A 57,671-nucleotide genomic window follows, 5' to 3' on the forward strand; every position below is an offset into this window, starting at 1 on the left:
AGTTGATGCTGCAGGATCTGCGCACGGCGCGCACGGGGCTCTTTCCCGTGGGCTTTGTGGATGACGATGCCACCAAGCATGGTCGCTCCCTGAGCGGTGTGCCGGTGCTTGGGTCGGTGAGTGAGTTGCCTTCTTTGATTGCGACGCACCGCGCAGAGTTGGTGATTATCGCCATTCGCAATCCGAACGGTGCACTGGTTCGTCGCGTGCTCGACGCCTCATCGGCCGCGGGGATTCAGACCAAGCTGGTTCCGGCACCGAGCGAAGTGGCGGCCGGTACGAAGGTGGTGCAGGCGCTACGCACGGTGGACATTGACGATTTGCTGCGCCGTCCGCGCGTGGAGAGTGATCTCGCCGCCGTGCATGGGCTGATCAGCGGCAAGACTGTGATGGTGACAGGTGCCGGCGGTTCCATTGGCTCGGAACTCGCGCGGCAGTGCGCGAGATGTGGGCCGGCGTGGCTGATACTGGTGGATCACAACGAAGATGGGATGTACCACATCCAGCGGCAGTTGGTGGCAAAGTATCCTGAGCTGAACGTGATGGCGATTGTTGCAGACATTCGCGACGCGGCGCTCATTCGGGCCTCGTTGCACGGGCATGTGCCGGACGTGGTGTATCACGCGGCGGCGTACAAGCATGTGCCGCTGATGGAGCAGAATCCCGTGGCCGCGCTCGTGAACAATGTGGGCGGTACGCTGGAGTTGCTGCGCCTGTGCGAGTCGATGGGCGTGGGGCGCGTGGTGATTATCTCTAGCGATAAAGCGGTGCATCCGTCGAGCGTGATGGGTGCCACGAAGCGGCTGACCGAGCTCCTGATGTGGCAGCGCGCGGGGAAGTCTAAGACCGTGTATTCGGCCGTGCGGTTCGGAAATGTGCTGGGGTCGCGTGGGTCGGTGGTGCCGCTTTTTCTCGAGCAAATTCAGACGCAGCGCCGAATCACGGTGACGCACCCCGAGATGACGCGCTTCTTTATGGCGACCTCCGAGGCGGTGGAATTGGTGCTGCAGGCGTCGGTGTTGAGCACTGGGGGTGAACTGTTTGTGCTCAATATGGGGAACCCCATCAAGATTGTAGATCTCGCGCGCGACCTCGTTCGGTTGAGCGGCATGACGCCCGACGATGACGTGCAGATTGTGTTCACTGGCACGCGCCCTGGTGAAAAAATGCATGAGGCACTCATTGCAGATTCCGAAGCATTGGAGCCAACCTCGCACCCCAGTGTGAATGTGGTGCGTGTGACGGGAACTGCGGTGGCCGACGCCGATGCGCTCGCCGAGTTGGAGCGGCGGCTCGAGGCGGAGCAGGTGGATGGGGAGCTTCTCACGCTGTTGCACCGCGTGATTCCCGAACTCGGACCACTCGCCTGATGCGCGCGCTCGTCGATGCGCTGCGTCGGCGGCCGGAGCTCGTGTTGCTCACCGCGCTCGCGTTGGTGACGCGGCTGTGGAGTATCACCTATCCGCCAGTCGTGGTGTGGGACGAGCACCACTACACCTATTTCATGGGCGCGTACCTGAACGGCACGTACATCGTGGATGTGCATCCGCCGCTTGGGCGATTGATCCTTGCCGCCACGGCAAAGCTGTTCGGCTACAACGGCATGGCACTTTGGGAGCGCAATGCGGCGCCGCTGGTGCGAATTGTGCCGGCAATTTTCGGCGCGATGATTGTGCCTGTGGTGTATGCGTTAGCGCGGGCGTTGGGCGGGAGTCGCCCGGTGGCGGCGATTGTGGCGGCGGCGCTCGTGTTTGATCACGCGCTACTCGTGGAGTCGCGCTTTGCGTTGACGGACAGTGCACTGTTGCTCGCGGTGTTCACGGCACTGTTGTGTGACGTCCTGAGTGACGCACCTGAGCAGCAACATCGGCGCTGGCTCTGGTTGTTGGCTGCGGCGATTGCGGCGGGCGCGGCGGTGAGTATCAAGTGGACCGGACTCTCGGCGCTCGGCGTGATCGGCGCGCGGCGGCTGTTCTTGCTGGCGGCTCGGGAGCGTTCACTAGGCAGCGTGCTACGCGACGGCGTGGGGTTCGCGCTGGTCGCGGCCGCGGTGTACGTGGGGTCATTCTGGATGCACTTTGCCTTGCTTCCTGATTCGGGCCCAGGGGACGGCTGGATGAGCGACGCGTTTACCAAGACCCTCGAAGGAAGTGTGAACCACGTACACGGGGCCAAGTTGGCGCTCTGGCGCGAGGTGGCTGACATCCACAAGGCGATGTCGGATATGAATGCGGCCATCGGCAAGCAGGAGAGTGCACCGTCGTCGCCCTGGTACACCTGGCCGATTGCCAAACATTCGATTGTGATGTGGGCGCCAAGTGGGCTGGCGGCGGCGCGGCAGCGGTGGATTCTGATGTTTGGGAATCCGGTAGTCTGGTTTGGGGCGCTGGCGGGGATGGCAGTGGCGGGATGGGCTGTTTTTCTTCGTGTTGCTGGGGTGCCGGTGCGGACGCTCTTTTTGCTCTTAGCGGGGTATGTCATCAACTATGCGCCGTTCGCGCTGATTCACAGGCCGATGTACTTGTACCATTACCTTATGCCGCTGGTGTTCAGTTTGTTGATCGCCGGGCTTGGAGCTGGGCCGCTGGTCGGCTGGGGAAGCGCAGACTCTGCGGCGTGGGCATTTCGGTCAAAATTGAGTGCCCGCGGGTACTGGGGTTTGGTTGGGGTGATGGCGGTGATATTTTTGTATCTGGCGCCGATGGCGTATGGAGTGGAAATGAGCGCCTCGAGTGTCAAACAGCGTTTGTGGGTGATTGAGCGGCAGCCGTAAGGCCGGGCGTTGGTAACGCGAGATTGCTTGGCGATTCGAGTACCGAGTGGGTGTTCAGTGTGCTAATTTTCAAAGCTTGATTTCAGGGGACACAGATTTATGCGACTGCAGATCTCAAAGGTGTTGACGTTGGCTTTCGCGCTCGTGCTCGCTGGTGCTTGCCGCAAGGACAAGGCGCCGAGCGACGAAGAGGTGCAGGCGAAGCCGATCGATGTTGCAGCATTCAAGCAGAAGCAGGCTGCCTTTGCCGATTCGGTGCTCCAAGCGGCGCCGAACGCCAAGAAAGTGGTGGAAAAGCTTGGCAAGAAGTACGAGGTCGGAAGTGTGGTGCTGCGTGACACGGTAGCCTTTTTGGCCCGTGATCCAAAGCGCGCCTGTTTTGATAAGGGAAAGAAGTTAGACCCGTATCTCGCGGGTACCGTGAGTTTCTGGGTGAACATGTCGGTGGTCGGATCCGACGTGATTCGGGTGGAGGAGAGCACGTGGACCTCAAAGGCGGGCGAGCTCGTGGACGAATGCCTGCTCGAGTCCGCAAAGTCGTGGAAGTTCTCTCCCGCGTTTGGTGCTCCGAACGCTTATATCGTGCAGGTGCAGTTCCGCTGATTTGTTCGGTTGTCCCGATAGCTCAATTGGTTAGAGCAACGCACTTTTAATGCGTAGGTTCTGAGTTCGATTCTCAGTCGGGACATTTAGCAGAGAGGGGGCCCTGCCACATCGAGCGGGGTCCTTTTTGTATACAAACTGGGCGATCGATTCGCTTCGACGGTCAGCATAATGCTGGGGAACGGTGCCACGCGGCTGTCATCCTCCTGACATCCCCTCAGGACATTCTATGGAGACCCCGACGCCGGGGTCTCCATTTTGTTTTCGTCCCTCGTCCGGACCCCATAAATGCGCCCATTCTACCAACGCGCCGCCCTGCTCGGCGCCGCCATTGTCTCCTTGGCCAGTGTCGCCGCAGCGCAGACCGCGGCCGGCTATCACGTGGTCAAAAAGATCCCCGTGGGCGGGGAGGGTGGGTGGGACTACGCCCTCGTAGACCCCGTGGCGCGCCGGCTCTATGTGTCGCACGCCAGCAAGGCGGTGGTGATTGACCTCGAGAAGGACGTGGTGATCGGGGAGATCACCCCCGCGGCCGGCATCCACGGCATTGCGCTCGCGCCGGAGCTCGGACGCGGCTTCACGAGCAATGGGCGCGATACCTCGGTGACGATCTTCGACATCAAGGATCTGAAGACCATTGGAACCGTGAAGGTCACGGGCGCCAACCCGGACGCGATCTGGTACGACGACTTCTCCAAGCGCGTCTTCACCTTCAATGGCACCGGCAAGAACGCCACTGCCATCGACGCGGCCACTGGCAAAGTGGTGGGCACCATCCCGCTCGGCGAGAAGCCGGAGTTCGCGCAGAATGACGGCAAGGGGCTGCTGTTTGTGAACCTCGAATCCGACACGGGGCAGATTGTCGTGATTGACACCAAAGCGGCCAAGGAGACCAAGCGCTATTGGCTCCCGGGCTGCGAAGGGCCGTCGGGGCTCGCGATTGACCGCGCAGGGAACCGCCTATTCTCGGTGTGCGGCGGCAAGAAGATGGCGGTTTCTGATCCAAAGACGGGTAAGGTAGTGGCCCTCGTGCCGATCTGCGACGGTCCGGACGCGGTATCGTACGATCCAGAACTGCACTTGGTGTTCGCCTCGTGCGGCAACGGCCTGATGTCGGTCATCAAGCAGGACTCGCCCGACAAATACACCCCGCTCGGCGACGCGCCCACGCAGCGTGGCTCACGCACCATGACGCTCGACACCAAAACGCATAAGGCCTATCTCGCCTCGGTGGAGTACGGCCCCACGCCCGCTCCGGCGCAGCCGGGTGGCCGTGCAGGGCGCGCGCCGATGCTGCCGGGGACGTTCGCGATCCTCGTGGTAGAACGCTAGGCATGCGTGCGGTGCGTTGGACCGCGGCGGGCACGCTCGCGCTCGCCGCGGTGGTGGGCCCGGTAGGGCTCGCGGCGCAGGCGGGCGGGGCAGGTGCGTCTGGCGCGTCCGCTGCGGCTGGGGCCCGTGCCGGAGTTGCGGGCGCTGCTTCAGCATCAACCCGCATCACCCGCGCCGATGCCATCGCCTCGGCAATCGCTCGCGGCTCGCGCTTGGCGATTGCCCGCGCCGACACCTCGCTGGCTCGCGCGGGCTTGCTGGCCGCGCGGCAGTTCGAGAACCCGTCGGCTGGCATTTCCTATTCAAAATCGGTGCCGCAGGAGCACTACTCGCTCGATATTCCGCTCGATCTCCCTTGGCTGCGTTCGGCGCGGGTGGGGTCGGCAGAATCGATGCGCGCGTCGGCGCAGCACCGCTTTGCGTACGAGCGGCGCGCGTTGGAGTTTGAGGTGGATACGGCCTACACGCGCGCGCTTGCCTCCACGGCGCGCGCGCGGCTGTCGCACCGCACCGCCGTGGACGCCGACAGCTTGCTCACGCTCGCTCGACTCCGCCGCGACGCGGGGGACGGCAGCGAACTCGACGTGCAACTCGCCTCAGTGAGCGCAGGGCAGATGGCCAACGCGGCGGCTGCGGATTCGCTCGATGCGCTGTCCGCGCTCCTCGCGTTGCAGGTGACGATGGGGCTCCCGGGTGACGCGGTCACCGTGGCGCCGAGTGATTCGCTGACGATTGCGGACGGGGCGGTAGCTGGTTCTGCTGCATCAGGCAGCGCGGAGGCAGTAACACCGTTACTCGTAGCCGCCGCGCAAGCGGATGTGCTCGCGGCCGATCAGGCGCTCACACTCGAGAAGCGGCGATTGGTGTCGGGTGCCGCACTTTCCGTGGGCTGGGAGGCGCGCGACCCATCCGGCGGCGAAACTGGCACGCTCCCCACGGTTGGCCTCTCGTTGCCATTGCCGCTCTTCAATCGCAACAGCGCGGCCATTGTGGGCGCGCAGGCGCAGCTGGATCGTGCGCGCGCGCAGCTGGCCGAGACGCGCCTTGAGATGGGCGCGGCTGTCACGCTCGCTCGGCGCGCGGCGGCCTCCACGGCGGATCGTGCGGCGCGCAGCGGTCGACTGGTAGCAAGTGCGGACCGCGTGGCCACACTGTCACTCACCGCATTCCGTGAAGGCGCCGCCGAGCTACCGAATGTGCTCGAAGCGCAGCGCACGGCGCGTGAAGCGCTGGCGCAATACATCAACGACGTGGCGGCGGCGCGCAATGCGGCCGGTCTGCTGCAGCTGCTCACGCTCACCACGAACGGTTCCAATCCATGAAACGACTCGCAATCGCCGCTCCGCTCCTCCTGGCCTTGCTCAGCGTGGGCTGCGGAAAGGAAAAGGACGAAGGGGAGAAGAAGCCGCCGGCCGAAGTTGTGGCCACAATCGAAGCGGCCACGAGTGCCAAGTTCACGGAGACGGTGGACGCGAGCGGCACCGTAACGCCGCGCATGGGGCACGTGGCCGCGCTCTCGGCGCCGGGGCCGTCGCGTGTGGCAAAGGTGTTCGTGTCAGTGGGCGCCTCCGTAAAGGCTGGAGATGCGCTGGTAGAGTTTGAGCAGGCGCCGTTCGAAGCAGCGCTGCAAAGCGCCGCTGCCGCACTTTCTGCCGCGGAGAAGAGCGCTGAGCGTGCCAAGCGACTCGCGGATGCGGGCGTGCTGCCGCGGAAGGATGCGGAAGCGGCTTCTGCGGAACTCGCGGCGGCGCGGAGCAATGCGGTCACAGCAAAACGTGCGCGTGAACTCTCGGTGATGCGCTCGCCAATCGCTGGAGTGGTGACGCGCGTGTCGGCGGTGCTGGGCTCCAGTGCCGACGCGGGCGCGCCACTCGTTGAAGTGGCCGATCCGGCGATGCTCGATGTGTTGCTCACACTCTCGCCCGCTGACGCATCACGCGTGCACGCGGGGCAGGGTGTGCAGCTCTTTGCCGGCGCCGATGGCGCGGGCGATGTCGTGGCGTCGGGACGCATTGCGGATGTGTCGGCGGCCGTGGACAGTGCGAGCCGCGGGGTGTCGGCGCGCGTGGAGGTGAGCGGTGCGCGTCGCACGCTGCGCATTGGTGAGACGTTCTTTGGACGCATTGCTATTGCCGAGCATGCGAATGCGGTGATGATTCCCACGGAGGCGCTCGTTCCCACGGGGGAAGGGTTCAAGGTCTTTGTGGTAGATGAAAAGCAGGTCGCGCATTCGCGCGAGGTGAAAGTCGGTGCGCGCTCCGATCGCGGGGTGTGGCTCTCCGAAGGGCTCAAAGCCGGCGAGCGCGTGGTGACTAAGGGTGCGTACGGCGTGGATGACAGCACCACAGTCATCACGGGCGCGAAAGAAGCGGACGACGAGAAGGGCACCGCCAAGCCCCCAAAGCCCGCGGCCAAGCCGTGAGCGAGTCCCGTCGCGGCTGGACGCTGTTCGACGTCCTCGCCACTCAACGCCGCTTCATCTACCTCGCTGTCGCGCTGCTCAGTGCTGCGGGCATTTGGGCGGCGCTCAAGCTTCCCTCCGCGATTTACCCAGAACTGACCTTCCCCCGCATCACGATCGTCGCAGAAGGCTCAGCGCTCGGCGCACGGCAAGTGGTGTTCGCGATCACGCGCCCTATTGAAGAAGCGGTGAGCATTGTGCCGGGGGTTGAGCGCGTGAAGTCGCGCTCGATTCGAGGCGGAAGCGAAGTCAATATCACGTTTAACGAAAAAACGGATATGGCGTACGCGCTGCAGTTGGTGCGCACGCGCGTCGAGCAGATTCGCGGCGATCTCCCAGCGGGGCTCGCCATAGAAGTGGAACGGCTAACGCCGAGTCTTTTTCCGATTCTCTCGTATAACCTTGAGGGCGGCGATCCGGCAACGCTCTTTGACATTGCGCGCTATCAGATCAAGCCGGTGCTCTCACGGATTCCCGGTGTGGGGCGCGTGGATGTGCAGGGCACCGACGTGCGCGAGATTGAAGTGGTCGCCGAGCCCGCGCGGCTCGCTGCCGCGGGGCTCACGTACGACGATCTCGCCAGCGCGATTCGCCAAGGGATTGCCGTAGACGCCGTGGGGCGTGTGGCGCGCGACTACAAGCAGTATCTAGTGATCGCCGCACAAGAAGCGCACTCGGCGGACGATGTGGCCAATGTGGTAGTGAAGGGAACGCTGCGCGTGCGTGATCTCGCTACCGTGGTGCCAGGGACTGAAGATCACGTGCGCATTGTGGCCGGCGACGGTCGCCCAGCCGCGCTGATCAATGTCACGCGCCAGGTGGGCGGCAACACGATTGCCGTGAGCGACAGTGTGGCGAGCGCCGCCGCATCGCTGGCGCGCTCGCTCCCGCCAGGGGTGCGTCTCAAGCCCGTGTACGACCAAGCCGCCCTCGTGCGCGACGCGGTGACTTCGGTGCGCGACGCCATGCTCATTGGCGCGGCGCTCGCGGTGATCATTCTCCTGCTCTTTTTGCGTCACCTGCGCATCACAGCAATCAGCGCCACCTCCATTCCGTTGACGCTCGCGATCACGGTGTTCCTGATGCAGTTGCTCGGGCAGACCTTCAATCTGATGACGCTGGGCGCAATGGCAATTGCCATTGGACTGGTGATAGATGACGCGGTGGTGATCACCGAGAACATTGTTCGGCACCTGAAGCTCACGAGCGACCGCACCGCCGCCATTCGCGAGGCCGTGCAGGAGCTGATTTGGCCGGTGACGTCGTCCACCATCACGACGGTGGTGGTCTTTCTTCCGCTTGGGTTGCTCGAGGGAGTGACGGGGCAGTTCTTTGCCGCGCTCTCGCTCACGCTCACGGTGAGTGTGTTGGTGTCGCTGGTGCTCGCGCTCACGATTATTCCGTTGATGGCCGAGCAGTTCCTGACGGCGGCGGATGCGGAGCGTGAGGTGGTGGCCGGTTCGAGCGGCGCGATTGCGAGCGGCGCGGCTGCGAGTGGTGCAGCGCCGGTAGGAAGCCACGGCGGAGGCCCCCTCGCACGCATTGGTCGCACGCTCGACGCGCTCTCCGTGCGCTATGAACGTGCGCTTGGCGCGGTGCTCCACCACTCGCGCCTGATGATTGTGGCGGCGCTGCTCCTCGTAGGGGCGGGCGCTGCGGCGTATGCCTTTGTGGGGACGGGCTTCCTCCCCGAGATGGACGAAGGTTCGTTCATTCTCGATTACTGGAGCCCCGGCGGCACAGCGCTCGCCGAAACCGACCGGCAATTGCACACCATCGAAAAGATATTGGCGGAGACGCCCGAGATTACCGGCACGTCGCGGCGTACCGGTGCGGAGCTTGGGCTCTTTGCCACGGCGCAGAACCGCGGTGACATCTCGGTGCGGCTCAAGCCGGTGTCGAAGCGCGATCGCACTATTTTCAAAGTGATCGACGAAGTGCGCGATAAAGTCGCCACCGCAGTGCCGCGCTTTCGCGTGGAGTTCGTGCAGATCCTCTCCGACGTGCTCGACGATCTTTCGGGGTCGGCGCGTCCACTGGAGATCAAACTGTATGGCGCTGACCTCGCCGCGCTCGAGAAGTATGCGCAGGTGGTGGGACCGCTCGTAGAAAAAGTGAGCGGGCTCGCGGACTATTACGGCGGCATCGCCGAACCTGCGGCTGAGATGGAAATGAAGGTGCGCACCACCGAAGCCGCGCGGCTCGGGATGACCGCGCAGCAGGTGAGTAGCGCCGTGAGTGGCGCGCTGCTCGGCGTGGCGGCTGGCGATGTGCGACTCGATGACCGCTCGATTGGCGTGCGAGTGCGCTCGATTGGCGTGCGAGTGCGCGCGCCGGATTCTGTGCGCTTCAACGCCAACCGCTTGGGTGCGCTTCCGATTCTCGTACCCGGTTCACGTCAATCGGCCACGCTGGCGTCGCTGGCGACTTTCACCGCCGCCGATGTGCGCAGTGAACATCTGCGCGAGAATCAACAGCAGATGCTCGCCATCACCGCCGGCGTAGAAGGGCGCGCGCTCAGCGAAGTGATGGCCGATGTGAAAGCGATTCTCGACGGGCACAAGGCGCCCGAAGGGGTTCGCGTGGAACTCGGCGGGCGTTACGCGAGCCAGCAGAAGGCGTTCAATGCGCTCTTGGTGGTGCTCGGACTCGCCGTGCTCAGCGTGATGGCCGTGATGGTAATTCAGTTTCGCTCGTTTGTGGAGCCGTTAGTGGTGCTGCTCGCGGCGCCACTCTCCTTTGTGGGCGCGCTGGCGCTGCTGTTGGCCACTGGTACGGCGCTGAATGTGTCGAGTTTTATGGGGCTCATTCTGTTGGTCGGGCTCATTGTGAAGAACGGCATCATCTTGCTCGACTTCACGCGGCACCGAATGGTGCACGACGGCGTGGATCTCGAAACAGGGATTCGGGAGGCAGCGCGTGTGCGGTTGCGCCCCATTTTGATGACCACGCTTTGCACCTTGTTTGGCCTCTTACCGCTCGCGCTCGGGATTGGCGCGGGAAGCGAGTTGCAGAAGCCGCTCGCCCTCGCGGTGATTGGCGGGCTCGCGCTCAGCACGCCGGTGACGCTCTTTGTGGTGCCGGTTCTGCTCGTGGCGATTCGCGGGCGCGGGCACCGGTTGGCGTCATCGACGTGACATCCGCGCGCGCTAGGCTCAAGTGCAGGACTCAACTGAAAACGGAGATTCGATTATGCGATTGATTCGAAATGTGGCGCTGGCGATTCCCGCTCTGCTCATTGCGGTGTCCACGATTGCCGCGCAGGGCGTGACCGTGAAGGAAGAGAAGCCCGGCCTTCTCAAGAAGGCCAAGATCACGGCAGAGGCAGCGACCGCCACGGCGCAGGCCAAGTTTCCGAAGGCCACGCTCAAGAGCGCGGAACTGGAGCAGGAAGATGGCAAGCTCATCTATTCGTTCGACTTTGAGACGGCGGGCAAGTCGGGAATCGACGAAGTGGCCGTTGACGCGATGACGGGGAAGGTGCTTTCGGTGGAGCACGAGACGCCGAAGGGCGAGGCGGCGGAGAAAGCGAAGGATGATGCCAAGGCGAAGGTGCCCGCGAAGGCTGCTACTCCGGCGAAAAAGCCGTAGGCACTTCGCCGCCTTGCCGGTGGCTATGCGAGCTTTTGGTACGTGTGGAGCACCCCGCTTGCCTTCGGCCAGCGGGGTGCTCAGCTTACGGTTATGGCCTCACCCGTTTTTGACTTCACGCATCTGTCTCCCGAGGAGCGAATCCAACTCGCGGAGGACCTGTGGGACAGCCTGCCGGAGCGTCAGGTCGAGCTGTCGGACTCGCAGCGCGTGGAACTTGATCGGCGGCTCGCGGTGCGCGAGGCGGATCCTTCCCGAGGCCGTCCGTGGCGCGATGTACTCGACGAGATCGAGAAGCGCTCGAAGTGACGTTGCCGTTGGTTGTAGAGCCCGAAGCGGCAGCAGAAATTGATTCACCGGCGATAGCTTCTAGCCCATGCGCATTCTCGTCGTAGACGACGAACCCGAAGTGCAGGACCTGCTCGTGCGGGTGCTGCGCGACGCCCACTGGGCTCCCGACGCCGTTGCCACCGGCGCCGACGCGCTGCAAGCGCTCGCCACCGCCGAGTATGATCTCGCGATTCTCGACGTAGGGCTGCCAGATATCGACGGCTTTGAAGTCTGCCGCCGGATGCGCGCGAGCGGCAATCGCACGCCCGTGCTTATTCTGACCGCGCGCCATGCGGTGAACGATCGTGTGCGCGGTCTCGACGCCGGCGCCGATGACTACCTGGCCAAACCATTTGCCGTAAGCGAGTTGATGGCGCGCCTTCGCGCCCTCGCGCGCCGTCCAGCGGCCGCGCTCGAACCAGTGCTGCGTCTTGCTGACCTTGAGCTTGATCCCGCCACACGCCTCGCCTCGCGCGCTGGCGCCGCACTCGCACTCACCGCCCGCGAGTTTGCGCTGCTCGAATACCTCCTGCGCAATCCGCGGCGCGTGTTGACGCGCGCACAAATCCTCGATCACGTGTGGGACGACAACTTCGACCCCGTGGCCAACGCCGTGGATGTGCTCATGGGCCGCGTGCGGCGCAAAGTAGACCGCGAGGGCTGTGTGCCACTCGTGCACACAGTGCGCGGTGCGGGGTATGTGCTCACGGACCGCCCTGCAGGGGGGACGGATGCCTCGTAGCTCAGCGCGAACTCAGTGGAGATTGGAGCGAGCGTCACGATGTGCGACGCGACGGACGAGTGTCGGTGACGGGCGCCGCGAATCCTTCGTGTGCGGAGGCGCTCGCCCATGCCCCTAAGCCGCCTCCGCATCCGCCTCGCCGCGGGCTTCGCCTTCACCTTCGTCGCCGCGCTCGGCCTACTCGCCGCCGGCTCGCTCGGCTATCTCTGGCGCGAAAGCACCCGCCGCCTCGAAGCGCGCATCGATCGCGTGGCCGAAGGAGTGGCCGCCGGCATGGGGCGCGAGCTACGCGAGTTGCCCGACTCTGGGCTCGTGCTCGCCGCCGCCGAGGTGGTAAAAGAATGGCCCGCCAATGGCGACGCCTTTGTGATTGTCGATTCCTCGGGGCACCAGATTGGCGTTGCAGCAGATACGCTGGCCGCTCCGCACGTGCTACAGGCCTGGAGTAAGGCGCGTAACCCGCGCTTTGAACTGCAGGTGAATGGCGCCGACTTTCGCGCGAGCGCGGTGCGAGCGGCGGTGACGATTGACGCTAAATATCACTTTGCCTTTGGCGTGGTGTCGTTTGCCTCCACCGAAGGAATCGAAACCGACACCGAGTTGCTCGCCAGCGCGCTCGCGATTGCCGCGCCGCTCATCATTTTGCTCAGTCTCGCGGGCGGCTACGGACTCGCGCGCCGCGCCCTCAAGCCGGTGGATGAACTCCGCACCGCCATTGCCGATATTGCGCCGAGCGATCTCTCGCGACGTTTGCCGCAGTCTATGGTGCGCGACGAAATCGGCGCACTGGCCGCGGAGTTCAACGCCTTGCTCACGCGCCTCGACGACGCCCAACGCCGCAACCGCGGTTTCATTCGCGAGGCGGCGCACCAAATCCGCACCCCACTCACCCTCGTCCTCGGCGAAGCCGGCCACGAACTCGCCGCCACCGATCGCACGTTGGAACAATCGCAGGCCGCACTCACACGCATTCGCACCGCCGCCGAACGCATGCGCCGCCGCGTGGACGAACTCTTCTTGCTGGCCGAAGCGCGCAGCGGAGAGGCCGTGCGCCTCGACGACGATGTTGAGCTCGACGGTGTGGTACTCGAGTGCACCGACCTCATGCGCGGCCGCGCGGCCGCGGCGGGCCGAGCGCTAGCGATTGGCCGCGCCGAACATGTAGTCGTGCGCGGCAATGCTGGGCTCATACAAGAAGCGCTGCTCGAGCTCTTAGAGAACGGCTGCCGCCACGGCACCGCCGACGCACCGGTGACCGTCGAAGCGTTCGCCGAAGGAAACACGGCCATTATCGAAGTGACCAGCGCCGGCCCAGCGTTCGCGCTCCCGGCGGTCGGCACCGAGCAACGAGCCGAAGGCGGACTCGGCCTCCCGATTGTGCAGTGGATCGCCAGCGTCCACAGCGGCGCGCTGCGCAACTCAAGGCACGCCGAACTCAATACGCTCCGCCTCGAACTCCAAAGCAAACCAGAATAAGCCCCGAGGGACGCGGAACCAAACGCGCCCTTAGACAGTTAGCTCAGAATCTGACTACTCACCAATGGGGTAATAATGTCCGGCAGAAAGATCATCGCTGTATTCGGAGCCACCGGGGCGCAGGGGGGCGGACTGGTCCGCGCTATCCTCGCCGACAAGAACGGATCGTTCACCGCCCGCGCCATCACGCGCGACATCAACTCCGACAAAGCCAAAGCCCTCGCCGCCCTCGGCGCCGAAGTAGTCGCTGCCGACACCGACAAGCCCGAGACGCTCGCGGCAGCGCTGGCCGGCGCGTACGGCGCCTTTTGCGTGACGAATTTCTGGGAGCACGGCGACGCCGACCGCGAGGGCAATCAGGCCACCGCGATGGCGCGGGCCACCAAGGCCGCCGGCGTGCAGCACGTGGTGTGGTCCACGCTCGAGGACGTGCGCAAGTGGATTCCGCTCGACGACACGCGACTCCCCACCCTGCACGGCAAGTACAAGTGCCCGCACTTCGACTCCAAGGGCGTAATGGACGAAGTGTTCGCCAAGGAGGCGGCGCCCACCTCGTACCTGATGGCCGCGTTCTACTGGGACAACTTCATCCACTTCGGCATGGGTCCGCGCGCTGGTGAAGGCGGCACGTTCGCGCTCGCTCTCCCGCTCGGTGGCGCCACGCTCCCCGGAATCGCGGCCGCCGACATCGGCCCCTGCGCCTACGGCATCTTCCAGAAGGGGCCGAGCGCTGCCGGCCAGCGCTTCGGCATTTCCGGCGAGAATCTCACCGGCCCGCAGCTGGCCGAGAAGATGGGCAAGGCACTCGGCAAGACGATCCACTTCTACGACATGCCGTTCGACGCGTACCGCGCCCTGGGTTTTCCCGGCGCCGAAGATCTGGGGAACATGTTCCAGTTCCAGCAGATTCTGGGCGAGGAGTTCCTGCGGTATCGCGATCCGGTGCTGTCGCGTGCGCTGAATCCGGCGCTTCACAACTTCGACGCCTGGCTCGCGGCGAACGCGGGCAACATCACCATCGGCTGAACACGAGAGGGGCGGCGAATGATCGCCGCCCCTCTGCATAACGCGCGTCGCAGCCTCAGCTGCCCTTGATCAACGCCCAGATTGCCGTAAGTGACCCCACCACAAACAGCGTGAGCCCCGCCGGCACCGCTTTGGACTTCGGCATCTTTCCCGCAGAGACCAACCCCACCACGATCAACACCGTCGTCCAGATCGTGAACAGGTCAAATCGCATCGCGAGCTGCATGAGCCCAAGGGACGTGGCGTCCGCATCCAGAAAGCGCGCCGGTCCAAACGACAGCCCCGCCATCCCTTCAATCTTGTTGGGGTCGAGCAGCTGCAGCTGCACCATCGTCAGCACAGACGACAGCACGCGCGGGACCCACGCATAGCAGGTGATCATCATGGCCGTGCCAAACGTGGCTGTGGCGCCAAACACCTTGCCCACAATCCACACGATCACGCCGAGCCCCAGCAGCAGGACCGGCATTCCGATTACGGCGCCCCACTGGAACGAAATGTTCATCACCTTGCGCGCGCTCTCCATCGCTTCCGGCTTGGCGAGCGCCGCGTTGTCCTTGGCCATCTTGGCCAACTGTCTCGAAATCTCCTGGTCGAAGATCGGCTCCATCACGTTCCGACTGGCGTAAAACAGGCCAATCAACAAAACGGTAACAATCAAGAACGGGACGAAAGCATTTGCCTCGACACGCCGCGCAAAGACTTTGGCCGGCGCAATGAAAATGTCGATGTAGTCTTCGAGCATCCCAGCTTTCTCGACTGCCGGAGGTGCCGAGGGAGCGGTGGGTTCGGTCATGACGTACCTCAGGGAAGCAGGTTGGACACTGCTAGTACGCTCGTCACGGGGGCACCGCTGGGCAAGAACCCTCGACGGGGTGTCGCTTGTGACCGTCGACGGTTTACATTCCAGTTACTCCCCTTACCCCATCCCGCAACGATGTCTGGCGACCTGATTCGCATCATTCTCGTTGACGACCACGCCGTGGTTCGCACCGGTCTTAAAGCTGTCCTCGGCAAAGAACGCGACCTCGATGTGGTGGGGGAAGCGTCCAATGGTGCTGACGGAGTGGCGCTGGCCGAGCGACTGAACCCGGACGTCGTCATCATGGATCTGTCCATGGGGACGATGGACGGGCATGAAGCCACCAAGCTGATTGTCGCCAAAAAGCTCCCCTCGCGCGTGCTCATCATGACGATGCACGCCGAAGAGGAATACGTGGTGCCGCTGATGGAAGCGGGCGCCTGCGGTTATGTGCTCAAGACGGCTCCCGACCGCGAAGTCGTGGACGCGGTGCGTGCGGTGGCCCGCGGCGACCTGTACGTGCGGCCGGAAGCGGCGCGCGCGCTCGCCAAGGGGTATCAGCGCAAGGATCCGCTCAAGGAAGACCGTGCGCGTTTTGAGAAACTCACCGCGCGTGAACGTGACGTGCTCCGGCACGTCGCGCAGGGCTACTCGGCGCCAGAAATCGGCGACAAGCTGAACATCAGCCCCAAGACGGTGGACACCTACAAGCAGCGGATTGAGGACAAGCTCGGGCTGGGGCATCGCCACGACTACGTCCAGTTCGCGCTCCGGCTCGGCCTGCTGGTCGAGTAGGGGGGGCGACCCGAGCGGGCCCGGACGTCGGGCGGGCTCGGTCGCGGGGGGCAGGGCTAGCGGCCGTCCTTGTCGGACGGCGGCACTATGAACACCGAGACGCTCGCCGCCCGCAGCAGTTCCGTGACCACACTTCCGAGCACCAGCCGGCCCACAAAGCCGTGGCGATGCGTGCCGAGTGCGATTAACTCAGCCCCAGAGCGTTCGGCGAGGGCCAGCAGCTCAGGTCCTGGCTCCCCTTCCAAGGTAACTGTTTCAACGGTTACTCTGGCGTCCTTCGGGAGCCCATTTTGGAGCCGGGTGAGGGCGTCGCCCACGCCAAGGGCGTAGTGCGCTCGGAGCCCCTCGGCGTCTTTCGCCGTTCCGGGCGGCCGGACATGTGCCAGAACGATAGTGGCGCCTTCTGGGGCCAAACAGACGGCTTCGCGGGCCGCTCGCGTGCTGGCGGGGCTGAAGTCCACCGCCACGATGATGCGCCGAGGCAGCGCCTGGAGACCAGGCACCACGCAGAGGACCGGGAGTCCGGCGGTCCGAGCCACGCGGAGCGCCGTTTCTTCGCCGGCCAATCGGGCCAAAATGTTGTGCGGGTGCAGCCCCAAAAGAATGAGCCCCGCCCCCGCCTGCCGCGACTCTGCCACGATGGTCGGCACCACTCGGCCGCGGGCAAAGTGCACCTCGCGTGCCAATGCGTCGCCGAGGAAGGCTTTGATTTGCGCGGTGACACTGGCGCGCAGTTTGGACTCTGTCGCCTGATCGTCGGAATCGCTGAAAGGGGCGGGATCGCTCTCGGAGCCCGCATACGGGTAGCTCCCCGGCTCGACGACCGTGATCATCCGGAGCACGGCCGCCCGCGCTCGCGCCAGCGACGCGCCGACCGCCACCGCACCAGCCGCCTCGCGGGTACCGTCCGTGGCGAGCAGGACGGGCGCGGAAAGCGACGAGAAGACGGACGAGGTCGGCACTGAAACGGCAGTTTTGGAGTTGGCCTGTTCGTTCATGCGACACGGATAGAGATGTCCTGAGATGTACGCCTACTTCTCCGCCGAGTCTGTCGGGCGAGCTACACATATGCGTCGGGAATGGCCTGACACCCGCGTGACCGTTGTCTATCTTGGAAGGGCATGCCAAAAATCAACGAAAAGGCCCGAATTTCTATTGCGCTCGTTGTGGCGCTCGTTGCGCTGGCGACCATCGGGTCCATTGCCGCGATGGAGTTGTGGAGCGACGAGCACACCACGGTCGTGACGCTGTTGCTCGGGCTCGTTGTGGGCACGGGCGTGCTGATTGCGTACGTCGCATGGAGCGTGTCGGCCGACCTCACGGCGAGCGATCGAGCGCGCGAAACGTTGGAGCTCTCCGAGGCGCGCGTGACGGGGCTCGTCACGATTGCCGCCGACGCGATTATCAGCATTGACGCGCAGTATCGGATTGTGCTGTTCAACTACGGTGCGGAAACAATTTTTGGATGGCGCGCCGCCGAGGTCCTCAATCAGCCGATGTCGGTGTTGCTTCCCGAACGGTTTCGCAGCGGCCACGGCCAGCTGATCGGCGGCTTTGCCAAGGGGGCGGCGTCCTCGCGCCGGATGGGGGAGCGTCGCGAAATATCTGGGCTTCGCAAAAACGGCGAAGAGTTTCCGGCCGATGCCTCCATCCTCAAACTCGACGTGGCCGGGGAGCAGACCTTCACCGTGGTGCTCCGCGACATCACCGAGCGCAAACGGATTGAAGACGAGCAACGCTTTCTGGCCGATGCCGGCCGCGATTTGACGCGCACGCTCGAAGACGACGAAACGCTTGATGCGGTCGCGCGACTCGCCGTGGCGCGACTTGGCGACGCCTGCTTGGTGGACGTGCTGCGCGACGGGGCGATTCGTCGCGTGACAAGTGTCAGCGATTCGCCTGCGGTCGCCGACGCCTTGGCCGCCTTGCAACTCGACGCGCCGGGGCCGGACAGCGCGTCCGCGATTGTGGATGTGCTGCGCACGGGCAAGGCGCAGATGATTCGCGAGGTCGATGACGATTGGCTCGAGTCCCACAGCGAAACGGAAGAAGTGCTCGCGCGGTGGCGCGCCCTTGCGCCGCGCAGTTTGCTCTTGGTGCCGCTGCAAGCGCGCGACGAAGTGATGGGCGTGATGACGGTCATCGCGCTCGGGTCGCACCGCTACAGTGCCGCCGATCTCGACCTGGCCACGCGGATGGCGGAGCGCGCGGCCTTTGCGATCGACAATGCGCGGTTGCTCGGCGTGGCGCGCAACGCCACGAAGGCGCGCGACGACATGCTCGGCGTGGTGAGCCACGATTTGCGCAACTCCGTGCATGCAATCGGCATGTGCGCGCGCGTGCTGCGTGAGAGTCCGCCGGACGATCCGGCGGCGCGGCTCGATCTGGTGAACGCCATCTCCGACGCGTTTGATGTGACGGAGCGACTGATTCGCGATCTGCTCGACGTGGCGGCGATCGACGCTGGGCGCTTGTCGATGGAGCAGCATCCCGAAGAAGTGCGCGCCATTGTGGATTCGGCGCTAGCGATGTTGGCGCACGCGGCGCGCGAGCGTGGCGTGGAGCTCCTCGTGGAATACGGCGACGACCTCCCGTTGGTGGAAGGCGACGCGGCGCGACTCGTACAGGTGATTTCGAATATTGTGTCCAACGCGATCGGTCACACGATGGCCAGTGGGCAAGTGCGCGTGAGCGTGCACGAGCAAGACGGTGGGGTGTTGCTGGCCGTGGCGGATACCGGCACCGGCATCTCGCCCGAAGAGTTGCCGCATGTGTTTGAGCGGCACTGGCGGTCGCCCAATACGGCGCGGAAGGGCGGGCTTGGGCTTGGCTTGGCGATCGCGTCGGGGATTGTGCAGGCGCACGGCGGCCGCGTGTGGGTGGAGAGCCGCGTGGGCGAGGGGGCGACGTTTTACGTCACGCTGCCGGGCGCAGGGGCACTCGCTTGATTCTCGCCGGCATGCATTCGCGGTAGATCGCGTCGAGTCGGTCGAGTTCGCGGCGCCAATCGAGTGCAGTTGCCGTGCGGAGCGCGCCCTCGGAGAGTCGCGCCCGTAGCGCAGGGGAACTGGCGAGACTCACCATGGCGCGTGCGCACTGGCTGGCGCTATTCGCGGCGTATGTAAGCCCGTTGTAATCGTCGCGGAGATGCTCGCGCACCCCGCCCACCGGCGCGGCGACAACCGGTAGCCCACTCGCCATCGCTTCGAGCACCACGAGCCCGAGCGTTTCGGTGACGGACGCAAAGGCAAAGCAATCGGCGCTGGCGTAGAGGGCGGGCAAGTCGTGCTCGCGGTCGAGTGCGCCCATCCATGTGACGTCGGGTTCAGCGCGGGCGCGGAGCGCGGCCTCGGACGGCCCCGCGCCGGCGATGACCAGTCGCATGGGAATATCTGGTCGAAGCGCGCGAGCCGCGGCAAAGGCGTCGAGCACCACCTCGACGTTTTTTTCGGGGGCGAGGCGTCCGACATACAACACCGTAAACGCATCATCGAGGCCGAGCTGTTCGCGCAGAGCGGTGGACCGGCGGTTAGGCGTGAAGGTGGCGATGTCTACACCGCAGCCCCACACGTCCACCCGCGGAGCGCCGAGCGCCAACGCGCTTTCCCGAGAGACGGTCGACGGCGTGAGCGTACGCACGGCGCGCCGGTGAAAGCGGCCGAGGTAGCCCTCGATGCTCCCGCGGAGCCAGGGCACACCGTACGAGGCGGCGTAGCGTCCGAAGTCCGTGTGGTACGAGGTAATGATCGGCACCTCGGCGCGCTGTGCCGCCATTTGGCCAAGGCGGCCAATGACGAACTCGGTGGCACAGTGTACAAGGTCGGGTTTGAAGCGCGAGACCGCATCCACGACGCTACCGAGGTGTGGTGCCGCGAGCCGAACGTCGGAATACACTGGCAGCGGTACGCTGGCGAGAGTGGTGATGCCAAGTCCGTTCGTGCGACCGCCGTGGCGCGTGGCGCGGGGTCGTGGCGCCGTCGCACGGCTCGGGTATCGCGGTGCCACCACGTGCACGTCCCACCCGCGGTCGAGCAGGCCAGCCACCGACAACGCGGTGACCACGGAGACGCCGTTGACCTGCGGCGGCCAGGTGTCGGTGCAATAGAGAACTCGCATGTTCGTGACAATGGAGTCGCTACGTGAAGGTCGTGTGACGGTCTTGTCACGGCGCGGTAAGTGAAACCGCCGTGCGCGGCGCTCTTTCGTTACCACATGGCGACCGTGCGGTGAACCCACCGTTGCAGGACGCCGCGAAGTTCAGCGGCGAAGGAAGCAACGCGCGCGTTCCCCACCCCCTGCCGAGGTGCCAGTGTTTCGAGACGCTCATTCCTCTCCCGTGCGACGCGTAGTGTTGGTGGTGCTCGACGGCCTGCGGTCGGATGCCGTGTCCACGTTCGACCTCTTTCACTTTGATCAGCTGGCGGCGCGTGGCGCTTCGACGTACGCCGGCCGCACCGTGACGCCGAGTGTCACCGCCTGTGCGATGGCGTCGTTGCTGACGGGCGCAGCGCCGGAGCGCCACGGACTGCAGAGCGAGCGGTTCCACCTGCCACGCGCCACCGGTCCGTTGCATCCGTTGCCGAAAGTGCTCGCGGACCATGCGATGCCATCGGCGGCGTTCCTTGCCGGTATGCCGATCTTCATGGGCGGGCTCGCCGGTCGCATTGGTGGCGTGCTGGGCTTTGGCACATCCCGCTGCTTTGGGAGTGGCGCCGTGGAAGTGCTGGCGTCGGCCAAACGAACACTCGAACAACAGCAGCGCGGTTTGATCATGATGCACTGGCCGGATGCGGACCGCGCCGGTCATTCGCATGGATGGATGTCGCCCGAATATGGTGCGGCCGCGCAGCGCATGGACGACGCACTGGGTCGCCTGACGCGGATTGTCGACCTGAACGATCCGTCGACGCTGCTGGTGGCGATGGCCGATCATGGCGGTGGTGGGACGGTGCGCACGCACCACAACAGCGAGCATCCGCTCGATACGACGATCCCAGTGGTATTGGCGGGTGGCGCGGTGCGGCAGGGTGCGCTGGGGCCGGACGTGCGGTTGACCGATGTGCCGGCCACCATCCTCTGGACCCTCGGAATCCCGCAGCCGGCGAGTTACGTAGGGACCCCGCTGGCCCATGCCTTCTCCGCACTGCGGGTGGCGGCCTAATGCCGGTGAACGCGACACGCATGCCTGGGGTACTAAATGCAGGGTTTTCACCGCGGAGCGCTAAATTGAGCCGCATGTTCAAGAGCCCAATCGTTCATCGCTTGGATGATCGTGACCGCGCGCTGTATGCGCGCTGGGTGATTGGCGAATCGGCCTCGCGTGTTTCGCTCATGTGCTGGACGGTACTCACGCACATTGGTGGCAGCGCGGCGAGTGTGGCCTTTGCGCTCGTGCCGCTGGTGTTGGCTGAGGGCGCATTCAAGGTGGCGGCGGTGCAGGCCGCGTGGAGCTTGGCCATTTCGCACGTCATCGTCCAGTTTATAAAACGCAATGTCGTGCGGGCACGCCCAACGGAACGCGTGGCAAATCACGCGCACGTGGCGTTGCCGGATCGCTTCTCCTTTCCAAGTGGGCATTCGACGTCCGTGATGAGTGTCGCGTTCATTCACGCCGCAAACTTTCATTCGCTCGCGCTACCGCTGCTGGCCCTTGCCGCACTCGTGGGCTTCTCGCGCGTTCGGCTTGGGGTGCACTATCCGGGCGATGTGTTGGTGGGGCAGTTGATTGCCATCGCGACGGGGCTGCTCGTGCGGACGGTGTGGTAGCGGTGCAAGCGGTGCCAGCGGCGTGACGGAGTTGCAGCGCGAGGGTGGCGTGGACGCCTCTGGGCTCCGGCTTGCCATTTTTTCCGATACGTATCCGCCGCAGGTCAACGGCGTGGCGCGCACGTTGCAGCGCCTCACCCGTGCCGTTGAGGCGCGTGGCGGCGCGGTGCAGATCGTCACGGTGGCCGATCCGGACGCGCGCAACGAACCACAGGTCGAGCGCTGGCCGAGCGTTCCGTTCTGGGCGTATCCGCAGCTGCGCATGGCCGCGCCAGAGCGACGGCGCGCGCTGGACCTCATGGACCGTTGGAAGCCGACGCTCATTCACTCGGCCACCGAATTTGGCGTGGGACTCGGCGGCCTTGTGGCGGCGCACGAGACGCGCGTGCCCTTTGTCTCCAGCTATCACACGCATTTCACGGCGTACCTGCGGCACTATCACCTTACGGCACTCGACGTCATTGGGTGGCCCTTCCTCCGGTGGTTTCACAACGCGGGGCTGCGGACCTTTGCGCCGAGCGAGATGGTGCGGCGTGAACTCGAGGCCAATGGTTTTAACAACACGCGAGTGTGGACGCGCGGGGTGGATCACGCGCGGTTCAATCCATCGTTTCGCTCCGCCGAGTGGCGCGCCCGCTGCGGCGCAGACCGCGACACGGTGCTCGTGGTGTATGTGGGACGACTCGCCCCGGAAAAAGGGATTGACGTGGCGCTCGAGGGAATGCGCCAGGTGATGGCGCGGTATGGCAAGCGCGTGGCGTTTGCACTGGCGGGCGACGGTCCAGCCGACGTGCGCTGCCGAGCGACCGCGCCGGAGGGGACGTATTTTGCCGGGCAGTTGGGCGGCGACGATCTCAGTGCGTTTTATGCGTCAGCTGATGTGTTTGTTTTTCCGTCGACCACAGAGACGTTTGGGAATGTCGTGCTCGAGGCGATGGCAAGCGGACTCGCGGTGGTGGCGCCCGACTGGGGAGCCACGACGGAGCTCGCGAGCACCGAGACGGCGCTGCAGTTCCCCGCGCACGACGCGGCGGCGCTGGCGGAACGTGTGGGCCGATTGATTGACGATGCCGAGTTGCGGCGTACGCTCGCGGCGCGCGCGTATGCCACGGCGGCCAGTCGCACGTGGGACGGTATTTTTGACGCGCTGATTTCGGAATACCTACAAGTGCACCAAGGTGCTGGCGCCGCGATCCGCTCGTGTTCGCGTCGCCCGGCGGGCCTCGCGCGATCGCGCCGTGAGGCCTCCGCGTAGGCGCGACGCTCAACGCGTCGCGAAGGCGTAGACCTCGCGCGACAACTCCGCGATCAGTCGCCCTGCGACTTTTTCGTCGGGAATCTTTCGTGTGAGCACCACGAGCACATAGGGTGCGCGCGTTTTGGGATACACCACGGCCGCGTCGTGTAGTGTGCCGGTGATCCAGCCCGTCTTGTGCGCCACGGGCGTACCCGCAGGGAGCCCGGCGGGGATTTCGTCGTTGAACTCTTGGCGCATCAACACGTCTTTCATGGCCGTGCAGCTGGCCTTGGAGGCCACGTTCGCGGCTTCGATGCCGGCGAGTAACACGCCGAGGTCGCGCGCGGTGGTGGTGTTACTGAGGCCGGCCTGGAATGCTTTGTTGTCTTCCACGCCGCGGCGCACGTCAATGCGTGAGGCGCCAAGGGTGTGGGCGGTGGCGTTCACCACTTTCGGGTCGAGCAGTTCAATGAGCGCGTTGGTGGCGAGGTTGCTCGAGCGCGTGATCATCCGTTCGTTGAGTTCGCGCAGCGAGACGTCGGTGCCCACTTTTTTGTAGAGGAGGCTGTCGGAGTCGTCGGAAGCGCTGAGTGTATACGGAGATCCGTCTACAATAGACGCGAAGCTGTTTTGCAGGCGCAGCGTGCGGTCGAGCGTGAGCGTGCCCGCATCAACGCGACGAAAGAGTTCGATCATCACCGGCACTTTCATTGTGCTGGCGGCGTGGAACGACAGGTCGGAGTTCATGGCGAGCGTGTCGCCGCTGGCGAGATCGCGGAACCAGATGCCGACTTCGGCGCCGGGCTGTGCGGCAATGCGAGCGCTGAGTCGGTCGCGCAGTTCGGCGACCGATTTCGCGGGCGCGGTTGATGCTTTTAGTGGAGTTGGCGACGCTTGGGCGGCGAGGAAATCAGGGTGCGACGCCGCGGCGAAGGCACAACTGGCGAGCAGGAGGGCTGGCAGGAGGGCTGGCAGGAGAGGGCGCATCCCCCGAATATACGGGATGACTGGTTGGGTGCGCTCGGCTGTTCCCGAGCACCCGCGGGGCAGAGGCGCCCACGGGCGGCGCCGTGGGTGGCGCCGTGGGTGGCGCTGCGGCGAGTGCTGGTGCGAGTGCTGGTGCGAGTGCTCCGCCGGCGAGCGTGGCCGGAAATGGAGGAGTGCCAACCGCCTCCGCGGCGGGGGCTTCGTCGCAGGGCGCGGGCGGCCGTTCCACCGGAGTCGGTGCAGCGACCACCAAGGATTCCGCGATCGTCACCGCGTCGATGATTGCGAGCGAGGCCAAACAGGTCTTCGGCGATGCCGTGGCTCCGCGAACCGACGGCCCCGCAGAACCCACGTGGGACATGGACGTGCGCTCCTACGAGACGCACGCGCGCGTCGAGCATTTTGTAGGCGTATTCTCCGGTCGCGCCAAGGAGCCGTTTGCCAAGGCGTTGCAGCGGCAGACGCGCTACGGTGCGCTGATTGGCGGCGCGTTGCGCGAGGGCGGGCTCCCCGAGGATCTCACCTACCTCGCGCTAATTGAAAGTTGGTACGATACGCACGCCTACTCCACGGCAGCGGCGGTGGGGATGTGGCAGTTCATGGCCGGCACCGCGCGTGGCGTGGGGATGCGCGTGGACTGGTGGGTGGATGACCGCCGCGATCCCGTGCGCTCAACGCAGGGCGCTGTGCGTTATTTGAGCGGGCTGCGCGCGCAGTTCGGCTCGCTGTATCTCGCCGCGGCCGCATACAATGGCGGCGACGGACGTGTTTCGCGGGGCCTGGCCCTCTACGCGAGCGATCTCAACGGTGTGACCGGTGAAGATCGGTTCTTCACGCTGTCCGATACGAAATATTTGCGTCCGCAAACGCGCGACTACGTGCCGAAGATCATTGCCGCAGCATTGGTGGGCAAACAGCCCGCCCGCTACGGCGTGGTGGTGGAATCGCTCCCGCCGCTCGCGTTCGACACGGTGCGTGTGCCAGGCGCCACGCCCCTCGCCGCTGTGGCGAATGCCACGAATGCCACGGTCGCGATGATGAACGAACTCAATCCGCATCTCATTCGAGGCGTCACGCCGCCGGGGGATTCGTTCTTGGTGCGCGTCCCCGCGGGCACCGGCGCGTCGTTTGTCGATCACTTTTCGGCGCTGGAGCCAGCGGAACTTCGCGCGTGGGTGAAGGTTGAGACCAAGAAAGGCGAGACGATGACGTCCGTGGCGCGCAAGCACGGGCTCACCGCCAAACAACTTGGCTGGTACAATCCCAAAGCGGCGCGGCTCAAGAGCGGGAATCTCGCGGCTGGGCAAGTGATGCTCATTCCAACGTCCGCGACGGTGTCGGCGGCGCTCAATGTGCCTGATCCGTCGATTGAGCGGTACCCGCGTCGCGCAAAAGCTGGGGCGGCCAAGAAGGGCGCGGCGGCAAAAGGTAGTGTGACCGCCAATGGCGGGGCGGCAAAGAAACCGGCGGCCAGTTCGGCGAGTGCGAAAGCCAAAAAGAGCACGCCGACGACTAAGAGCGCTCCCTCGAAAAAGAACACGTCGCCGTCGAAGCGCGCGCCGGTCAAGAAGTCCGCTCCCGCCAAACCGAGCACGCCTGCAAAGAAACCAACGCCGACCCCTTAGGCGGCGGCTCGGTCCACCGCGCGCGACCTACACGTGCTGCAACGTTCGGCGCACCGTCGGCTTGGTCCGCACGCTGCGCGAGAGCTCCATCGGGGGCGCTGATGCTGGCTCACGTAGTTCGAAGGTGCTGACCATGTCCTGCAGCGTCCCGGCCTGACCGGTGAGCTCGGTTGTCGCAGCGGCCGAATCAGACGATGTGCGCGCCGTGGACGCCATGCTCTGATTCACGGTGTCGACCGCGCTGTTGATCTCCGCTACACCCTCGCTCTGCTGCGCGCTCGCGAGTGCGATTTCTGCAATCACGTCGGTCACGGAATGGACCTTGGTGGTGATGTTCTCAAAGTCCGTGAGCACTTGTCGGTTGATGTGCACGCCGGCGTTTGCGTTCGCCACCGACTCCTCAATGAGCTCTGCCGTCTGCTTCGCGGCCTCGGCGCTGCGCACCGCCAGGCTCCGGACTTCATCCGCCACCACCGCAAAGCCGCGGCCCGCATCACCGGCACGCGCCGCTTCGACGCTCGCGTTGAGAGCCAATAGGTTGGTCTGGAACGCAATCTCCTCAATCGTCTTGACCACGCGGGCAGAGGCGTCGGCCGACGTCTTGATGCGATCCATCGCCTCCGAGAGCGAGCGCACGTTCTCCGCGCCGTGTTCGGCGGCTGCCCTCACGTCACCGGACATCACGCGCGCGTTCGCCGCATGCGCGGTGTTGGCATTTGCCTTCGCGGCCATTGCATGCAGCGCGCCGCCCACCTTCGTGAGCGAACTGGCCTGCTCGGCGGCGGCGTCCGCGAGCGACAGACTTCCCGTGTGAATCTGACCCGCTGCGGCCGCGACCTGCTGCGAGGCGGATGACACCTCGCCGAGTGCCTCGTTGAGATGGAGCGTGGCCGTGTTGAAGGCCTCTTTGATGGTCGCGTACTGCCCCTTGTACTGACCGTCCATGTGCGCGGTGAGATCGCGCCGCGCAAGCCGCTGGAGTGCACCGGTCGATTCGCTCACCGGCTGACTGACGGCTTCGACCATTTGATTCATGCCGCGCACGAGATCGCGGAAGGCGCCTTGGAATCGGGCCTCGTCGCCGCGCTTGTTCAGTTCGCCGTCCTTCGCCCAAGTGGCGAGCCGATTGGCTTCGATCGTGAGTTCGCCAATGGTCCGCTGCAAGTGCATAAACGACTTAGTGAGCACATCTTTCTCGCCGCGCGGCGTGAGCTGCGACGTGACATCGCCGCGGCTCAGCGAGTCCGCGCCACGCGCAACGCTCCGGATGTATTCGATCATGTCGCGGAATGAATCGGCGAGCAGGCCGAGTTCGTCGTCCGAATGCACTGTCACATCCTGCTCGACATCGCCTTGGGCAATCAGCGCGGCGGAACGGGTGATGCTCACGAGCGGTCGAGTGATGGTGCGGGTAATGAGGCCGAGTGCGATACCCAGCATCAGCACGACTGCGAGGCTCACGCCAATGTTCTTGATCTGACTCGTGCGCAGTTCGGCCATCTCAGCGGTGGACCAACGCTCAACCACGAGGTACCCGATCGGTTGGCCGACCGCGATTTCGTCGTGGCATTCGGCGCAGGCGGCTTCGGCGCGAAAGGGGGTCACGCCTGTGACATACGACTTTGCGTCGGCGGTGTTCGTGAACGACGAAGCGTCGAGTTTGCTCGTTAGCGCTTGCTGCACGATGGCTTCGGTCGTCTTTTTGTCGTTCATCGTCGAGTCGGATGAACGAAACACCCGGCCCTTTGGCGTCACGATGAACGCGCGTTTGAGCCCATTGAGCCGGCCGAGCCGCGTCATCATCGTGTCGACCCCTTCGAGATCGGCTTTCACCATCGCGTGTCGAAGCGTTGCCTCAACAACCGCGCTGGTTTCCTTGGCCTGATGCTGAAGGGAATCCACCAGCTCCGTTTTGCGTGTTTGCCACTGCCAAGCAGTTTGCGCTGCAAACACCAGCACGAGCGTGGTGGAGATGGGCACAATGAGCTTGACTGACAAGCTGCGCATTCTACGCGGCATGAGCGGAGATCCCCGATAGGGTGTCGATGAATCAATGATCGGCACCGTATCGGCAAACCTTTTTACCGCGCACGCAGCAACTTTTGCGTAACCGCTTTACCTGGTGCGGCGCGCCTTGTACGAGCCGCTCTTGCCGCCGGTTTTTTCGAGCAAGCGCACGCGCTCGATCACCATCGCTTTATCGAGCGCCTTCACCATATCGTAAATGGTGAGCAGGGCAACACTCGCCGCCGCGAGCGCTTCCATCTCCACCCCCGTTGGCGCGACGGTGGCAACCGATGTTTCCACGCGCACCGCATGCCGCTTGGCGTCGAGTGTGAGCACCACCTGCACATCGGTGAGCGGCAACGGATGGCAGAGCGGGATGAGCTCAGCGGTGCGCTTGGCCGCTTGAATGCCAGCTAGGCGCGCCACGCCGAGCACGTCGCCTTTTTTCACGCGATTGGCTCTCACGGCGGCAAAGGCCGCAGCGCTCATCGTGATGCGCCCCTCGGCGATCGCTCGTCGTGCGGTGGGGGCTTTGGGGCTGACGTCCACCATCGTTGCGGCGCCGGCGGCGTCCACGTGCGAAAGGCGGGGAGTAGCGGTGCGCTTCGCCCCGCCTTTCGCCCCGCCTTTCGCGCCGGCCTTCACGCTGGCTATAGGCCTCTGTTTCGCGCTCGATTTCACGCTTGGTTTCCGTCGCGCCGCGGTCATGCGCCGAGCCCGGCGAGTTGTTCAAGGAGCTGCGCGGTCACCAACTGTGGAATGGCGTTCCCCTCTGCCGCGCGCTTGGATTCTTCCACGACTGACACTGCTCGGGCTGCAGCGACTGCGCCCGCCGCATCGCCGGCGACTGCCGCGCGTTGGGATGCATCGCGAAGCAATACCGTGAGGGCGTCGAGTACGTCGGAGAATGCGCCGCGCGCCTTGGACGAGCCCTGCGTGAAGGCGGCGCGGAGCCGCACATCGCTCCCTTGCCGCGAGGCGTCGAGCAGCGCCTTCGCGCGCGTGACGGCAGCGCTCCGATCGTCGGTGCCAATCAGCATGCCCGGCGCGCCGTTGGCGAGTGCCAGCAGGGCGTCGAGATTCTTGCTGCTCTTGGCCACGGTGTCGCGCACAGACGGATGTTCAACAAAGGCACGCATGTCGTCGGCACCGAGTCGGGGGACGCGCACGGTGACGACGCGCGAGCGAATGGTCGGGAGTAAGGCGCCGGGCTCGCTGGTGGTGAGAATGATGGTGGTGTCTTCTGGCGGTTCTTCGAGCAACTTCAGAAAGGCGTTGGCCGCATCAGGGCTCGAGGCCTGCGGCACCATGCGATCGGCATTGCCCACCACGAATACCTTGCGACGCGCCATCGCGGGCGTGCGAGTGGCCTGCTGCACGATGCATCGTGACACGTACACAAAGATGCCCGCGAGTCCGTCCGGCGACGCGTACACGCCACCGTCTTCCAGTCGCTCGGCGACTGCGGCATCGTACGCCTCGGTGACGTCTTCAAGCGCGACGTTGGCCGTGTCTTTTAGGCGCGGAAGCGGAAAGTACCATCGCAGATCGGGGTGCACGCCATCGAGTGCGTACTTGCAGTGCTGGCACTCACCGCACGGCGCGTTGGCACCGGTGCAGAGCAAGCGCCGACCGAGCCAGAGCGCGAGTTGTTGCTTGCCCACCCCAGGCGGCCCCTGCAACAAGAGGCTCGCGGGAAGCGCGCCGCGGGCGACCTGCGTGTTGAGCCGGTCGCGGAGCGCCTGGTGGCCAAAGAGTGGGAGGAGCGGCATGAACGGGAAAGATACATTATCTTCGCCTCATGCGACTCCCTTCGAAGGCCGCCATCCTCGCCTCGCTCTCCGCTCCGTTTTTGGGCGCGCAGGAGCCCCGTCCCCGTGCTCGTGACCTCGGCCTCGCGCCGGGGATATTCAAGACCGGCCTCCTCAACGCCATCACCGACGTCGGTGGGGTGAAAGTGGGGCAGGTGACGCTGATCGAGGGCGACCACGTCCGCACCGGAGTGACGGCCATCTTGCCACACGGCGGCAACGCCTATCTCGACCGCGTGCCCGCCGCGGTGGTGGTCGGCAACGGTTTTGGGAAGCTGGCCGGGAGCACGCAGGTCAATGAACTCGGCGAAATGGAAACGCCGATTCTCCTCACCTGCACGCTCTGTGTTTGGCGCGCCGCCGATGCCATGGCCCAATGGATGCTCGGGCTGCCGGGGATGGAGAAGGTGCGCTCGATCAATCCGCTGGTGGGCGAGACCAACGATGGCACACTCAACGACATTCGCTCGCGGCCGGTGACGGCGGAGCACGTGCGGCACGCGCTGGAGTCGGCGTCGAGCGGCGCGGTGGCCGAAGGGGCGGTGGGGGCGGGCACGGGCACTGTCGCCTTTGGGTGGAAAGGCGGCATCGGCACGTCGTCGCGCGTGTTGCCGGCTTCGCTTGGCGGGTTTACCGTGGGCGTGTTGGTGCAGAGCAACTACGGCGGTGTCCTGCAAATGATGGGCGCTCCGATTGGAAAAGAACTCGGCCAGTACGCGTTCCAAAAGGATGTGGCCACTGAGCGTGGCGATGGCTCGTGCATGATCGTGATCGCCACCGACGCGCCACTCTCGGACCGCAACCTGCGGCGCGTGGCCGCGCGTGCGATGATGGCGCTCGGGCGTACGGGGTCGAGCGCGTCTAATGGAAGTGGCGACTACGCCATTGCGTTCTCCACGTCGCCGCTGGTGCGGCGCGCGTGGGACGCCAAGCGTCACACCACCACGGAACTCGCCAACGAAGAGGTGTCGGCGGTTTTCGAAGCCACGGTTGAAGCGGCGGAAGAGGCGCTCTACAACTCGCTCACGCGCGCGACGACGGTCACGGGAAATGGGCGCACGATTGAGGCGCTTCCACTCGACAAACTCAAGGCCGCACTCGCCAAATACGGAATCAGGCCTTAGCGGATCGCCCGGTGACTTGATCGGCGTGAATGCGGAACACCACGTGCCGGTCGGGCGTGGGGTCGTCTTGCTCGAGCGCCTCAGGCAGGAAGTGCCGGAGCACTTCAATGGCCTTTGTATAGTTGTCGGCCTGCGTGCCGTTGCGTTCTAATAGGTAGAGCGCGCCTTTGACGACCACTGACTCCCAGTCGAACAGCGCACGCACTTCGTCAATCTCAAACGCTACCCATCGATTATGCGCGAGCGTGCGCAGCTTGGTCCCTGGCGTGGTGCGTCCGTAGAGCCATCCCTCGTTGTACTGATAATGGATGGGCTCAATGTCCACATGATCGCGGTAGCTGAACGCGATGCGACCGACATTGTTGCGCGCGAGCACAGCTTCGCACTCTTCGCGCGTGAGCTCGCGGAATACAGGAGATGGAGTGTCGGTCATAGCGCCTTTGGGATGAGAGCCGCGTACGCCTCGCACACACGCGCGAGTGCTTCGTCGGCCGTCGCACCCACCGCTGAAAGATGCCCCATCTTGCGCCCCGGGCGCGACTCCCGTTTCCCGTACAAATGCACCCGAACACCCCTGACGGCGAGCGCGGCGGCAAAGTCCGGTGCTTGGCCGTCCACCCAGAGGTCGCCAAGCAGGTTATGAATCGCCCCAGGCACCACGAGTTCTGTGCTGCCGAGCGGCAGGCCACAGACCGCACGCACCAACTGCTCAAACTGACTAGTGGCGTTCGCACGGTCGGCGTGGTGATAGGTGTTATGCGGACGGGGCGCCAGCTCGTTCACCAGCAGGCGCCCATCCTGCAGCACAAACAGTTCCACGGCGAGTAGCCCAACGATTCCCAAGCGCTCGGCAATCGCTTGCGCGAGCTCAGTGGCCTCGCGTTCGCGCTCCGCCGACGCGCCCGACGGTGTGACCGCCCAGGTGAGCACGCCATGCGTGTGATGATTGCGCGAGGGCGGATACACCACCGCTACACCATCGGCGCGACGCGCTACCAGCACGCTCAACTCTGTTTTGATGTCGAGGAACTGCTCGACCACCGCACAGCGGCCCCCAACGGCGGCCCAAGCGGAGGCCCCCTCGGAGGCTTCACGTACGCGCGCTTGCCCGCGGCCATCGTAACCGCCGTGCGCTGACTTTACGATCGACGGCCCCTGCGCGGCTATGGCACTCGCGCACTCGGCGGCGGTTACCACCGTGCGAAAGGCGCCTTGCGGAAACCCTTCGCGTGCGAGCCATTCGCGTTGCCGCGCACGATCCTGCACCACGTACACCGCGTCGGCGCCGGGGCGCAGCGGCTTGAGCGCGGCCACAGCGTCGAGCGTGGCGAGCGGAATCTGTTCAATCTCGAGCGTGACCACGTCTGCCAGTGCGGCGAGTTCCGTCGCCGCCGCGACATCACTCCACTTGGCCGTGAAGGTGCGCGTCGCCACTGGTCGGGCGGAGCAATCGGCGTCGGGGTCGAGCGTGACGAAGTCGTAGCCCATGGCGCGCGCCGCGAGCGCCGTCATGCGGCCAAGTTGCCCGCCCCCGAGACAACCGATTGTCGCGCCGGGAAGAATGGGCGCGTGGCGCGCAGTCACGGGAGCGTCTGGCCGAGCACGTCGTCGCGGCGACTCGCGCGCCACGCGCGCAGTTTGTCGCGCACCGCGCTCTGATGCGCGCCCACAATCTCCGCCGCCAGAATCGCGGCGTTGGTGGCGCCCGGCTTGCCAATGGCAAGCGTTCCGACGGGAACACCGGCGGGCATCTGCACGATACTGAGCAGCGCGTCGATGCCGTTCAACGCCGTCGCAGGAATCGGCACGCCGAGCACCGGTACGAGCGTCTTGGACGCCACCATGCCAGGCAGATGTGCAGCGCCGCCGGCAGCCGCAATAATGCAGAGTAGGCCGCGCGATTCGGCGCTGGCCGCGTACTCAAACATCCAGTCCGGGGTGCGATGCGCCGAAACGACTTTCGTTTCGTAGGGCACACCCACGAGGTCGAGGAGTTCGCAGGCCGGTACGAGGTGTTCGTAGTCGGACTTGCTCCCCATGATGATGCCTACGAGTGGAGTTGGCATCCCTAAATATGGTCGCTGGTCTGGTTGGGCGGTACGTCACCCCGGCGCTCTGTTGCGCCGCCCGACGGACGAGGGTCAGGCATCGGTGGTGGCACGCCGGCGCGAGTCGCGCCAGAGCTCCAGCACTTGAAGGGAGGTCAACGCCGGGCTGTAGCCGAAGTCTTGTTTGAGGTGCGTGTTGTCCAGCACGGGCCGGTACCGCAGAAAGTTGACCTGCTCAGGGCCGTAGGGCACGATTCCGAGCGGATGGAGGAGTGCGAGCACCCGCTCCACGAGCCACGCGGGCACGCGCCGGACTCGCTTCCCCAGCACCGCGGCAATCTCGTCGATGGTCAAAGCGCCATCGCCGGCCAAGTTGAAAATACCGGTGGCCGACGAATCGATGGCGCGAATGAGGCACCCCACGACATCGCGGTCATGAACGAAAACGAAGGGGGAGTCCGAGCCGCTGATGGCGAGCAGTCGCGGACGTTCAAATAGCGCCGTAATCTGATTGTCGACCGACTCCCCGAGGACTGTTCCCACGCGGAAGATCACCTGTTCAAGGCGCGGGTATGCGCGACGGTAGTCGAGCAGCATTTCTTCGGTGAGTCGTTTGTGCCAGGAGTAGGCAAAGCTTTTGTTGCCACGAAGCGCGTCTGACTCCACCAACCACGTTGGATTGTCATGGTGATAGCCGTAGGCAGCCCCGCTGGACGTGACGACCACGCGGCGCACGCCTGCGAAGACGCAGGCGTCCAGCACGTTGCGCGTGCCCTCGACGTCCACGGAATACGCGAAATCGCGACTGCTGCCCTTGGGCGGGGTCACGATGCCGGCCAGATGCACGACGACGTTGACCCTGTGGGTGGCAAGGACGGTTGCGAGCGCTGGACGTCGGACGTCGTGCTCAACCCACGTGGCGTGCTCCGGAAGCGCATCCGGCTGTTTCACATCGCACGCAATAACGCCAATGAGCTGACCTTTGCCGACCTGCGACGCAAGCTCCGCCACCAGTTGCTGACCGATGTATCCGGACGACCCTGTGACGAGTACCGTGGTCATGACGCGGCCTCACCGAGCGAGAGCAGTGGCCGTCGCGACCAATAGGTCGCAAGGGAGAGGCCGGCGATAATATGCCAGATCCCCCACCAGGCGGCAACGATCGCGGCGCCACCGAGTCCACCGAAGAAGGTGAAGATCAGAATCAGCCCGAGCCCTGAGTTCTGAATGCCCACCTCAAAACTCACCGCGCGACGGTCCCGCTCGGGGAGCCCGAGTGCGGCCGCGGTCCAGTATCCGGTGGTCAGCGCCATCGCATTGTGCAGGAAGACCGCGAACACCACGCGCCCCACGTATGCGGCGAAATACGTCCAGTTGCCAATGAGCGCGACCACCAGAAAAGCCGCGAAGATGGCAATCGAAAAACGCTTGAGCGGCACGCGGGCTCGTGCCGCCAACGCGGGCCAGCGCCGCGCCGCGAGTACGCCGAGCGTCAGCGGGAGACCGAGTAACACGAAAATCGTCACGAACATTTCGAGCGGATCAACCGCGACGTCGCGGAGGAGCACCCGCGTCGGCGCGTATAACGACGCCCAAAACCGGAGCACGAGCGGTGTCATCACCACCGACAACACGGTGGACGCCGAGCTGATGCTCACCGAAAGCGCCGTGTTGCCACGCGCGAGATGCACCAGAAAGTTCGAGATGTTGCCGGCCGGGCAACTCGCCACGAGCATCATCCCAAGGGCGATGCTCGGCGCCGGCCGAATGATGAGCACGAGCAAAAAGGTGAGCGCGGGAAAGACGACGTAATGTCCAGTGATCCCCACGAGCACGGGCTTTGGATCGCGGAGCACGCGCCGAAAGTCATCCGCTCGCAGTTCAAGTGCCACCCCAAACATCACGATCGCAAGGATCGCGTTGAGGAGATGCAACGTGGCTGGACTGAAGTTCAGTCGAACAGCGTCGATTTCGCTCACTTCCCCTTGGGCTCCTGATGCAAGGCTTTGAAGTGTAGGAGTCCGGGCGCCCACATGTGCGCCACCGGATTAACGTCCACGTGAATCACGCTCGGGCCGTCGTGCGCCAACGCACGCGTGACGGCCGCGCGCAACGCAGTGGGCGACTGCACGCGCTCTCCCGCTGCTCCCATCGCCTTGCCCACGGCGCCAAAATCAATGTCGCCGAAGTCGGCCCAAATATTCTCGCCTGGGTCGAGCCGCTTCTTGAGCAACATTTTCACGGGGCGCATGGCAATACTCTGCGTCATCTTCACCATCCCCCACTGCTTGTCGCAGAGCACAAGCCAAATGATGCGCAACTTGTGGCGCACGGCGGTTTCGATTTCCTGCGGATGCATGCCCGCTGCGCCATCACCGATCACGCAGGCCACGGGGTGATCGGGCACCGCGATCGCCGCGCCAATCGCCTGACCCATGCCGGCGCCAAGCATCCCCATTTTCATGGTGGAGAGCATACGGCCGCGCAGGTGAGCCTTGGTATAGAACATCGTCCAGACGGCAGTGTTGCCACCGTCGGCCACAATCGGGCTCTCTGCCGGAAAGAGCTCACGCACGAGCGCCGGCGCGTGCGCGGAGTGCAGGGGAGCGCTGTCGTCCTTGAGCGCGCCCTCGAGTTTTTCGGCGAACCGCTTGAGGTTGCGCTGATAGTCCGCCACCCGTTCGCGCCGCCGCGCGTGCGACATCTCGGAACGGCGCTCGGTGAGGCGAACGGCGAGCGAGCGCAGAAAAACGCCCACATCGGCGCACACCGCCACCTCGGCGGGTTTGTTGGCGCCGAGCGTGGAATCGTCAATGTCCACTTGCACCGTGCGCTGCTCCGACGGCGCGCGCCAGTTGGGCGCCTTGCCCCACCAGTCGGTTTCACCGAGGCGAGAGCCGAGCACGAGCGCGGCGTCGGCCTCATTGCGCGCAAGGTTGTTCAGCTTGATGTGCGTCATTGGAATGGCGAGCGGCGATGATTCGTCAAAGCAACCGCGCGCGGCCCAGCTTGTCGTGACGGGCGCTTCGAGGAGCGACGCTACGGCGCTCAGCTCGTCAAACGCCTGCGCGTGAATGATGCCGCTTCCCGCATGAATCACCGGGAGTTCGCTCTGCAAGAGCAGCGTCGCGGCGCGCTCCACATCTCCCGCGTCGGCCGCAACGGGTGTGGTGCGTCGGTACTGCGACGGCTTCCAATAGGAGACGTCGGCTTTGACCTCCGCATTCATCAAGTTTTCTGGCACGTCAATGTGTACCACACCCGGTCGCCCGTCCCAGCAGGCGCGTAACGCAGCGCGCATCAGTTCGGGAATCCGTTCAAAGCTCGGAACCGCGCGGCTCCACTTGGCAAAGGAGCCGATCACCGCCTCTTGGTCGAACCCCTGATAGGTACCCGTACGCATCGGATACATAGCGCCGGTGCGGCGCGCGCTGGTGATGCAGAGGACGCGGTTCCCCTCCGTCTGCTCCACCACGAGCCCGGGGAGAATATTCGCCACCCCCGGGCCGTTGCTGGCCATACACACACCGAGCTTGCCGGTGAGCCGCGCGTATGCCGCCGCGGCGTGCGCTGCGCTGGCTTCGTGCCGCGGCGTGACGAGTGTGATACCCAACGCATGCAATGATGCGTAGAAGCCGTAGTACGTGCCGTCGATGATGCCAAACACCACCTCGACACCCTCTGCCTGCAACATTCTCGCGAGCACTTCGCCGCCAGTCGGCATGCCGCCGTAGTACGTGCCGTCGATGATGCCAAACACCACCTCGACACCCTCTGCCTGCAACATTCTCGCGAGCACTTCGCCGCCAGTCGGCATGCCTTCCTCCGGGTTGCCGAGAAGATAGAATGCGGGGCGGTGGCTCGTTAGCGGTTAGTAGAGTCCGCGGGGGGGCTCGCCCAGCGCACTGACCCCGCCCAGGACGTAGTAGAAAACAGCCCCAGCCCCTCGCGGCGCAGGGGAGAAATGGGCATCGTTGAGGCGGTTCCGCGGCGCCAGACGCCGCCCGATTGCACAAACACCCGGGGATGAGATGCCAGTTCGGATGCCGTCGGCTCGTTGGACATCGGTCTGGACGATCGCGGCCCTGTTAGGTTCGCCGGTCACGGGTCGCACGTCGCTGCTGGCGCAGTCCGGTGCGGCCGTTGCCAAGCCCTCGAGTGCATCGGCCAGCACGTCGGCATCCGCGCAGCCCGCGGACCTCATTCTCTTCAACGGCAACATCATCACCGTCGACTCCGCGGACCGTATCGCCGAGGCGGTGGCGGTGCGCGGCGGCAAGATCGTTGCGGTGGGGAAGAGCGCGGACATTTTCAAACTGGCCAACGCCTCCACCCAGCGCGTGGATCTCAAGGGGCTGACCGTTACCCCAGGGTTGCTCGACGCGCACTCGCATTTTTCTGGCGGCGCACTCGATAAATCACTCTGCTTGGATGTGGCCTATCCGACCGCCAAGCGCATTGCCGACGTGCGCGACGGCATAGCGGCGCGCATCAAACAGAAGGGCGCTGGCGCATGGATCTGCGGACGCGGTTGGGACGAAGGCAAACTCACCGAACGTCGGATGCTCACCGCTAAGGATCTCGACGCGGTATCGCCAAAGAATCCTGTGTGGCTTGTGAACACCACGGGGCACTACGGTGTGGCCAATAGCGCCGCCATGAAACTCGCCGGCATCTCACGCGCCACCAAAGATCCGGCCGGCGGCAGCCTCGACCGCGACGCCGAAGGCGTGCCGACGGGTCTCCTCAAGGAATCCGCACAGGACCTGGTCACGCGTCTGGTGCCACCGCCCACGTCCGAAGAGCGGCAGCAGGCGTTCGCGGCGCTCGCGCAGTCGTTTAGCGCAGAAGGGATGACGGGGCTCAAAGACCCCGGCATCGGAGACGAAGTGTGGGACACGTACAACAAGGTCGCCGCGAACGGCAAACTTCCATTGCGCGTCTTTGCACTCTGGAGCGGCGGGAGCTCGATGGCCGATGTGCAACGTCTCATTGCCACCAAGGCCGCCATCTCAAAGCCCTATCAGTCCACCGGTGACGACCACGTCATTTCCGGCGGCGTCAAACTCTTTGCCGACGGCAGCGGTGGATCGCGCACCGCCTGGATGCACGACGAGTGGAACAAGAACGGCAACGAAGTGGACACCGGCAATCGCGGCTATCCATCGTTCAATCCCGACACGCTGCGCGCCATGATCATCGCGCTCCACAACGCGGGGTTCAACATCGGCGTGCACGCCGTGGGTGACCGCGCCATCGATTGGGTGGTGGATAGCTACGCCGAAGCGATGCGCGCCAATCCGCTCAAGGGACGTCGCCACAGCATCATTCACGCGAACGTCCCTACCGATCACGCCATCATGGTGATTGCCGATCTGCAAAAACGGTTCGATGCGGCGTTTCCGGAACCGTCGGCAACCTTTATGTGGTGGATTGGCGACACCTACGCCGGCAACTTCGGCTCCACTCGGCTTCCGCGACTTAATCCATTCAAGACTTTCGAAAACCGCGGCATTCGTTGGGCCGGCGGTTCAGACTTTGACGTGACGCCGTTCCCGGCGAGCCGGCGCTCGGCACCTACGGCAAAGATGTGTATGGCCGCGCCGAGTCGGTGGATGTGCACACCGCGCTTCGGTCATTCACCATCTGGGCCGCACGGCAAATGTTTCTCGAAAAGAAAATCGGGTCGGTGGAAGTCGGAAAATACGCCGACCTCGCCGTGTGGGATCGCGATCCGTACACCGTGCCCACGGCCGACCTCAAGGAGATGCAGGCGCAGATGACGCTCTTTGAGGGGAAAGTGGTCTATCAGCGGAAGGGCGCGAAGGTCAGTGTGGTGAAAGGCGCTCCGTAGGTAGATCGGCGCGGACCGTTTCCGCGTTTCATTTTGCAAGTCTGTCAGTGGATCGGCTGTCGTACGCTCACGCTTTCGCTCGACGCTCGTCCTTACCCCCGAGGTTCTGATGCTGCCGCTGTTCCGTGCATTGCTCGTACCGTCGCTGCTGCTACCGTTCGTCCCGCAAACCGTCCTCGATCCGGGCGACTTGCGCGGCTTCACCAGCGCGTCGGCCAAAATCGAACGTGACTGGGAAGCAAAGTTCAAAGCCATTCCCGAGCCGGCGCGCCTGCGCGAGGCGATGCGTCGCCTGAGCGCGCGCCCGCATCACGTGGGATCGCCATATGGCAAAGCCAACGCCGAGTGGCTGCGTGACCAACTCACGTCGTACGGATGGCAGGCGTCCATCGAGGAATTCCAGGTGTTGTTCCCCACACCCAAGGAACGGCTGCTTGAGATGGTGTCGCCGAGCAAGTTCACGGCGAAGCTCGACGAACAAGTATTGAAAGAAGACCCAACCTCAAATCAAAAAGCCGAGCAACTGCCAACGTACGTGGCCTACTCGGCAGACGGCGACGTCACCGCGCCACTCGTGTATGTGAACTACGGCGTTCCCGCGGACTACGACGAGCTCGACCGCCGCGGCATTTCTGTAAAGGGCGCGATTGTCATTGCGCGGTACGGCGGCTCATGGCGCGGCATCAAACCGAAGGTCGCGTACGAACATGGCGCCGTGGGCTGTCTCATTTATTCTGACCCCAAGGACGACGGCTACTCGCAGGGGCTCACCTATCCCAACGGGCCGTGGCGTCCGAGCGACGGTGCACAGCGCGGCAGCATCATGGATATGCCCACCTACCCGGGTGATCCGCTCACGCCAGGCGTCGGCGCCACCAAGGATGCCAAACGTCTCGCCGTCAAAGACGCCGCGACGGTGATGAAGATTCCCGTGCTTCCGCTCTCCTACGGTGATGCGCAACCGCTACTCGCCGCGATGACGGGCCCCGTGGCGCCGGAATCGTGGCGTGGGTCGCTCCCCATCACCTATCGACTGGGCGCCGGCAAAACGACGGTGCATCTCAAGCTCTCGTTCGACTGGAGCCTCAAGACCCTCTACGACGTGATCGGCAAAATCCCCGGCTCAACGTATCCCGACGAATGGGTCATCCGAGGCAATCACCACGATGCGTGGGTGAATGGCGCCGAAGATCCCATCTCGGGTGCAGTCGCCGAACTCGAAGAAGCGCGCGCCATGGGCGAACTGCTCAAACAGGGCTGGAGGCCCAAGCGCACTATCGTCTATGGCTTTTGGGATGGCGAAGAACCTGCGCTCCTCGGCAGCACCGAGTGGGCAGAAGCGCACGACGCCGAGTTGCGGCAGAAGGGCGTGCTCTATCTGAACACCGACGGCAACGGCCGCGGCTACCTCGGCATGGAAGGCTCACACAGTCTCGAGCGATTCTTCAATGAAGTAGCCAAGGATGTGGAAGACCCCGAGACCAAGCTCAGCGTGTGGAAGCGCGCGCAGCTGCACGCGATTGCCGATGGCAGCGCTGCCGACAAGAAAGACGCACGTACGCGCGGCGATCTGCACATTGGCGCACTCGGTTCCGGCTCCGACTTCACTCCGTTCCTGCAGCACCTCGGCATTCCCACGCTCAACGCCGGCTTCGGCGGCGAAGATGGCGGCGGCATTTACCACTCCATCTACGACAGCTTTGCCTGGTACATGAAGTACAGCGACTCATCGTTTGTGTACGGCAGGGCCCTCGCGCAGGTCGTCGGCACCGGCATCATGCGTGCGGCCAGCGCCGATGTGTTGCCGATGGAGTTCGGCAACTTGAGCGAGACGGTGAATGGCTACGTGGGCGAACTCAAGGAACTCCGCACGAAGGTCGCCGACAAGATTGCCGAAACCAACAAGCAGATCGACGAAGGGGTGTTCAGCGCAACGGTCGATCCGCGCGAGCCACTCAAGGCCCCCAAGGCCGAAGAGCCAGCGCCCGTGCTCAATTTTGCGCCGATGGATAATGCCACCGATCAGCTCAGCCGTGCCGCACAGCGTTACGAAAAAGCGTACGCCTCGGCGATGGCGAGCGGGGCGAGTGCGGCGCAGTTCGCCAAGGCGAACGACTTGCTCAAACTCGCCGATCAAATGTTGCTTGGCCCCAACGGGTTGCCACTCCGCCCGTGGTACAAGCATCTGTTGTATGCGCCCGGGCTCTACACGGGATACGGTGTGAAAACGATGCCCGGCGTGCGCGAGGCGGTGGAGCAGCGGCGCTGGAAGGAGGCCGACGAGCAGATCGTGGTGGCCGCCGCGGCCTTGGAACGCGAGGCGGACCTCATTCGGCGGGCCAGCGCGGCGCTTGAGGTTGGGAAGCCGGTGCCGTAACAGTCCGTCGACGGATAGGCGTAAAACAAAGCGGGGCAATCACTTGCGTGATTGCCCCGCTTTTAGCTCCCGAGGAGGGACTCGAACCCCCGACAGGGTGATTAACAGTCACCTGCTCTACCACCTGAGCTACTCGGGAATAGCCTATAAAAAATAGCCGTCCAGCAGGGCTGGGTCAACCTTGGCCGCTTTTACCGGCTTGGTTACTTGGTGACGGCGTCAATTGCCACCACTCCGGCATCTTGGGCGCCGTGGCCCTGCGCGATGAGGACGTCCATACGAGCGGCGAGTCCTGGGAGTACGGCGAGCGGCACCGAGCCGGCCGTTTCGATCATCAGGCGCACATCTTTCCGCGCCATGGTGAGTTCGAACATCGGAGCAAAGTTGCCAGCGGCCATGAGCTTGCCGCGCCCACCGATGATCGCCGAGGGGTTGAACACGTCGAGCACCTTCAGCGTCTCTTCCGGCGCAAAGCCGGCGCCCTTCGCAATCGAAAACACATCGGCCAGCGTGCCGGCGATTCCAACAAAGAAGGCGTTGCCAAAGAGCTTGTACGCCGCAGCCGCATCGCGACGTTCGCCGAGGTATTGCAACTTGCCGGTCATCGCGGTGAGCGCGCTCTCCATCTTGGCGAACAGCGCAGCGGGGCCTGCCACCAACATGCTCCCCTCAGCGTTGCGCGCGGCCGGCGGCCCCATGAACACGGGGCAGTGCAGATACTTCACCCCTTCTTTCTCCAAGCGCTCCATGCGCGCTGCGGTGAGCGCGGGCTGCGTGGTGGTGTGATCGCAGATCACAGTGTCGGCGCCGAGTGCGGCGCGTGCGGCGGCGATCACTTCTTCCACTACCGCGTCATCGCGGAGAATGAGGTGCACGTGGTCAGCGCCGCGCACGGCGTCGGCAGGCGTTGCGGCGACCTTGGCGCCAAACGCTTCGAGCGCGTGCGCCTTACTGGCCGTACGGTTCCACACGGTCACGGTCCAGCCACGTTTGCAAGCGGCTTCGGCAAAACCACTACCGAGGAGTCCGGTACCGAGAATGGCAATGTTGGGCATAGGAGAATGAGGGGAAAGCAGGTGGGTGGTGCTGGAGCGGGCGCCGCGCGCCTTTCTATTGAAAGCTAGCGGAGCTGCGTTGCGGCCGTCGATGGAAATACGCGATGGCATAAGATTAGGTTGGGAGAGACGACACGCGACCTTCACCCTCCGCGACATCCTGTGACGCTACACGATCCCGACGCATTGCTTCGTGCCATGTTTTCGGCCGCCATTGAACGGGCGATGCCCGAACGCTGTTTGCCGCCGTACTTGCCGACGCGCCCAACGGGCCGAGTGATTGTGATTGGCGCTGGTAAGTCGTCGGCGGAGATGGCGCGCGTGGTGGAGCGCGAATGGGCGGGGCCGCTGAGCGGATTGGTGGTGACTCGCTACGGACACAGCGCGCCGTGCGAGCGCATTGAAGTGGTTGAGGCATCGCATCCGGTGCCAGATGAAGCGGGCGAAAAAGCAGCCGCGCGCATCCTGGCGATGGTGCAGGGGCTCACCGCGGACGATCTCGTGCTTTGCCTCATCTCTGGTGGTGGCTCGGCGCTGTTGGCCCTTCCGGCTGGCGGCATCACCCTTGCCGACAAGCAGGAGGTGAGCCGCGCGTTGCTCCACAGTGGTGCGACGATTTCCGAGATGAACTGCGTGCGCAAGCATCTCTCGGCGATCAAAGGGGGGCAACTTGCGGCGGCGGCTCACCCTGCGCGGGTGGTGACGTTGCTCGTCTCCGATGTGCCAGGAGATGATCCGGCGGTGATTGCGTCCGGTCCGACGGTCGCGGATCCGACTACGTTTGCCGACGCCGCCGAGGTACTCCGGCGCTATGGCATCACGGCGCCCGCGTCGGTAATGGCGCACATCGCTGCGGCGGCACGCGAAACTCCCAAGCCGGGCGATGCGCGGCTCGCGCGCGCTGAACACCATGTGATTGCCGCGCCGATGCAGTCGCTTGAGGCGGCGGCTACCGTTGCGCGTGCGGCAGGGTTTACACCCGTGATACTCGGCGACGCGATTGAGGGAGAAGCGCGTGTCGTTGCGGCCGAACAGGCGGCGCTCGTGCAGCGCATCCGTGCGCGTGGCGATCCGGTCGCTGCCCCCTGTGTGCTCCTCAGCGGTGGCGAGACGACGGTGACGGTGCGCGGGACTGGGCGTGGGGGGCGTAACGCTGAGTATCTTCTCTCCTTGGCGGTGGCGCTGCATGGCGAGCCGAGCGTCTTTGCGCTCGCTGGCGACACGGACGGTATTGACGGCACGGAGGACAACGCGGGCGCGCTCCTCGGCCCCGATACCCTCGCCCGAGCGGCGCTCGCGGGAGTGGAAGCCACCGCGGCGTTGGCGAATAATGATGGCTACGGGTTCTTTGCGGCCGCGTCGTCTCTGGTGGTGACGGGGCCGACCCGCACGAACGTGAATGATTTTCGCGCGATTTTGATATCCGGCTGATGTGCGGAGTTTTCCTCCCGCCTTCGCTAGTACGAATTCAACTATTGACCGTATACACTCCGACTAGAAGAGGGATTGCATGAGCACCGCCTCGTATTCCAATACGTCCACAGTGGGCCATTATATCAACGGCAAGGCCGTCCCGGGGAGCAGCGGGCGGCATCAGCCGGTGTTCAATCCGTCGTTGGGTGCAGCCGCACGCGACGTGACGCTGGCCACCGCGGCTGAGGTCGATGCGGCCGTGAGCGCAGCGCACGCGGCGTTTCCAGCGTGGGCTGACACGTCGCCGCTCAGGCGGGCGCGCATTCTCAACAGCTTTCTCGCGCTCCTGAATCAAAACCGCGACCTGTTGGCTTCAATGATTACCGCCGAGCACGGAAAGGTGTTCAGCGATGCGCAGGGTGAAGTCACCCGCGGTATTGAGATTGTCGAATTTGCGTGTGGTATTCCGCAGCTGCTCAAGGGCGACTATACCGAGCAGGTCAGCACGGGAATCGACAACTGGACGGTTCGCCAACCGCTCGGCGTGGTTGCTGGCATCACCCCGTTCAATTTTCCGGTGATGGTGCCGATGTGGATGTTTCCCGTTGCGATTGCGTGCGGAAACACCTTTGTCCTCAAGCCAAGCGAGCGGGATCCGTCGGTGTCGCTCCTCCTTGCCGAGCTCCTGACGCAGGCGGGGCTGCCGGCTGGCGTGTTCAACGTCGTGCAGGGCGACAAAGAGGCCGTGGATGCCCTGCTCGCGAATGACCATGTGAAGGCCGTGAGTTTTGTGGGCTCCACGCCGATCGCGCGCTACATCTACGAAACGGGTGCCAAGCACGGCAAGCGCGTGCAGGCACTCGGCGGCGCGAAGAACCACATGGTGGTGCTCCCAGACGCCGACATTCAGCAGGCGGTCGACGGTTTGATTGGTGCTGCGTACGGCTCAGCGGGCGAGCGGTGCATGGCGATCAGCGTGGCAGTCCTCGTGGGCGATATGGCAGACGAGATCATTCCGCGGCTCGCTGAGCGGGCGCGAACGCTCGTGGTGCGCGACGGCATGGACGCAACCGCTGAGATGGGGCCGATCGTGACGCGGCAGGCGCTCGAGCGCATTGAGGGCTACATCGCGCTCGGCGTGGACGAGGGGGCGACCCTGGTCGTGGACGGGCGCGGCCACAAAGTGGATGGACACGCCGAAGGATTTTTTACCGGTGGGACGTTGTTCGATCACGTCACGCCGGCCATGCGCATCTATAAGGAAGAGATCTTTGGTCCGGTGCTGTGCTGTGTTCGCGTGCCAGATCTGGCAGCAGCCGTGGCATTGATCAACGCGCACGAATATGGGAACGGCGTCGCGTGCTACACGCGCGACGGCCACGCCGCGCGCGAGTTTGCGCGCCGTGTGGAAGTGGGAATGGTCGGCATCAATGTGCCGATTCCGGTGCCGATGGCATGGCACGGCTTTGGCGGATGGAAGCGCAGCCTCTTCGGCGACATGCATGCGTATGGCGAAGAGGGGGTGCGGTTCTACACGCGGCAGAAGTCGATCATGCAACGGTGGCCGGAGAGCATCGCGAAAGGGGCGGAGTTCGTGATGCCAACGTCTAAATAGCCGAACAGCGGCCACCGACGATTTATGTCGGTGGCCGCTGTGCGTCATGCGTTCGAGGCGCGTGCGAGTTGCTACCGCCCGCCGAGCAACGGCCCCAACCACCGCCCCGTATGCGACGCCGCCACCTTCGCCACCTGCTCCGGCGTCCCCTGCGCCACGAGCCGCCCACCACCGTCGCCGCCATCGGGGCCAAGGTCAATCACCCAATCGGCGAGCTTGATCACGTCGAGATTGTGTTCGATCAGCACCAGCGTGTGTCCCGCGTCCACCAGGCGGTCGAGCACCGTTGACAGTTTGAGAATGTCCTCGAGGTGCAATCCAGTGGTGGGCTCGTCCATCACATAGAGCTTCTTGCCGCTCTTCTTGGAACTCTGAATCAGCTCGCGCGCAATCTTCAGACGCTGCGCTTCGCCGCCGCTGAGCGTGGTGGCGGGCTGGCCGAGTCGCAGGTAGCCGAGTCCCACTTGCTGCACCTGCCAGAGCGCCTGGCCGAGTTTCTCTTCGTGCGGAAAGGCGCGAATGGCTTGGTCCACGGTGAGGTTGAGAACCTCTACAATCGAACGTCCGCCCACTTTTACGTCGAGCACCGCCGGCTTGAACCGTTGGCCATCGCAGTCTTCGCAGGGCACAAACACGTCGGCCATGAACACCATCTCGACTTCCAGATAGCCGGCGCCTTCACACTTTTCGCAGCGCCCGCCTTTCACATTGAAGCTGAAGGTGCTGGCGGTGTATTTCCGTTGGCGCGCGAGCGGCACGTCGGCAAAGAGCGCGCGGATGTCGTCGAACGCCTTGATGTACGTCACGGGGTTCGAGCGCGGCGACCGGCCAATGGGCTCTTGGTCAATGAGCACGACGTCGGTCAGCGATTCCCAGCCTGCAATGTCCTTGAAGGCGCCGACCTTCTCTCCTAGGTGTAGCTTGGCCGAATGCTCGCCGGTGATGCGCTGCTCGAGCGCACGGTAGAGCACGTCGTGAATCAAGGTGCTTTTGCCGCTGCCACTCACGCCGGTCACCGCCGTGAGCGCACCGATTGGAATCTTGATATCCACGCCGCGCAGGTTGTGCTCGCGCGCGCCCGTGAGGGTGAGCCAGCGTGGGCCCGCTTTGCGTCGCTTGGCCGGCAGCGGAATGGTTTTGGCGCCGGTGAGGTACTGCCCTGTGAGCGGACTCTCCGACGCGCGTGACATCGGCCCGCTGAACACCACGTGCCCCCCTTGGTCACCACTCGCGGGGCCGAGTTCAATCATCCAGTCGGCCATGCGCATGGCCTCCAGGTCGTGCTCTACGACAATGACCGTGTTGCCGCCGTCGCGGAGTCGCTTCAATAGCGCGAGCAGCCGATCCATGTCGCGCGGGTGCAACCCGATGCTCGGCTCGTCGAGCACATAGGTGGTGTCCACCAGCGAGGAGCCGAGCGAGTTGGCGAGGCCAATGCGTTGCGCCTCGCCGCCCGAGAGCGTGCGGGTGGCGCGCTCGAGTGTGAGGTAGGTGAGTCCCACGTCGCACAAGAAGCGCACACGACTCCGCGCTTCACGCAGAATGTGTGCAGCAATCGCGGTGTCGGCCGGCGAGAGTGCGAGTGCGTCCATCCACGCATTCAGTAGCTCTACGGGCATCGCGCTCGCTTCGGCAATCGTGCGTCCCGCAATCTTCACGTTGAGCGCGTCACGCGTCAGTTTGGTGCCGCCGCACCCCGCGCAGGCGCGCGCCGACTGATACCGACGCAAAAAGACGCGGATGTACTGTTTGTATTTCTTGGGCTCGAGCGACTCGAGATGCTTGATGATGCCGAGGAACCCCTTGGCCTTGCCGGTGAGCAGCTTCTGGTGCTGATCATCAGTGAGATCGCTCCAGGGCCGATCCATCGGAATCCCCTCGCGCTTGCAAAACTCGGCGAGCGCGCGGCGCTTGTTGTCGTAGCGCGGCATGGTCCACGGATCAATCGCCCCGTCGCGCAAGGTGCGAGTGGGGTACGGCACAATCAGCGAGAGCTCAAACTCCAGCGTGGCGCCAAAGCCATTGCACGTGCCGCACGCACCGCGCGGATTATTGAACGAAAAGAGCTGCGGCGACGGGGCAGGAGCCGTATGCCCATCGTTGGGACAGCGGAACGCCGTTGTAAAAACAAGCGACGTTGCCGGTTTACCGTTAACGGTTAACGGCAAACCGTTAACATCAGTTGTAGTTGAAACTATGAGCGCGGTTGCATCCCCATCCCCCTCCACAAACGCCGTCTCAAACGCATCCGTGCACCGCGTGCGCATCTCCTCGCCCACCGCAATGCGATCCGCAATCACCACCAACTCTTTGGCCTTCGCCAGATTGGTTTTTGGCGGCAGTTCGTCGAGGTGCATCACCACGCCGCCCGCCGACACGCGCACAAACCCCTTGGCCCGCAAGTTTTCGATAATCTGACCGTGCGTCACCTTGCTCGACGCGCGCAGCGGAAAGGCGATCATCACGCGCGTCCCCTCGGGGAGCTCGAGCACACGGTCGGCAGCGGATTGCGCCGAATCAGGCTTCAGCTCGCGCCCACACACCGGGCAGATGGTGTGCCCCACGCGCGCCCAGAGCAGTCGCAGATAATCGTAGATCTCGGTGGCGGTGCCGACCGTACTCCGCGAGGTGCGCGTGGGATTCTTCTGCTCAATCGCCACGGCGGGGGAGAGCCCGTCAATAAAATCGACGTCCGGCTTCTTCATCCGCTCAAGGAATTGCCGCGCATAGGCCGAGAGCGACTCCACGTACCGGCGCTGGCCCTCGGCGTAGATGGTGTCGAACGCGAGCGACGACTTGCCCGAACCCGACGGCCCCGTGATCACCGTGATCGCGCGGCGCGGGATGTCGAGGTCGATGCCCTTGAGATTGTGCTGGCGGGCGCCGCGAATCTGGATGCGCTCTTTCACTACAGGAAAACTAGCGGGAGCGCCGCAAAAGTTCCGATGGCACCCGCGCCACAACGCGGCGGCCTGATTACCATTCTTGCGTGACCGCTCCCGCCACCCCGCACGACGAAGAAGCCCTCGGCAAGGCGTTCGACCTCCGGCTCACGCGCCGGATGCTTCGGTACGTCGGCCCGCACGCGCCGCTCATGGTGGGCGCGCTGGCATTGCTCGTGGTCGCCGGCGTGTTGCAACTGGCGCAGCCCCTGCTCACGCGCCACGTGATTGACGTGGCCGTTCCCGCGGGTGATCGCACGGCCCTCCGCGGCGACGCCCTGATCTTTATGAGCGTGCTGGTGGCACAGTTCGGGAGCCAGTACGGGCAGGTGATGCTCACCACCCTGCTGGGTCAGCGCGTGATGCACGACCTGCGGCAGCAGATCTTTGCGCATCTCCAACGACTCCCCATCGCCTTTTTTGACCGCAACCCCGTGGGTCGACTCGTCACGCGCGTCACCAGTGACGTCGAAGCGCTCAACGAGCTGTTTACCGCGGGCGTGGTGGCCGGGATGGGCGATCTGTTTACGCTCGCCGCCATCGCCGGCCTGATGTTCTCCACCGATTGGCGCCTGACGCTCGCGGCTTTCGGCGTGGTGCCGTTCATCTATCTCACCTCGCACATTTTCCGAGTGAAAGTGCGCGAGAGTTATCGCGACATTCGCGCGCGCCTCGCGCGCATCAACGCCTTTCTCAATGAACGGCTTTCGGCGATGCGCATTGTGCAGCTCTTTGGCCGCGAGCGGTCGGAGGGCGAACGCTTTGCGGTGCTCAATCAACATCATCTCGATGCGCACCTGCGATCGGTGACCGTGTATGCGCTCTATTTTCCTGTTATTGAAATTCTCACCACCATCGCCCTCGCCAGTTTGATCGTGGCGGCGGCGCCCCGCGTGGGCTCGCACGTGCTGACGGTGGGGACGGTGGCCGCGTTTCTTCAACTCGCGCGGCGATTCTTTCAGCCGTTGCAGGACTTGAGCGACAAGTACAACACGCTCCAGCAGGCGATGGCCGCGTCGGAGCGAATCTTCGGCCTCCTCGACACCCCGGCCGACCCCGCTGGCTCCAGTGGCGAACCCGCCGCCCGCAGCGGGCGCCCGGTGACCGTTGAGTTCGAGCACGTCTGGTTCAGCTATGACCCTCCCGGTACCGCCGAGCCGCGTTGGGTGCTGCGCGACGTGAGCTTTTCCGCGAATCCTGGCCAGACCGTGGCGATTGTCGGTCACACCGGCGCGGGAAAAACCACCGTCATCAACTTGCTCCTACGCTTTTACGATCCGCAAAAGGGACGCATCCTGGTGGATGGCCGCGACGCGCGCCACATCTCCACCGAGGAGCTGCGCGGGCTCATTGGCTACGTGCAGCAGGACATTTTCCTCTTTGCCGGCGACATTGCCACCAACATTCGGCTCTCGAACCCCATCAGCGACGAGCGGGTCGAGGCGGCCGCCGATCGCGTAGGGGCAGGGCGCGTCATCCGCCGCCTCCCCGACGGCTACGCCCACATGCTCGGGGAACGGGGCGCCAGTGTGAGTGTCGGGGAGCGGCAGCTGCTCTCCTTTGCCCGAGCCATCGCCGCCGACCCGTCGCTCCTGGTGCTCGACGAAGCCACCAGCGCCGTGGACAGCGAAATCGAGGCCGATATTCAGCGCGCCCTCGCTGAGCTGATGGCGGGTCGCACCACGATCGCCGTGGCCCACCGGCTCAGCACTATCGCCGGCGCGGACGAAATCCTCGTGATGCATCACGGCGAAGTGCGCGAGCGGGGGCGACATCGGGAGCTGATGGCGGCCGGCGGATTGTATGCAAATCTCTATAGGTTGCAAACCGGCATATTTCCAGAGGGATATTCGGCCGCCTGAAAGTGCTTGCCACCCCCCTTTTCGGGGGGTAGTTTCCCCTCAGAGATGCCCTACATCCAGTTCAATGACCAGCAGATCGCGCTGGCCTCGGCCGACCTAACCGTTGGGGCCTTCGATGGCGCCACCGTTCGGCTACCAGGAAGCGACCCTGCCGCGCACGCCGTGCTCCGGCTTTCCGCCGACGGAACCGGACTCATCCGCCGCGGCGCCGACAGCGCCATTGTCCTGGTGAATGGCGTGCAACTGGGCGCCGAGCCCAGTCCGCTACTCCACGGCGATCGGGTGGAGTTGGGGGGCGCGTCGCTGCGCTACGGCGACGACGAGAAGGGCGGACGCACCCAGTATGTCTCCGCCGCCGATATCCCCGAAGGGTTGCGCGCCAAGTCTGTGTCCGCCAAAAAGGCCACCACTGCCACCGGCGGACGGTGCGTGTCGCTGATGGATGGGCGCGAATACACGGTGAACCCCTCGGGGCTCTCCTTTGGGCGCGAAGTCGGGTGTGACATTGTCGTCGCCACGGTTTCTGTGTCGCGCCGACACGCCGAAATCGCGGTGATGACCGATGGCTACTACCTGCGCGACCTCAGCACCAATGGCGTCTACGTCAACGGAAAGCGGGTGGAAGGCAGCCAACTGCTCAATCGCGGGGATGTTATCCAGATTGGGGAGGAGCAGTTCCGCTTCTACGCGGATGTCGCGGCGGAGGCAGCCCCTGCTGCGGTAGAGCATGCCCCTATTTTGGTGGAGCCCACCGCGCTCGCCACGGCGGCCCCCGTGGAGCTCGATTTTCAGGTCATCGCGCTGGAGGATGCCATGGCGACCGTCGCGGCCCCTCAACAGCCTCCGAAAGCCGTTTCTGCCCCCGTAGCCCCAGCGGCCCCAGCCCGCCCCTCGGCGCCTATCACCGAAGCCCGCACCGAACCTCGGCCCGCCGCGCCCCCGCTCGGAACCCTCGAAATCATCAATGAGGGCGCAATGAAGGGCGCCAAGTACCATATTGTGTCAGCGCTCACGAACATCGGGCGCGGGGCCCACAACGATATTGTCATTGCTGAGGAGAGCCTGTCGGGCTCACACGCCAAGCTCCTCCTGCGCGACGGTTCGTGGTGGCTTCAGGACCAGAACTCGACGAATGGCACCTACGTGGGTGGGCGTCGAGTGACCGGAGAACAGCAACTTTCGGGCGCTCCGGACGTGCGTTTTGGCAGCATCAAGATGATCTTTCGTCCGGCGGTCAGCGCGGATGCGACGGGTGGCTCCGGAACTCGTGCGATTGCCGCGGTGAACGTGGATGCCGCGCGAAAGGAGCGGGTTGCTCCAAAGCGGGGCGCGTCTGGACCGGTGAAGGCGCCGAACAAGAAGAAGGGGTGTGCTGCGATGGTCGCATTCTTGATGGCCTGCGCGGCCGTAGGAACCATGGGGATCGTTTTCCTTTTCACGACGCGAGGCTGATCGTGCAATTGGCGGTAGGCGCTCGCTCTGACGTCGGAATGATTCGTTCCGGCAATGAAGACAATTTTTTCGCCGAGTCGGACGAACGACGCGGCGTGTTTGTGGTAGCCGACGGTATGGGGGGTCACGCGGCGGGGGAAGTCGCGAGTGAGATGGCGGTGCAGATTGTGTCGCGCCAGCTCATGCAGATTCAGACCGTGCTCGCCGAGGATGCGGGTAAGCGCGTAGAGCAGTCGCTCAAGGACGCGAATCGCGCCATCTACGAGCGGATGCTCGCCGAGGTGGACAAGCAGGGGATGGGCACCACCGCAAGCGTGCTCGTGCTCTCCGACGATCAGTTCCTGATTGGACAGGTGGGCGACTCGCGTGTGTATCTTCTGCGCGACGGTGCGCTGCGTCAGGTGACCAAGGACCATTCGTACGTGCAGGAACAGGTGGACGCAGGGCTCCTTACACCGGAGCAGGCGCGCTACCACCCGTACAGCAACGTGATCACCCGGTGCTGCGGCGCCAACGAGAGTGTCGAAGCCGACGTGTATCGCGGCGCGGTGCTCCCGGGCGACGTATTCCTCGTGGCCAGCGACGGACTCACCGGCATGGTGGATGACCGCCGTCTGCAACAGCTGCTCCTCGCGCGCAGTGGACCCTCGCGCATCGTGGATGCCCTCATCGCCGAGGCCAATGGCCGCGGCGGACTCGACAACATCACGGCGATCGTGGTGCAAGTCGGAATGGTGGATGCCACGCAGAATGACTGACGACGAAACTGTCGCGTCGGTCGCGGAGCTCTTTCTCGGCAACATCCTTTACGCGCTGGAAAAGTGCGCGATCTCGCTTTCCGACGAAGGGAAAGAGGAGGATGCGGCATTCTACCGCGGGATTGGGAGAAGCTTGGCCGAGGCGCGGGGACGGGACAAGCAACAGCGCGTAGACGGTAAGCCGTAGTCCTTTGGCGGTTGTCCGTTGGCGGTTGTCCGTTGGCGGTTGGCCGTTGGCCGTTGGCCGTTGGCGCACACAGTCTTGACGAGCTGTCGTAGTACGCCCGCCTGTTTGCAACGGAAAACGGTAAACGGTAAACCGTCTACCGCAGTTGCCCTTACTTGCCCTTACCGCAACACCGCGTCGAGCTCCTCTCTCCGCACCGTCACCCGCTCCGCCGTGAACACGCGCAGGTAGCGCGCCGAGCGATACAGCTCATCCGCCATGCGCGGCAGATCAATCGCCCCTGGCAGCCCTTCGTGCGTGAGCTGTCGCACGCTGCCGTCGCGGCTCAACACTGGCAGATCGAGCCCAAGCATGTGGGTCTTGGCGGGGAAGTCGAGGAGCACATCGCCTTCGGCCAATCCCAGCGAGGTGGCGAGACGCCGCTCGGCGTCGCGCGTGCGGGCGCGGTCGTCGGCAATCCATTCGAGTTCGTCCATCGGCAGCTGCGCTGCTGGCGCTTCGAAAGCGCGTTTGTAGAGCCGCCGCATGCGCAGTGCCTCGAGCATCGCGCGCGTGGCATCACTCGCCCGTTGATCCAGTGCACTCAACAGCCCTTCGTCGGTGGAGCGTGCCACCACCGCGGCGTCGAGCTGCCCCGCGGCGAGCGCGTGCTCCACGAGTCGCTTATACATCGCCGTCGCACTACGGCAGGCGTGGTGCCAGTAGACATTGCGGTACATCTGGTACTTCGCGAACAGCAGCGACTCGAGCGCGCTCAATCCCTTGGCGCGCACGCCCACGCGTCGATGGCCCGTGGCGGGGTCGTCGAGCAGGACGAGCGCGTGAATAAGCCGATCCTCGTCAATCTCACCGTACGGAACGCCGCACATCATGGCGTCGCGCTTGAGATAATCCATTTTGTCGAGGTCGAGCGATCCACTGATTAGTCCCTGCAACGGACTCGGGCTCTCGCCGCAGATGAGCGCAAACACGCGCTCCGGTGCATCGGCGCCGATGGCACTCCGCAGCACCTCGGCTACGGCCCCCTCGGTGATCAGCGGGCGCGAGAGCGCTTCGTGATGCGGCAGCCCCACTTCTTCGAGCGCATGCGAAAACGGATAGTGCCCCACGTCGTGCAACAGCGCGGCGGCAGCCACGACGGTTGGTTCGTCGGTGGCAATCCCGTCGAGTTGCCCACTCTCGCGCAGTTCGTGCAACGCACGCTTGGCCAGGTGATAGGCGCCGAGTGCGTGCTCAAAGCGGGAATGCGTGGCGCCCGGGTACACCAGATGCGCGAGCCCGAGCTGGCGCACATAGCGTAGCCGCTGCATCACCGCCGTGTCGAGCAGTCGCTCGGCGATGGCATCAACGCGAATGTTGTTCCAGAGCGGATCGCGAATGGTTGGCACGGCGGTTGGGATGGGGGAAGGGGAGGTCGCGGGCCAAGCCCACGCCCTCCCCTGATGGTGCGTTACGAACGGTGCAGAATCAATTGATCAACCTGTGATCAACCTTCGATCAACCTTTTGGGCCGGCAGCGAGAATTTCTGCCGGCACCGCGTCACCGAACTTCTTGATATTGTCGCGGAACATCTGCGCGAGTTTGGCGGCCTGCGCATCGTACGCGGCGCTATCGGCCCAGGTGCCGCGCGCATCGAGTACGCCGGCCGGCACGTTTTCAATTCCTTGCGGCACGCTCAGGCCAAATACCGGATCCACCTTCACCGGCGCGGCATCGAGCTTGCCGGCGAGCAACGCACGCACCATCGCGCGCGTGTGCGAGAGCTTCATGCGCGCGCCGGTGCCGTAGGCGCCACCGCTCCATCCGGTGTTGACGAGCCAGACCTTGGCGTCGTGCTTGGCCAGCAGTTCGCCGAGCATCGTCGCGTACTTGGTGGGGTGCCACACCAGGAACACCGCGCCAAAGCAGGCGCTGAATGTGGCTTGTGGTTCCGTGACGCCACGTTCGGTGCCGGCCACCTTGGCCGTGTAACCAGAGAGGAAATAGTACATCGCCTGTTCGCGCGTCAGGCGCGCAATCGGCGGAAGTACACCGAACGCGTCGGCGGTGAGGAACACGACGTTCTTGGGGTGCCCGCCGCGTCCGCTCGGCACGTGATTGCGAATGTAGTGGAGCGGGTACGACGCGCGCGTGTTCTCGGTGATGCTCTGGCTCTCGAACTTTACCTGCTTGGTGATCTCGTCGAGCTCGACGTTCTCGAGGATGGTGCCGAACATCTGCGTAGTGGCATAGATGTCGGGCTCCTGCTCCGGCGAGAGGTTGATCACTTTGGCGTAGCAGCCGCCTTCAAAGTTGAAGGTGCCGTTCTCGCTCCAGCCATGTTCGTCGTCGCCAATGAGGCCACGTTCCGGGTCGGCACTGAGCGTGGTCTTGCCGGTGCCAGAGAGGCCGAAGAACAGCGCGGTGTCGCCCGCGGGGCCGATGTTCGCCGAGCAGTGCATCGAGAGCACACCCTGCTTGGGAAGCAGGTAGTTCATCACGGTGAACATCGCCTTCTTGAGTTCGCCGGCATAGCGCGTGCCGCCAATGAGAATCATCCGCTTGGCGAGATGCAGCACGATGAAGGTGCTCGTGCGCGTGCCGTGCCGAGCGGGGTCGCCCTGAAACTCGGGGGCGTGCAGAATCGAGAAGTTGGGCGCAAAGCTGGCGAGCTCGGCGATCTCCGGGCGGATGAACATGTTCCGCACGAAGTTCGCGTGCCAGGCGTTGGGCGTCACATAACGGCAGCTGAGGCGGTAGTCAGGATCGGCGCCGCAGTAGAGATCTTCGACAAACAGTTCGCCCTGCCCGTTGAGGTGCCCGCGCACATCAGCGAGCAGGATGTCGAAATGCGCATCGGTCATGGGCTGGTTCACCGCGCCCCAGTCCACGTCAGCCTGCGAGGTCGGCTCCTGCACCACGAACTTGTCCTTGGGCGAGCGACCCGTGTGCGGCGTGGTCACCGCCACGAACGGGCCGCCTGAAGCAAACACCCCTTCCTGTTTCCGTGCGGCAGCGAGCGCCAATTCAGGCGCCACAAGATTCCAGTGCACCGCACCTGAGGCCTTGATGCCTTGCTCCGAAAGTCCGTGCGAGCTCTCGCGGGAGAGCGGGGTAGCCGTAGCCATTGGACGAGGATTCCTGAATTTGAGAGGTAAAGTTTAGCGCGCCGCGCCAGCCGGCTCGCTGGCCGGTGTTGCGACAGATACGTTCGAGTGTCCGTTGCCGTTTCCGTTGCCGTTATTGGCGCGCGTGCGCCATTGGGCGTCGATCACCGCGACGGCGGCCATGTTCACGATCTCCTGGACGTCGGCGCCCTGCTCCAGCACGTGCACCGGATGGGCCATACCGACGAGGATGGGGCCGATCGCCGTAGCCCCGCCCAGCTTGGTCAACAACTTGTACGCGATATTCCCTGCGCTCAGGTTCGGGAAAATCAGCACGTTCGCTTCGTCCTTCAGCTTGCTGAACGGATAACGCGACGCGAGGATCTCGGGCGTAAACGCCGTATCGGCCTGCATTTCGCCATCCACAATCAGCTGCGGACGCCGTTCGCGCAAAATCTCCACGGCGCGCGCCATCTTCTCGGCTTCGGGGTGTTTGACCGACCCGAAGTTTGAGAACGACAGCATGGCTACTTTCGGCACCTGGCCAAAGTTGCTCACAAGGCCAGCAGCGGAAATCGCGATCTGCGCGAGTTGTTCGGCGGTGGGATCAATGTTTACCGTGGTGTCGCCACAGAAGATCACGTGCTTTTCAAACACGAGCATGTACAAGCCGCTGGCGAGCCCGACGTTCGGGTGGGCGCCAATCACTTCGAGCGCTGGGCGAATAGTCTCGGGATAGTGCTTACCGAGTCCGCCAACCATGGCGTCGGCATCACCGACACCGAGCATCGCGCTGCCGTAGTAGATCCCCTTGTACAGGCGCTGATGCGCTTCGGAGAGCGAGAGGCCTTTGCGCTGCCGCTTTTCCCAGAGGAACTGGGCGTAGCGGTCGCGGTGCTTGGACGTGCCGGGGTCTTCAATGCGAATGCCGGTGAGTGGCACCCCGTTGGCCTCGGCGAGTTCGCGAATCGCGGACTCGCGTCCGAGCAGAATGGGGTGTGCAATGCCTTCGTCCACCAGCTGCTGCGCGGCGCGAATGATCTTGAGGTCTTCCCCCTCGGGGAACACGACGCGCTTGGGGTCGTGATGTGCACGGTTCATGATGCCGCGCATGATGCCGCGGGCGCGTCCGAGGCGGCCTTCGAGCTGCTCGCGGTAATCATCGATGTCAAACACCTGATTCGCCACGCCACTCGCAATGGCGGCCCACGCCACGGCCGGCGCCACCCAGAGGAGGGCACGCGGGTCAAACGGGAAGGGAATCAGATATTCGGGACCGAACTTCACGTTTTTGAGCCCGTAGAGCTGGCTCACCGTGTCCGGTACATCTTCCTTAGCCAGCGCGGCCAGCGCGCGCGTGGCGGCCATCTTCATTTCTTCGTTGATCGTCGTGGCACGCACGTCAAGTGCGCCGCGGAAGATGAACGGAAAACAGAGCACGTTGTTAATCTGATTCGCAAAGTCGCTGCGGCCGGTAGCCGTGATGGCATCGGGGCGCACCGCGCGTACGTCTTGCGGGAGAATCTCAGGGTTCGGATTGGCGAGCGCAAAGATGATGGGGTGATCGGCCATCGGCTTGATCATGTCGCCCGTGACCGCACCCGCCGCGGAGAGCCCGACAAACACGTCGGCTCCCACCAAAGCGTCCGTGAGCGTGCGCTGCGTGAAATTGCCAGCGAAGCGCTGCTTGTACGGATCCATGTGGCCGGCGCCGCGCCCGGCGTGAATAACGCCTTCGCGGTCGCACATGATGATGTTCTCGCGCAGCACGCCGAGGCGCACATAGTGCTCCGCCGTGCTGATCGCTGCGGCGCCCGCGCCGGAGAAGACCACGCGAATCTTGCCGAGTTCCTTGCCCACAATCTCAACGGCATTCAGGAGCGCGGCGCCGCTGATGATCGCCGTGCCGTGCTGGTCGTCGTGGAAGACGGGAATCTTGAGCGTCTTGCGAAGCTCTTCCTCAACATAGAAGCAGTCGGGTGCCTTGATGTCCTCGAGGTTGATGCCGCCCACGGTGGGCTCGAGGAGTTGGCAGAACTTCACCACATCTTTGGGATCTTCGCTCCCGACTTCGAGATCGAATACATCGATATCGGCAAACTGTTTGAAGAGATTGCCTTTGCCTTCCATCACCGGCTTGCCCGCCAGGGCGCCGATGTTGCCGAGCCCGAGTACGGCGGTGCCGTTGCTGACGACCGCGACGAGGTTGCCCTTGGCGGTGTACTTGTAGGCGTCTTCGGGATTGGCTTGGATTTCGAGGCAGGGCTCAGCGACTCCCGGCGAGTATGCGAGGCCGAGGTCGCGCTGGTTGCTTAGTGACTTAGTGGGGACAACGGCGATCTTGCCTGGCCGGCCCTTGGAGTGATAATCGAGCGCATCTTGACGTTTCATAGTGGTACAAAGATAGCGGACAAGTGGGCCGGATGGAGTCAGGGATTCGGCGTTTATTCGGGGGAGAAAATCCGAGTCCCACCCCCTGTGACTGGTGCAGCGAGGGGAGACGCGAGAGGACGGCGGACACGCGGAGTGTCGG

The 57,671-nt window shown here is 64.3% G+C and carries 45 protein-coding genes, 2 tRNA genes and 1 pseudogene; 29 read left to right on the top strand and 19 right to left on the bottom strand.

From position 1 onward, the window contains the following. The 13 genes from NTZ43_05575 to NTZ43_05635 form a co-directional block, all read left to right on the top strand. A partial coding sequence (locus tag NTZ43_05575) for a nucleoside-diphosphate sugar epimerase/dehydratase (GenBank protein ID MCX5766677.1) occupies positions 1-1,370 on the top strand: 1,370 nt, incomplete at its 5' end. Continuing rightward, entirely contained in the window at positions 1,370-2,773 is a 1,404-nt protein-coding gene (locus tag NTZ43_05580) for a phospholipid carrier-dependent glycosyltransferase (protein ID MCX5766678.1), read from the top strand. The genes NTZ43_05575 and NTZ43_05580, both read left to right, overlap by 1 nt. 99 nt (positions 2,774-2,872) lie before the next feature. Next, positions 2,873-3,376, top strand: coding sequence for a hypothetical protein (locus tag NTZ43_05585; protein MCX5766679.1), 504 nt, complete (start codon positions 2,873-2,875; stop codon positions 3,374-3,376). An 11-nt stretch (positions 3,377-3,387) separates the two neighbouring features. Next, positions 3,388-3,461, top strand: a tRNA-Lys gene (locus NTZ43_05590). 203 nt (positions 3,462-3,664) lie between these two features. After that, positions 3,665-4,708 (top strand): YncE family protein, encoded by a 1,044-nt coding sequence (locus NTZ43_05595; protein ID MCX5766680.1) that lies wholly within the window; start codon positions 3,665-3,667, stop codon positions 4,706-4,708. Positions 4,709-4,710: 2 nt separating this feature from the next. Further along, the gene (locus NTZ43_05600) at positions 4,711-6,030 is read left to right on the top strand and encodes a TolC family protein (GenBank protein MCX5766681.1); all 1,320 of its coding nucleotides are present in this window, start codon (positions 4,711-4,713) and stop codon (positions 6,028-6,030) included. Further along, positions 6,027-7,130 carry an efflux RND transporter periplasmic adaptor subunit gene (locus NTZ43_05605; GenBank protein MCX5766682.1) on the top strand — a complete coding sequence of 368 codons (1,104 nt, stop codon included), beginning with the start codon at positions 6,027-6,029 and terminating at the stop codon, positions 7,128-7,130. Before NTZ43_05600 ends, NTZ43_05605 begins: the two co-directional genes overlap by 4 nt. Further along, complete coding sequence (locus NTZ43_05610; protein ID MCX5766683.1) at positions 7,127-10,306, top strand: efflux RND transporter permease subunit; 3,180 nt, start codon at positions 7,127-7,129, stop codon at positions 10,304-10,306. The genes NTZ43_05605 and NTZ43_05610 overlap by 4 nt, the downstream gene beginning before the upstream one ends. A gap of 55 nt (positions 10,307-10,361) precedes the next feature. Beyond that, positions 10,362-10,760, top strand: coding sequence for a PepSY domain-containing protein (locus tag NTZ43_05615; GenBank protein ID MCX5766684.1), 399 nt, complete (start codon positions 10,362-10,364; stop codon positions 10,758-10,760). A gap of 93 nt (positions 10,761-10,853) precedes the next feature. Continuing rightward, positions 10,854-11,069, top strand: a complete 216-nt coding sequence (locus tag NTZ43_05620) for an addiction module protein (protein MCX5766685.1) — start codon at positions 10,854-10,856, stop codon at positions 11,067-11,069. Positions 11,070-11,136: 67 nt separating this feature from the next. Continuing rightward, complete coding sequence (locus tag NTZ43_05625; protein MCX5766686.1) at positions 11,137-11,832, top strand: response regulator transcription factor; 696 nt, start codon at positions 11,137-11,139, stop codon at positions 11,830-11,832. Positions 11,833-11,940: 108 nt separating this feature from the next. After that, positions 11,941-13,308, top strand: a complete 1,368-nt coding sequence (locus tag NTZ43_05630) for a HAMP domain-containing protein (protein MCX5766687.1) — start codon at positions 11,941-11,943, stop codon at positions 13,306-13,308. Between the two features lie 75 nt (positions 13,309-13,383). Next, complete coding sequence (locus NTZ43_05635; protein ID MCX5766688.1) at positions 13,384-14,334, top strand: NmrA family NAD(P)-binding protein; 951 nt, start codon at positions 13,384-13,386, stop codon at positions 14,332-14,334. Between the two features lie 55 nt (positions 14,335-14,389). Here the strand turns inward: NTZ43_05635 and NTZ43_05640 are convergent, their stop codons facing one another. Continuing rightward, on the bottom strand, positions 14,390-15,130 hold the full coding sequence (locus NTZ43_05640; protein ID MCX5766689.1) for a Yip1 family protein: 741 nt from the start codon (positions 15,128-15,130) through the stop codon (positions 14,390-14,392). A 141-nt stretch (positions 15,131-15,271) separates the two neighbouring features. On the opposite strand from NTZ43_05640, the gene NTZ43_05645 reads away from it, so the two are divergent. Continuing rightward, complete coding sequence (locus tag NTZ43_05645) at positions 15,272-15,931, top strand: response regulator transcription factor (GenBank protein ID MCX5766690.1); 660 nt, start codon at positions 15,272-15,274, stop codon at positions 15,929-15,931. Positions 15,932-15,987: 56 nt separating this feature from the next. On the opposite strand, the gene NTZ43_05650 is transcribed toward NTZ43_05645, so the two are convergent. After that, positions 15,988-16,929 (bottom strand): universal stress protein, encoded by a 942-nt coding sequence (locus tag NTZ43_05650; GenBank protein ID MCX5766691.1) that lies wholly within the window; start codon positions 16,927-16,929, stop codon positions 15,988-15,990. A gap of 123 nt (positions 16,930-17,052) precedes the next feature. On the opposite strand from NTZ43_05650, the gene NTZ43_05655 reads away from it, so the two are divergent. Next, the gene (locus tag NTZ43_05655) at positions 17,053-18,879 is read left to right on the top strand and encodes an ATP-binding protein (GenBank protein ID MCX5766692.1); all 1,827 of its coding nucleotides are present in this window, start codon (positions 17,053-17,055) and stop codon (positions 18,877-18,879) included. On the opposite strand, the gene NTZ43_05660 is transcribed toward NTZ43_05655, so the two are convergent. After that, entirely contained in the window at positions 18,848-20,047 is a 1,200-nt protein-coding gene (locus tag NTZ43_05660; protein ID MCX5766693.1) for a glycosyltransferase family 1 protein, read from the bottom strand. The two genes, NTZ43_05655 and NTZ43_05660, sit on opposite strands and share 32 nt — an antisense overlap. 220 nt (positions 20,048-20,267) lie before the next feature. Here NTZ43_05660 and NTZ43_05665 point away from each other — a divergent pair, with 220 nt between their 5' ends. From NTZ43_05665 to NTZ43_05675, 3 genes are all read left to right on the top strand, one after another. Next, complete coding sequence (locus NTZ43_05665; GenBank protein MCX5766694.1) at positions 20,268-21,092, top strand: alkaline phosphatase family protein; 825 nt, start codon at positions 20,268-20,270, stop codon at positions 21,090-21,092. Positions 21,093-21,166: 74 nt separating this feature from the next. Beyond that, entirely contained in the window at positions 21,167-21,697 is a 531-nt protein-coding gene (locus tag NTZ43_05670; GenBank protein ID MCX5766695.1) for a phosphatase PAP2 family protein, read from the top strand. Between the two features lie 22 nt (positions 21,698-21,719). Next, complete coding sequence (locus tag NTZ43_05675; GenBank protein ID MCX5766696.1) at positions 21,720-22,952, top strand: glycosyltransferase family 1 protein; 1,233 nt, start codon at positions 21,720-21,722, stop codon at positions 22,950-22,952. Between the two features lie 9 nt (positions 22,953-22,961). Here the strand turns inward: NTZ43_05675 and NTZ43_05680 are convergent, their stop codons facing one another. Beyond that, complete coding sequence (locus tag NTZ43_05680) at positions 22,962-23,921, bottom strand: class A beta-lactamase-related serine hydrolase (protein ID MCX5766697.1); 960 nt, start codon at positions 23,919-23,921, stop codon at positions 22,962-22,964. A gap of 83 nt (positions 23,922-24,004) precedes the next feature. Between NTZ43_05680 and NTZ43_05685 the strand changes: the two genes are divergently transcribed. Next, complete coding sequence (locus tag NTZ43_05685) at positions 24,005-25,546, top strand: transglycosylase SLT domain-containing protein (protein ID MCX5766698.1); 1,542 nt, start codon at positions 24,005-24,007, stop codon at positions 25,544-25,546. Positions 25,547-25,573: 27 nt separating this feature from the next. Here the strand turns inward: NTZ43_05685 and NTZ43_05690 are convergent, their stop codons facing one another. The 3 genes from NTZ43_05690 to NTZ43_05700 form a co-directional block, all read right to left on the bottom strand. Further along, the gene (locus tag NTZ43_05690; GenBank protein MCX5766699.1) at positions 25,574-27,553 is read right to left on the bottom strand and encodes a methyl-accepting chemotaxis protein; all 1,980 of its coding nucleotides are present in this window, start codon (positions 27,551-27,553) and stop codon (positions 25,574-25,576) included. A gap of 108 nt (positions 27,554-27,661) precedes the next feature. Continuing rightward, positions 27,662-28,198, bottom strand: a complete 537-nt coding sequence (moaC, locus tag NTZ43_05695) for a cyclic pyranopterin monophosphate synthase MoaC (protein MCX5766700.1) — start codon at positions 28,196-28,198, stop codon at positions 27,662-27,664. Positions 28,199-28,257: 59 nt separating this feature from the next. Further along, positions 28,258-29,325, bottom strand: coding sequence for a hypothetical protein (locus tag NTZ43_05700; GenBank protein ID MCX5766701.1), 1,068 nt, complete (start codon positions 29,323-29,325; stop codon positions 28,258-28,260). Positions 29,326-29,354: 29 nt separating this feature from the next. Between NTZ43_05700 and NTZ43_05705 the strand changes: the two genes are divergently transcribed. Continuing rightward, positions 29,355-30,488: a P1 family peptidase gene (locus NTZ43_05705; GenBank protein MCX5766702.1), complete on the top strand. Its 1,134-nt coding sequence runs from the start codon at positions 29,355-29,357 to the stop codon at positions 30,486-30,488. Here the strand turns inward: NTZ43_05705 and NTZ43_05710 are convergent. The 6 genes from NTZ43_05710 to NTZ43_05735 form a co-directional block, all read right to left on the bottom strand. Then, positions 30,478-30,921, bottom strand: a complete 444-nt coding sequence (locus NTZ43_05710; GenBank protein ID MCX5766703.1) for a pyridoxamine 5'-phosphate oxidase family protein — start codon at positions 30,919-30,921, stop codon at positions 30,478-30,480. The genes NTZ43_05705 and NTZ43_05710 overlap by 11 nt on opposite strands. Beyond that, on the bottom strand, positions 30,918-32,072 hold the full coding sequence (gene purK, locus NTZ43_05715; GenBank protein MCX5766704.1) for a 5-(carboxyamino)imidazole ribonucleotide synthase: 1,155 nt from the start codon (positions 32,070-32,072) through the stop codon (positions 30,918-30,920). The genes NTZ43_05710 and purK overlap by 4 nt, the downstream gene beginning before the upstream one ends. Beyond that, a complete protein-coding gene (gene purE, locus NTZ43_05720) occupies positions 32,069-32,554 on the bottom strand; it encodes a 5-(carboxyamino)imidazole ribonucleotide mutase (GenBank protein ID MCX5766705.1) in 486 nt (161 codons plus the stop codon). The genes purK and purE overlap by 4 nt, the downstream gene beginning before the upstream one ends. 75 nt (positions 32,555-32,629) lie before the next feature. Continuing rightward, complete coding sequence (locus tag NTZ43_05725; GenBank protein ID MCX5766706.1) at positions 32,630-33,598, bottom strand: SDR family oxidoreductase; 969 nt, start codon at positions 33,596-33,598, stop codon at positions 32,630-32,632. Continuing rightward, positions 33,595-34,515, bottom strand: a complete 921-nt coding sequence (locus NTZ43_05730) for a bile acid:sodium symporter family protein (protein MCX5766707.1) — start codon at positions 34,513-34,515, stop codon at positions 33,595-33,597. Before NTZ43_05730 ends, NTZ43_05725 begins: the two co-directional genes overlap by 4 nt. Further along, complete coding sequence (locus NTZ43_05735) at positions 34,512-36,353, bottom strand: thiamine pyrophosphate-binding protein (protein MCX5766708.1); 1,842 nt, start codon at positions 36,351-36,353, stop codon at positions 34,512-34,514. The genes NTZ43_05730 and NTZ43_05735 overlap by 4 nt, the downstream gene beginning before the upstream one ends. 226 nt (positions 36,354-36,579) lie before the next feature. Between NTZ43_05735 and NTZ43_05740 the strand changes: the two are divergent. The 3 genes and pseudogenes from NTZ43_05740 (at position 36,580) to NTZ43_05750 (ending at position 40,767) form a co-directional block, all read left to right on the top strand. Next, positions 36,580-38,079 (top strand): annotated as a pseudogene (locus NTZ43_05740) (amidohydrolase). Positions 38,080-38,153: 74 nt separating this feature from the next. Then, the gene (locus NTZ43_05745) at positions 38,154-38,390 is read left to right on the top strand and encodes an amidohydrolase family protein (protein ID MCX5766709.1); all 237 of its coding nucleotides are present in this window, start codon (positions 38,154-38,156) and stop codon (positions 38,388-38,390) included. Between the two features lie 109 nt (positions 38,391-38,499). Then, positions 38,500-40,767 carry a M28 family peptidase gene (locus tag NTZ43_05750; GenBank protein MCX5766710.1) on the top strand — a complete coding sequence of 756 codons (2,268 nt, stop codon included), beginning with the start codon at positions 38,500-38,502 and terminating at the stop codon, positions 40,765-40,767. Between the two features lie 66 nt (positions 40,768-40,833). Here NTZ43_05750 and NTZ43_05755 read toward each other — a convergent pair. Then, a tRNA-Asn gene (locus tag NTZ43_05755) sits at positions 40,834-40,906 on the bottom strand. 64 nt (positions 40,907-40,970) lie between these two features. Continuing rightward, entirely contained in the window at positions 40,971-41,822 is an 852-nt protein-coding gene (locus NTZ43_05760) for an NAD(P)-binding domain-containing protein (GenBank protein MCX5766711.1), read from the bottom strand. A 198-nt stretch (positions 41,823-42,020) separates the two neighbouring features. Between NTZ43_05760 and NTZ43_05765 the strand changes: the two genes are divergently transcribed. Together NTZ43_05765 and NTZ43_05770 are read left to right on the top strand one after the other, a co-directional pair. Next, a complete protein-coding gene (locus NTZ43_05765) occupies positions 42,021-43,253 on the top strand; it encodes a glycerate kinase (protein MCX5766712.1) in 1,233 nt (410 codons plus the stop codon). A gap of 79 nt (positions 43,254-43,332) precedes the next feature. Continuing rightward, entirely contained in the window at positions 43,333-44,850 is a 1,518-nt protein-coding gene (locus NTZ43_05770; GenBank protein MCX5766713.1) for a CoA-acylating methylmalonate-semialdehyde dehydrogenase, read from the top strand. 71 nt (positions 44,851-44,921) lie between these two features. On the opposite strand, the gene uvrA is transcribed toward NTZ43_05770, so the two are convergent. After that, the gene (uvrA, locus tag NTZ43_05775; GenBank protein MCX5766714.1) at positions 44,922-47,759 is read right to left on the bottom strand and encodes an excinuclease ABC subunit UvrA; all 2,838 of its coding nucleotides are present in this window, start codon (positions 47,757-47,759) and stop codon (positions 44,922-44,924) included. An 80-nt stretch (positions 47,760-47,839) separates the two neighbouring features. Here uvrA and NTZ43_05780 point away from each other — a divergent pair, with 80 nt between their 5' ends. The 4 genes from NTZ43_05780 to NTZ43_05795 are packed head-to-tail and all read left to right on the top strand — an operon-like array spanning position 47,840 to position 52,051. Then, positions 47,840-49,654 carry an ABC transporter ATP-binding protein gene (locus NTZ43_05780; GenBank protein MCX5766715.1) on the top strand — a complete coding sequence of 605 codons (1,815 nt, stop codon included), beginning with the start codon at positions 47,840-47,842 and terminating at the stop codon, positions 49,652-49,654. Positions 49,655-49,699: 45 nt separating this feature from the next. Next, a complete protein-coding gene (locus tag NTZ43_05785; protein ID MCX5766716.1) occupies positions 49,700-51,106 on the top strand; it encodes an FHA domain-containing protein in 1,407 nt (468 codons plus the stop codon). A gap of 38 nt (positions 51,107-51,144) precedes the next feature. Further along, positions 51,145-51,864, top strand: coding sequence for a Stp1/IreP family PP2C-type Ser/Thr phosphatase (locus NTZ43_05790; protein ID MCX5766717.1), 720 nt, complete (start codon positions 51,145-51,147; stop codon positions 51,862-51,864). Next, entirely contained in the window at positions 51,857-52,051 is a 195-nt protein-coding gene (locus NTZ43_05795) for a hypothetical protein (GenBank protein ID MCX5766718.1), read from the top strand. The genes NTZ43_05790 and NTZ43_05795 overlap by 8 nt, the downstream gene beginning before the upstream one ends. 161 nt (positions 52,052-52,212) lie before the next feature. Here the strand turns inward: NTZ43_05795 and NTZ43_05800 are convergent, their stop codons facing one another. The 3 genes from NTZ43_05800 to NTZ43_05810 form a co-directional block, all read right to left on the bottom strand. Then, positions 52,213-53,439, bottom strand: a complete 1,227-nt coding sequence (locus tag NTZ43_05800; GenBank protein MCX5766719.1) for an HD domain-containing protein — start codon at positions 53,437-53,439, stop codon at positions 52,213-52,215. A 109-nt stretch (positions 53,440-53,548) separates the two neighbouring features. Further along, positions 53,549-55,159: a phosphoenolpyruvate carboxykinase (ATP) gene (pckA, locus tag NTZ43_05805; GenBank protein ID MCX5766720.1), complete on the bottom strand. Its 1,611-nt coding sequence runs from the start codon at positions 55,157-55,159 to the stop codon at positions 53,549-53,551. A gap of 33 nt (positions 55,160-55,192) precedes the next feature. After that, positions 55,193-57,529 (bottom strand): NADP-dependent malic enzyme, encoded by a 2,337-nt coding sequence (locus NTZ43_05810; protein ID MCX5766721.1) that lies wholly within the window; start codon positions 57,527-57,529, stop codon positions 55,193-55,195. Positions 57,530-57,671 lie beyond the last annotated feature (142 nt).

This window comes from Gemmatimonadota bacterium (assembly GCA_026387915.1).
Lineage (GTDB): Bacteria > Gemmatimonadota > Gemmatimonadetes > Gemmatimonadales > Gemmatimonadaceae > Fen-1231.

Bases quoted from the DNA above. Each gene is read 5' to 3' on its own strand.
- NTZ43_05660 (MCX5766693.1), bottom strand. From the start codon at position 20,047: ATGCGAGTTCTCTATTGCACCGACACCTGGCCGCCGCAGGTCAACGGC.
- NTZ43_05645 (MCX5766690.1), top strand. From the start codon at position 15,272: ATGTCTGGCGACCTGATTCGCATCATTCTCGTTGACGACCACGCCGTG.
- NTZ43_05680 (MCX5766697.1), bottom strand. From the start codon at position 23,921: ATGCGCCCTCTCCTGCCAGCCCTCCTGCCAGCCCTCCTGCTCGCCAGT.
- NTZ43_05700 (MCX5766701.1), bottom strand. From the start codon at position 29,325: ATGCCGCTCCTCCCACTCTTTGGCCACCAGGCGCTCCGCGACCGGCTC.
- NTZ43_05600 (MCX5766681.1), top strand. From the start codon at position 4,711: ATGCGTGCGGTGCGTTGGACCGCGGCGGGCACGCTCGCGCTCGCCGCG.
- purE (MCX5766705.1), bottom strand. From the start codon at position 32,554: ATGCCAACTCCACTCGTAGGCATCATCATGGGGAGCAAGTCCGACTAC.
- NTZ43_05630 (MCX5766687.1), top strand. From the start codon at position 11,941: ATGCCCCTAAGCCGCCTCCGCATCCGCCTCGCCGCGGGCTTCGCCTTC.
- NTZ43_05655 (MCX5766692.1), top strand. From the start codon at position 17,053: ATGCCAAAAATCAACGAAAAGGCCCGAATTTCTATTGCGCTCGTTGTG.
- NTZ43_05790 (MCX5766717.1), top strand. From the start codon at position 51,145: ATGATTCGTTCCGGCAATGAAGACAATTTTTTCGCCGAGTCGGACGAA.
- NTZ43_05810 (MCX5766721.1), bottom strand. From the start codon at position 57,529: ATGAAACGTCAAGATGCGCTCGATTATCACTCCAAGGGCCGGCCAGGC.
- NTZ43_05670 (MCX5766695.1), top strand. From the start codon at position 21,167: ATGTTCAAGAGCCCAATCGTTCATCGCTTGGATGATCGTGACCGCGCG.
- NTZ43_05770 (MCX5766713.1), top strand. From the start codon at position 43,333: ATGAGCACCGCCTCGTATTCCAATACGTCCACAGTGGGCCATTATATC.
- NTZ43_05690 (MCX5766699.1), bottom strand. From the start codon at position 27,553: ATGCGCAGCTTGTCAGTCAAGCTCATTGTGCCCATCTCCACCACGCTC.
- NTZ43_05765 (MCX5766712.1), top strand. From the start codon at position 42,021: ATGTTTTCGGCCGCCATTGAACGGGCGATGCCCGAACGCTGTTTGCCG.
- NTZ43_05750 (MCX5766710.1), top strand. From the start codon at position 38,500: ATGCTGCCGCTGTTCCGTGCATTGCTCGTACCGTCGCTGCTGCTACCG.
- NTZ43_05735 (MCX5766708.1), bottom strand. From the start codon at position 36,353: ATGCCGACTGGCGGCGAAGTGCTCGCGAGAATGTTGCAGGCAGAGGGT.
- NTZ43_05620 (MCX5766685.1), top strand. From the start codon at position 10,854: ATGGCCTCACCCGTTTTTGACTTCACGCATCTGTCTCCCGAGGAGCGA.
- NTZ43_05605 (MCX5766682.1), top strand. From the start codon at position 6,027: ATGAAACGACTCGCAATCGCCGCTCCGCTCCTCCTGGCCTTGCTCAGC.
- pckA (MCX5766720.1), bottom strand. From the start codon at position 55,159: ATGGCTACGGCTACCCCGCTCTCCCGCGAGAGCTCGCACGGACTTTCG.
- NTZ43_05705 (MCX5766702.1), top strand. From the start codon at position 29,355: ATGCGACTCCCTTCGAAGGCCGCCATCCTCGCCTCGCTCTCCGCTCCG.
- NTZ43_05625 (MCX5766686.1), top strand. From the start codon at position 11,137: ATGCGCATTCTCGTCGTAGACGACGAACCCGAAGTGCAGGACCTGCTC.
- NTZ43_05595 (MCX5766680.1), top strand. From the start codon at position 3,665: ATGCGCCCATTCTACCAACGCGCCGCCCTGCTCGGCGCCGCCATTGTC.
- NTZ43_05615 (MCX5766684.1), top strand. From the start codon at position 10,362: ATGCGATTGATTCGAAATGTGGCGCTGGCGATTCCCGCTCTGCTCATT.
- NTZ43_05725 (MCX5766706.1), bottom strand. From the start codon at position 33,598: ATGACCACGGTACTCGTCACAGGGTCGTCCGGATACATCGGTCAGCAA.
- NTZ43_05795 (MCX5766718.1), top strand. From the start codon at position 51,857: ATGACTGACGACGAAACTGTCGCGTCGGTCGCGGAGCTCTTTCTCGGC.
- NTZ43_05585 (MCX5766679.1), top strand. From the start codon at position 2,873: ATGCGACTGCAGATCTCAAAGGTGTTGACGTTGGCTTTCGCGCTCGTG.
- NTZ43_05710 (MCX5766703.1), bottom strand. From the start codon at position 30,921: ATGACCGACACTCCATCTCCTGTATTCCGCGAGCTCACGCGCGAAGAG.
- NTZ43_05635 (MCX5766688.1), top strand. From the start codon at position 13,384: ATGTCCGGCAGAAAGATCATCGCTGTATTCGGAGCCACCGGGGCGCAG.
- NTZ43_05760 (MCX5766711.1), bottom strand. From the start codon at position 41,822: ATGCCCAACATTGCCATTCTCGGTACCGGACTCCTCGGTAGTGGTTTT.
- NTZ43_05580 (MCX5766678.1), top strand. From the start codon at position 1,370: ATGCGCGCGCTCGTCGATGCGCTGCGTCGGCGGCCGGAGCTCGTGTTG.
- NTZ43_05785 (MCX5766716.1), top strand. From the start codon at position 49,700: ATGCCCTACATCCAGTTCAATGACCAGCAGATCGCGCTGGCCTCGGCC.
- NTZ43_05650 (MCX5766691.1), bottom strand. From the start codon at position 16,929: ATGAACGAACAGGCCAACTCCAAAACTGCCGTTTCAGTGCCGACCTCG.
- NTZ43_05640 (MCX5766689.1), bottom strand. From the start codon at position 15,130: ATGACCGAACCCACCGCTCCCTCGGCACCTCCGGCAGTCGAGAAAGCT.